This is a genomic window from Streptosporangium sp. NPDC049078 (assembly GCF_040648855.1).
GTDB lineage: Bacteria > Actinomycetota > Actinomycetes > Streptosporangiales > Streptosporangiaceae > Streptosporangium.
Map to the genome: position 1 here is coordinate 40871 of NZ_JBEZEL010000010.1, position 56344 is coordinate 97214.

Annotated in this window: 51 protein-coding genes (1 of these 51 only partly in view); 26 read left to right on the forward strand and 25 right to left on the reverse strand. The window is 70.2% G+C overall.

Annotated features, from left to right (window positions below; genetic code table 11):
* Positions 1-114 precede the first annotated feature (114 nt).
* From AB0B90_RS18195 to AB0B90_RS18205, 3 genes are read left to right on the forward strand one after another with little or no spacing between them, the layout of a single operon-like run.
* Positions 115-1032 carry a sugar ABC transporter permease gene (locus AB0B90_RS18195; protein WP_350949892.1) on the forward strand — a complete coding sequence of 306 codons (918 nt, stop codon included), beginning with the start codon at positions 115-117 and terminating at the stop codon, positions 1030-1032.
* A gap of 14 nt (positions 1033-1046) precedes the next feature.
* Positions 1047-2027: a carbohydrate ABC transporter permease gene (locus AB0B90_RS18200; RefSeq protein ID WP_350949893.1), complete on the forward strand. Its 981-nt coding sequence runs from the start codon at positions 1047-1049 to the stop codon at positions 2025-2027.
* Between the two features lie 40 nt (positions 2028-2067).
* Entirely contained in the window at positions 2068-3633 is a 1566-nt protein-coding gene (locus AB0B90_RS18205) for a glycoside hydrolase family 13 protein (protein ID WP_362923541.1), read from the forward strand.
* A gap of 36 nt (positions 3634-3669) precedes the next feature.
* On the opposite strand, the gene AB0B90_RS18210 is transcribed toward AB0B90_RS18205, so the two are convergent.
* The gene (locus AB0B90_RS18210) at positions 3670-4692 is read right to left on the reverse strand and encodes a GTPase (RefSeq protein ID WP_362923543.1); all 1023 of its coding nucleotides are present in this window, start codon (positions 4690-4692) and stop codon (positions 3670-3672) included.
* Positions 4693-4830: 138 nt separating this feature from the next.
* On the opposite strand from AB0B90_RS18210, the gene AB0B90_RS18215 reads away from it, so the two are divergent.
* Entirely contained in the window at positions 4831-8439 is a 3609-nt protein-coding gene (locus AB0B90_RS18215; protein ID WP_362923545.1) for an AAA family ATPase, read from the forward strand.
* A gap of 190 nt (positions 8440-8629) precedes the next feature.
* Here AB0B90_RS18215 and AB0B90_RS18220 read toward each other — a convergent pair whose 3' ends face one another.
* Together AB0B90_RS18220 and AB0B90_RS18225 are read right to left on the reverse strand one after the other, a co-directional pair.
* On the reverse strand, positions 8630-9808 hold the full coding sequence (locus tag AB0B90_RS18220) for an MFS transporter (protein WP_362923547.1): 1179 nt from the start codon (positions 9806-9808) through the stop codon (positions 8630-8632).
* Positions 9809-10050: 242 nt separating this feature from the next.
* Complete coding sequence (locus AB0B90_RS18225) at positions 10051-10809, reverse strand: DeoR/GlpR family DNA-binding transcription regulator (protein WP_350949898.1); 759 nt, start codon at positions 10807-10809, stop codon at positions 10051-10053.
* Between the two features lie 57 nt (positions 10810-10866).
* Between AB0B90_RS18225 and AB0B90_RS18230 the strand changes: the two genes are divergently transcribed.
* The 3 genes from AB0B90_RS18230 (at position 10867) to AB0B90_RS18240 (ending at position 13984) form a co-directional block, all read left to right on the forward strand.
* Complete coding sequence (locus AB0B90_RS18230) at positions 10867-11850, forward strand: YafY family protein (protein WP_350949899.1); 984 nt, start codon at positions 10867-10869, stop codon at positions 11848-11850.
* Positions 11851-12128: 278 nt separating this feature from the next.
* Positions 12129-12884: an alpha/beta hydrolase gene (locus tag AB0B90_RS18235; protein WP_350949900.1), complete on the forward strand. Its 756-nt coding sequence runs from the start codon at positions 12129-12131 to the stop codon at positions 12882-12884.
* 80 nt (positions 12885-12964) lie between these two features.
* The gene (locus AB0B90_RS18240) at positions 12965-13984 is read left to right on the forward strand and encodes an LLM class flavin-dependent oxidoreductase (RefSeq protein WP_362923550.1); all 1020 of its coding nucleotides are present in this window, start codon (positions 12965-12967) and stop codon (positions 13982-13984) included.
* A gap of 54 nt (positions 13985-14038) precedes the next feature.
* Here the strand turns inward: AB0B90_RS18240 and AB0B90_RS18245 are convergent, their stop codons facing one another.
* Positions 14039-14374 (reverse strand): hypothetical protein, encoded by a 336-nt coding sequence (locus tag AB0B90_RS18245; protein ID WP_362923552.1) that lies wholly within the window; start codon positions 14372-14374, stop codon positions 14039-14041.
* A gap of 140 nt (positions 14375-14514) precedes the next feature.
* On the opposite strand from AB0B90_RS18245, the gene AB0B90_RS18250 reads away from it, so the two are divergent.
* From AB0B90_RS18250 to AB0B90_RS18260, 3 genes are read left to right on the forward strand one after another with little or no spacing between them, the layout of a single operon-like run.
* Positions 14515-15138, forward strand: a complete 624-nt coding sequence (locus tag AB0B90_RS18250) for an ATP-binding protein (protein ID WP_362923554.1) — start codon at positions 14515-14517, stop codon at positions 15136-15138.
* Complete coding sequence (locus AB0B90_RS18255; RefSeq protein ID WP_362923556.1) at positions 15135-16340, forward strand: response regulator; 1206 nt, start codon at positions 15135-15137, stop codon at positions 16338-16340. Before AB0B90_RS18250 ends, AB0B90_RS18255 begins: the two co-directional genes overlap by 4 nt.
* Positions 16337-16819 (forward strand): SRPBCC family protein, encoded by a 483-nt coding sequence (locus AB0B90_RS18260; protein ID WP_350949905.1) that lies wholly within the window; start codon positions 16337-16339, stop codon positions 16817-16819. The genes AB0B90_RS18255 and AB0B90_RS18260 overlap by 4 nt, the downstream gene beginning before the upstream one ends.
* A gap of 53 nt (positions 16820-16872) precedes the next feature.
* Here the strand turns inward: AB0B90_RS18260 and AB0B90_RS18265 are convergent, their stop codons facing one another.
* Positions 16873-18096: an NAD(P)/FAD-dependent oxidoreductase gene (locus AB0B90_RS18265; RefSeq protein WP_362923847.1), complete on the reverse strand. Its 1224-nt coding sequence runs from the start codon at positions 18094-18096 to the stop codon at positions 16873-16875.
* On the opposite strand from AB0B90_RS18265, the gene AB0B90_RS18270 reads away from it, so the two are divergent.
* The 3 genes from AB0B90_RS18270 (at position 18082) to AB0B90_RS18280 (ending at position 20479) form a co-directional block, all read left to right on the forward strand.
* The gene (locus AB0B90_RS18270) at positions 18082-18774 is read left to right on the forward strand and encodes a TetR/AcrR family transcriptional regulator (protein WP_350949906.1); all 693 of its coding nucleotides are present in this window, start codon (positions 18082-18084) and stop codon (positions 18772-18774) included. The two genes, AB0B90_RS18265 and AB0B90_RS18270, sit on opposite strands and share 15 nt — an antisense overlap.
* Before the next feature lie 310 nt (positions 18775-19084).
* Positions 19085-19645, forward strand: coding sequence for a hypothetical protein (locus AB0B90_RS18275; protein ID WP_350949907.1), 561 nt, complete (start codon positions 19085-19087; stop codon positions 19643-19645).
* Positions 19646-19660: 15 nt separating this feature from the next.
* Entirely contained in the window at positions 19661-20479 is an 819-nt protein-coding gene (locus AB0B90_RS18280; RefSeq protein ID WP_350949908.1) for a hypothetical protein, read from the forward strand.
* Positions 20480-20656: 177 nt separating this feature from the next.
* Here AB0B90_RS18280 and AB0B90_RS18285 read toward each other — a convergent pair whose 3' ends face one another.
* From AB0B90_RS18285 to AB0B90_RS18310, 6 genes are all read right to left on the reverse strand, one after another.
* Positions 20657-21064: an ATP-binding protein gene (locus AB0B90_RS18285; RefSeq protein WP_350949909.1), complete on the reverse strand. Its 408-nt coding sequence runs from the start codon at positions 21062-21064 to the stop codon at positions 20657-20659.
* A gap of 331 nt (positions 21065-21395) precedes the next feature.
* On the reverse strand, positions 21396-22409 hold the full coding sequence (locus tag AB0B90_RS18290; protein WP_362923559.1) for a nitronate monooxygenase: 1014 nt from the start codon (positions 22407-22409) through the stop codon (positions 21396-21398).
* Positions 22410-22551: 142 nt separating this feature from the next.
* A complete protein-coding gene (locus AB0B90_RS18295) occupies positions 22552-24222 on the reverse strand; it encodes an ABC-F family ATP-binding cassette domain-containing protein (RefSeq protein ID WP_362923561.1) in 1671 nt (556 codons plus the stop codon).
* A gap of 316 nt (positions 24223-24538) precedes the next feature.
* Positions 24539-25705 (reverse strand): MFS transporter, encoded by a 1167-nt coding sequence (locus AB0B90_RS18300; protein WP_362923563.1) that lies wholly within the window; start codon positions 25703-25705, stop codon positions 24539-24541.
* A 77-nt stretch (positions 25706-25782) separates the two neighbouring features.
* Positions 25783-26556, reverse strand: coding sequence for an SDR family oxidoreductase (locus AB0B90_RS18305; protein ID WP_350949735.1), 774 nt, complete (start codon positions 26554-26556; stop codon positions 25783-25785).
* Between the two features lie 64 nt (positions 26557-26620).
* Positions 26621-27073 (reverse strand): MarR family transcriptional regulator, encoded by a 453-nt coding sequence (locus AB0B90_RS18310; RefSeq protein ID WP_350949734.1) that lies wholly within the window; start codon positions 27071-27073, stop codon positions 26621-26623.
* A 118-nt stretch (positions 27074-27191) separates the two neighbouring features.
* Between AB0B90_RS18310 and AB0B90_RS18315 the strand changes: the two genes are divergently transcribed.
* From AB0B90_RS18315 to AB0B90_RS18330, 4 genes are all read left to right on the forward strand, one after another.
* Positions 27192-30428, forward strand: coding sequence for an efflux RND transporter permease subunit (locus tag AB0B90_RS18315; RefSeq protein ID WP_362923566.1), 3237 nt, complete (start codon positions 27192-27194; stop codon positions 30426-30428).
* A gap of 126 nt (positions 30429-30554) precedes the next feature.
* A complete protein-coding gene (purB, locus tag AB0B90_RS18320) occupies positions 30555-31985 on the forward strand; it encodes an adenylosuccinate lyase (protein WP_350949732.1) in 1431 nt (476 codons plus the stop codon).
* Between the two features lie 5 nt (positions 31986-31990).
* Positions 31991-32737, forward strand: coding sequence for a GNAT family N-acetyltransferase (locus AB0B90_RS18325; RefSeq protein ID WP_362923568.1), 747 nt, complete (start codon positions 31991-31993; stop codon positions 32735-32737).
* A 128-nt stretch (positions 32738-32865) separates the two neighbouring features.
* Complete coding sequence (locus tag AB0B90_RS18330; RefSeq protein WP_362923570.1) at positions 32866-33885, forward strand: DUF4037 domain-containing protein; 1020 nt, start codon at positions 32866-32868, stop codon at positions 33883-33885.
* A gap of 30 nt (positions 33886-33915) precedes the next feature.
* On the opposite strand, the gene AB0B90_RS18335 is transcribed toward AB0B90_RS18330, so the two are convergent.
* A complete protein-coding gene (locus AB0B90_RS18335) occupies positions 33916-34221 on the reverse strand; it encodes a DUF3817 domain-containing protein (RefSeq protein WP_350949729.1) in 306 nt (101 codons plus the stop codon).
* Between the two features lie 357 nt (positions 34222-34578).
* Between AB0B90_RS18335 and AB0B90_RS18340 the strand changes: the two genes are divergently transcribed.
* The gene (locus tag AB0B90_RS18340) at positions 34579-36462 is read left to right on the forward strand and encodes an ABC transporter ATP-binding protein (protein WP_362923572.1); all 1884 of its coding nucleotides are present in this window, start codon (positions 34579-34581) and stop codon (positions 36460-36462) included.
* A 93-nt stretch (positions 36463-36555) separates the two neighbouring features.
* Here the strand turns inward: AB0B90_RS18340 and AB0B90_RS18345 are convergent, their stop codons facing one another.
* Positions 36556-37515 (reverse strand): zinc-binding dehydrogenase, encoded by a 960-nt coding sequence (locus AB0B90_RS18345; protein ID WP_362923574.1) that lies wholly within the window; start codon positions 37513-37515, stop codon positions 36556-36558.
* 150 nt (positions 37516-37665) lie between these two features.
* Here AB0B90_RS18345 and AB0B90_RS18350 point away from each other — a divergent pair, with 150 nt between their 5' ends.
* Positions 37666-38256, forward strand: coding sequence for a helix-turn-helix domain-containing protein (locus tag AB0B90_RS18350; protein ID WP_362923576.1), 591 nt, complete (start codon positions 37666-37668; stop codon positions 38254-38256).
* A 28-nt stretch (positions 38257-38284) separates the two neighbouring features.
* Here the strand turns inward: AB0B90_RS18350 and AB0B90_RS18355 are convergent, their stop codons facing one another.
* Complete coding sequence (locus AB0B90_RS18355; protein WP_362923578.1) at positions 38285-39337, reverse strand: tyrosine-type recombinase/integrase; 1053 nt, start codon at positions 39335-39337, stop codon at positions 38285-38287.
* Between the two features lie 602 nt (positions 39338-39939).
* Between AB0B90_RS18355 and AB0B90_RS18360 the strand changes: the two genes are divergently transcribed.
* Positions 39940-40215 (forward strand): isoamylase early set domain-containing protein, encoded by a 276-nt coding sequence (locus tag AB0B90_RS18360; RefSeq protein ID WP_362904643.1) that lies wholly within the window; start codon positions 39940-39942, stop codon positions 40213-40215.
* Positions 40216-40244: 29 nt separating this feature from the next.
* Here AB0B90_RS18360 and AB0B90_RS18365 read toward each other — a convergent pair whose 3' ends face one another.
* A complete protein-coding gene (locus AB0B90_RS18365; protein WP_362923580.1) occupies positions 40245-40805 on the reverse strand; it encodes an HIT family protein in 561 nt (186 codons plus the stop codon).
* Positions 40806-40983: 178 nt separating this feature from the next.
* Complete coding sequence (locus tag AB0B90_RS18370) at positions 40984-42165, reverse strand: cytochrome P450 (RefSeq protein WP_350949722.1); 1182 nt, start codon at positions 42163-42165, stop codon at positions 40984-40986.
* Between the two features lie 87 nt (positions 42166-42252).
* Here AB0B90_RS18370 and AB0B90_RS18375 point away from each other — a divergent pair, with 87 nt between their 5' ends.
* The gene (locus AB0B90_RS18375) at positions 42253-42852 is read left to right on the forward strand and encodes a TetR/AcrR family transcriptional regulator (RefSeq protein ID WP_362923583.1); all 600 of its coding nucleotides are present in this window, start codon (positions 42253-42255) and stop codon (positions 42850-42852) included.
* Between the two features lie 1010 nt (positions 42853-43862).
* Here AB0B90_RS18375 and AB0B90_RS18380 read toward each other — a convergent pair.
* Together AB0B90_RS18380 and AB0B90_RS18385 are read right to left on the reverse strand one after the other, a co-directional pair.
* Entirely contained in the window at positions 43863-44792 is a 930-nt protein-coding gene (locus AB0B90_RS18380; protein WP_362923585.1) for a GAF domain-containing protein, read from the reverse strand.
* A gap of 127 nt (positions 44793-44919) precedes the next feature.
* A complete protein-coding gene (locus AB0B90_RS18385; protein WP_362923587.1) occupies positions 44920-46410 on the reverse strand; it encodes a GAF domain-containing sensor histidine kinase in 1491 nt (496 codons plus the stop codon).
* Positions 46411-46862: 452 nt separating this feature from the next.
* Between AB0B90_RS18385 and AB0B90_RS18390 the strand changes: the two genes are divergently transcribed.
* Both AB0B90_RS18390 and AB0B90_RS18395 read left to right on the forward strand, forming a co-directional pair.
* On the forward strand, positions 46863-47468 hold the full coding sequence (locus AB0B90_RS18390; protein ID WP_350949718.1) for a TetR/AcrR family transcriptional regulator: 606 nt from the start codon (positions 46863-46865) through the stop codon (positions 47466-47468).
* Between the two features lie 306 nt (positions 47469-47774).
* Positions 47775-48884, forward strand: a complete 1110-nt coding sequence (locus AB0B90_RS18395; protein WP_362923588.1) for an aldo/keto reductase — start codon at positions 47775-47777, stop codon at positions 48882-48884.
* 65 nt (positions 48885-48949) lie between these two features.
* Here AB0B90_RS18395 and AB0B90_RS18400 read toward each other — a convergent pair whose 3' ends face one another.
* The 5 genes from AB0B90_RS18400 to AB0B90_RS18420 all read right to left on the reverse strand — a co-directional run bounded on the left by AB0B90_RS18400 (position 48950) and on the right by AB0B90_RS18420 (position 51272).
* On the reverse strand, positions 48950-49219 hold the full coding sequence (locus tag AB0B90_RS18400; RefSeq protein ID WP_350949716.1) for a hypothetical protein: 270 nt from the start codon (positions 49217-49219) through the stop codon (positions 48950-48952).
* A gap of 125 nt (positions 49220-49344) precedes the next feature.
* The gene (locus AB0B90_RS18405) at positions 49345-49902 is read right to left on the reverse strand and encodes an NUDIX hydrolase (protein ID WP_350949715.1); all 558 of its coding nucleotides are present in this window, start codon (positions 49900-49902) and stop codon (positions 49345-49347) included.
* Between the two features lie 9 nt (positions 49903-49911).
* Positions 49912-50256, reverse strand: coding sequence for a DUF952 domain-containing protein (locus tag AB0B90_RS18410; protein WP_350949740.1), 345 nt, complete (start codon positions 50254-50256; stop codon positions 49912-49914).
* Positions 50257-50311: 55 nt separating this feature from the next.
* Positions 50312-50872 carry a GNAT family N-acetyltransferase gene (locus AB0B90_RS18415; RefSeq protein WP_362923590.1) on the reverse strand — a complete coding sequence of 187 codons (561 nt, stop codon included), beginning with the start codon at positions 50870-50872 and terminating at the stop codon, positions 50312-50314.
* Between the two features lie 73 nt (positions 50873-50945).
* Positions 50946-51272, reverse strand: coding sequence for an SMR family transporter (locus AB0B90_RS18420; protein WP_362923592.1), 327 nt, complete (start codon positions 51270-51272; stop codon positions 50946-50948).
* A 141-nt stretch (positions 51273-51413) separates the two neighbouring features.
* Between AB0B90_RS18420 and AB0B90_RS18425 the strand changes: the two genes are divergently transcribed.
* Positions 51414-52376: a radical SAM protein gene (locus tag AB0B90_RS18425; RefSeq protein WP_362923594.1), complete on the forward strand. Its 963-nt coding sequence runs from the start codon at positions 51414-51416 to the stop codon at positions 52374-52376.
* A gap of 34 nt (positions 52377-52410) precedes the next feature.
* Here the strand turns inward: AB0B90_RS18425 and AB0B90_RS18430 are convergent, their stop codons facing one another.
* Positions 52411-53130 (reverse strand): HAD family hydrolase, encoded by a 720-nt coding sequence (locus AB0B90_RS18430; RefSeq protein WP_350949712.1) that lies wholly within the window; start codon positions 53128-53130, stop codon positions 52411-52413.
* A 361-nt stretch (positions 53131-53491) separates the two neighbouring features.
* Between AB0B90_RS18430 and AB0B90_RS18435 the strand changes: the two genes are divergently transcribed.
* Together AB0B90_RS18435 and AB0B90_RS18440 are read left to right on the forward strand one after the other, a co-directional pair.
* Entirely contained in the window at positions 53492-54499 is a 1008-nt protein-coding gene (locus AB0B90_RS18435; protein ID WP_350949711.1) for an RNA polymerase subunit sigma-70, read from the forward strand.
* Positions 54500-54681: 182 nt separating this feature from the next.
* Positions 54682-54888 carry a hypothetical protein gene (locus AB0B90_RS18440; protein WP_362923597.1) on the forward strand — a complete coding sequence of 69 codons (207 nt, stop codon included), beginning with the start codon at positions 54682-54684 and terminating at the stop codon, positions 54886-54888.
* Positions 54889-55208: 320 nt separating this feature from the next.
* Here the strand turns inward: AB0B90_RS18440 and AB0B90_RS18445 are convergent, their stop codons facing one another.
* Positions 55209-56344, reverse strand: partial view of an Ig-like domain-containing protein gene (locus tag AB0B90_RS18445; RefSeq protein ID WP_350949709.1) — the 3' portion only. 58 nt of this gene lie beyond the right edge of the window; only the last 1136 of its 1194 coding nucleotides appear in the window; its start codon lies beyond the right edge, outside the window; it ends in the stop codon at positions 55209-55211.

The following is a 56344-nucleotide window of genomic DNA, read 5'->3' on the forward strand; positions in this document are numbered from 1 at the left end:
GGGGTGTCTTTTCTTTCTGTTGGGTGGTGTTTTTCGCGCGCTGGCCGGGGGGGGGGGGGGGGCCCCCCCCGGCCCCCCCACCCCGGCACTCATGTCGATATCGGGAGTCAACCGATGACCACAATGACCGTGAAAGGTCCACGAAGGCGGAAGCCGGGAGCGTTGCGGCAAGGAGTGCGGCGCAACCTGACCGCCTACGGGTTCCTGTGCGCGGCGCTGATCTGTTTCGCCTTCTTCTCCTGGTACCCCATGGTGAGGGAGGTCCTGCTCAGCTTCCAGCAGACGAACTTCGTCGACGAGCCCACCTGGGTCGGCCTGGAGAACTTCCGTACCGTGACGGAGGACTCGGCGTTCGCCCAGGCGTGGCTCAACACCCTCGCCTTCACCGGCCTGGCGCTCGTGTTCGGCTACCTCGTCCCGTTCGTGGCGGCGATCGTGTTGAACGAGCTGCGTCACGCGCGGGCCTACCTGAGGTTCGTCGTCTACCTGCCGGTGATGCTGCCGCCCGCCGTCGGGGTGCTGCTGTTCAAGTGGTTCTACGACCCGGGAGCGGGCCTGTTCAACCAGATCCTGGACCTGGCACACCTGCCGGCCCTGAGCTGGCTCGACTCCACCGACACCGCGCTCATCTCCCTCGTCGTCGTCTCCACCTGGATGAACCTGGGAACCGGCACGCTGATCTACCTCGCCGCGCTGCAGAGCATCCCCGGCGAGCTGTACGAGGCCGCGGAGCTGGACGGCGCGGGGCTCATCCGGCGGGTCTGGCATGTGACGATCCCGCAGACCAGGCTCATCCTGCTGGTGATGCTGCTGCTGCAGATCGTGGCGACCATGCAGGTCTTCATCGAGCCGTACCTGCTCACCGGCGGCGGCCCGGAGAACGCGACGCTCACCGTCGCCTACCTCATGTACCAGTACGCCTTCAACTTCGGTGACTTCGGCGCCGGAGGCGCGCTCGGGCTGATGCTCATGGTCGTGCTGATGGTGTTCTCCGCCTTCTACCTGCGCCTGTCGCGGGACAACCAGAGCTAAGGAGGCAAGCGCCGATGTCGAACCTCACCGTGCAACCTGCTCGCCCGGCTCCCGTCCGGTCGCCGGAACCCGGCGGGGGAAAGAGGGGCGGGCGGCCGCGCAGGCCCAGGGAGGCGGCGCGGGAGGTGCGCAGCCTGGTCTCCCCGCACACCCTCACCACCCCGCACGGGCGGCTGATCTACCGCGTCGTGCTGACCGCGGTGGTGCTCCTGTTCACCGCCGTGTTCGTCTTCCCGCTCTACTGGATGGTCACCGGCGCGCTCAAGACCCCGGAGGAACTCGCCCAGATCCCGCCGAGTTTCTTCCCGACCTCCTTCGACCTCGGGGTGTACGCCGAGGCGTGGGACCAGCTGGACCTGGGGCTGTTCCTCACCAACACCGTCGTCTACGCCGGCGGCGCCTGGCTGTTCACGCTCGCCGTCGACGTCTCGGCCGCCTACGCGCTGTCGAAGCTGCGGCCGGTGCTGGGCAACGTGGTCCTGGGCATGATGCTCGCCACGCTCATGATCCCGCCGATGGTCATCCTGCTGCCCGCCTACCTGACGGTGAAGGACATGCCGATCTTCGGCTGGGACCTGCTGAACACCCCCTGGGTGATCTGGCTTCCCGCCGCGGCCAACGGGTTCTTCGTCTTCCTGCTCAAGCGTTTCTTCGACTCGATCCCCAGGGAACTACTGGAGGCCGCGCAGATCGACGGCGCCTCTCCGGTGCGCATCCTGTGGTCGATCGTGCTCCCCGTCTCCCGGCCGATCCTCGGCGTGGTGTCCATCCTCTCGGTGGTCAACGTCTGGAAGGATTTCGTCTGGCCCCTGCTGGTGCTGCCGGACGGGGAGAAGATGACGATCAGCGTGGGCATCGCCTCCCTTTCGGCGCAGATGCCGCAGAACGTGCTGATCGCCTCGCTGGTGATCGCGAGCATCCCGACGATGATCGTCTTTTTTGTCTTCCAGCGCAGCATCATGGCCGGTCTCACCGCCGGCAGCCTCAAGGGCTGACCTCGTCACCCACCTACGCTTACTAAGGAGTTGTTCCAGCATGTCCGAAACGTGGTGGCGGGGAGCCGCGATCTACCAGGTCTACCTCCGGAGCTTCGCCGACGGCAACGGCGACGGCGTCGGCGACCTCGCGGGACTGCGCGCGCGCCTGCCGTACCTCGCCGACCTGGGCGTCGGCGCGATCTGGCTCAACCCCTGGTACCCGTCGCCGATGGCCGACGGTGGGTACGACGTGGCCGACTACCGTGACATCGAGCCGTCGTTCGGCACGCTCGCCGAGGCGGAGCAGTTCATCGCCGAAGCGCATGCCCTGGGGATCAAGACGATCACCGACATCGTGCCCAACCACGGATCCGACCGGCAGCGGTGGTTCCTGCGGGCGCTGGAGGCCGGGCCGGGCTCACCCGAGCGCGAACGCTTCCACTTCCGCCGGGGACGGGGCGAGAGCGGCGAGTCGCCGCCCAACGACTGGCAGTCGATCTTCGGTGGGCCGGCGTGGACCCGGATCGCCGACGGCGAGTGGTACCTGCACCTGTTCGCGCCGGAACAGCCCGACTTCAACTGGGACAACCCGGAGGTCGTCGAGGAGTTCCACGACGTGCTGCGGTTCTGGTTCGACCGGGGCGTGGACGGCATCAGGATCGACTCGGCCGCCCTGCTGGTCAAGGACATGGACAGCCTGGGCGGCGAGGAGGCCTACACCGACCTGGACGGGGTCCACGAGATCTACCGCGGCTGGCGCCGGGTGGCCGAGGAGTACGACGACCGGATCCTGATCGGCGAGGTGTGGCTGCCCGACCAGGAGCGGTTCGCCCGGTATCTGCGCCCGGACGAGATGCACACCGCGTTCAACTTCGACTTCCTGGCGTGCGCCTGGGACGCGGCCGCGCTGCGCGGGTCGATCGACCTCACCCTGGCCACGCACGTCCCGCTGGGAGCGCCCCCCACCTGGGTGCTGTCCAACCACGACGTGACCCGTCCGGTGACCAGGTACGGCAGGGCCGACACCTCCTTCAGCCACGCCGACCGCAAGCACGGCATGCCCGCCGACCCGGTACTGGGTGAGCGCAGGGCCCGGGCGGCGGCGCTGCTGGCGATGGCGCTCCCCGGCGGGCTCTACGTCTACCAGGGCGAGGAGCTGGGACTGCCGGAGGTCGAGGACATCCCCGGCGAACTGCGCCAGGACCCGATCTGGGTGCGCTCTGGCCGCACCGACCCGGGCCGCGACGGCTGCCGGGTGCCGCTGCCGTGGTCGGGTGACGAGCCGCCGTTCGGGTTCGGCGCCGGGCAGGCGTGGCTGCCGCAGCCGCTGGAGTGGAAGGCGCTGACGGCCGAGGCCCAGGCCGCCAACCCCACGTCCATGTTCACCCTCTACCGCGCCGGGCTGCACCTGCGCCGCGAGTTGCTCGGCGACGGCACGCTGACCTGGCTGGAGGCGCGGGACGGGGTGCTGGCCTTCCGCCGGGAGTCGGGACTGGTCTGCGTGGTCAACCTCGGCGCGGAGCCGGTGACCCTGCCCGCCCACGAGTCGGTCCTGCTCGCCAGCGGCCCGCTGGAGGAGAACCTTCTTCCTTCCGACACCGCCGTCTGGCTCCGTACGGCCTGACCTTCCGCTCCGGCCGCCGGGATCCTCCTCTTCCGCTCAGAGGGGGATCTCGGCGAGGTCGAACGCCTTGGTGCCGCGTTCACCGTCCCAGATCATCAGATTGCCGTACGTGCGCGCCGTGGACACCGGCACCTCGGTGAGCTCCTCCACCTCCTGGAGAAGGCGCCGGAAGCGGAAGACGGCGCTGGGACCGAGCCTGTTCACGACGCCGGTCATCAGCCTCGCGAGGTTGAACCTGAACAGCGCCGAACAGGGCAGCACCCGATGGTTGTCGCGCAGCCGGGAGAAGACCTCCCGGTGCGCCGGGTAGCGCTCCGAGTAGGTGTCGCACACCTGCTGGGAGAAGTAACCGCGGTAGTGAACCCCCCTGCGGTCGAAGCCGAGCCTCTCGTCGGAGACGGTGAACTCCCCGGTGCCGTAGGTGCTCGCCAAAAGCAGGTCCGCGCGGGGTTCGAGAAAGACGCTCTCGTAGTAGGCGGCCTTCTCCTCCAGGCGACGCAGCAGCGCCCCGCCGGGGCCGAAGGTGCCCCGGTCCCCGCGCATGTCGAAGATCCACGGGGGAGGGGCGAGCACGTCAGCCTTGGTGAGGACGAAGGTGAGCTTGCTCATGATGAGCCGCCGTGTCTCGACCGCGACGGTGTCGAGCAGCCTGCGCAGGCACTGCTCGTCATAGGCGGTGGAAGGGCTGTCGGCGTGGCAGGCCCAGATGGCGATGTCGCAGTGGATCAGTCTCTCCAGATACATGGCCAGGTGGGTCTCGTCGGCGGCGTCGGACTCCCCGATGCCTGGCATGTCCCAGAAGGTCAGCATGTGACGTGAGGTGCCGGCCACCGAGACGGGTTCCGGTCTCCGGGTGACCGGCCGGACGTGACCGACGGCGAGGTCGGTACCGAAAAGGCTGTTCAGGAGAGACGTCTTACCTGCTCCCGTTTGTCCCATTATTGCCACACTTAGTGGTTTATCTGATCCTGCACTTCTCTCGCGCCGAATATTCTCTCTGGCCTTTTTCAGCTGGCCGTCGTCCAGCGGGCCGACGGAAAAGTCCTCGATCTTGGCCATGAGGGCGTCTCCTGTGACATCGTTGTCGAGCGCTTCGAGCCGGTTTCCGCGCTCATCTCCACGATGCGGCGAACAACCTTGCGATGACCTTGCAGCCGGAGCTGTCGCCGGAAAAACACGAATCGATCCTTTTGGGCGGTGGATGTGGCGAGCTTCGAGATCAGGCTGTTCGGCACCGTGGACATCGTGATCGACGGAGTGCCGCAGGAGATCAACCCGCAGCTGGCGAAGACGCTGGCCATGCTGGTCTCCGCCCGCGGCCCGATCTCCCCGGCCGCCCTGGCCTCCGGGCTGTCCGAACCGGCCGCGGACCGGCACGTGGAGGTGGCACCGCCCGTCTCGCGGCTGCGCGCACTGCTGCGCGGCAGTGGGCTGGACATCCCCGGGGCCAGGCGCTCACACGTCTACGAGCTGGTCGAGGACGCGCCCGGCCGCCTCGCCGCCACCGTCGACACGCGGCGCTTCGAGGCCTACCTGCGCGACGGACGGACACTGCTGGAACAGGGCGACCTCGCCGCGTCCCTGCGGACGCTGAGAGAGGCGCTCGGGCAGTGGTCCGGCGACCCGTTCGCGTCGCTGGCGGGCGCGTGGATCCCGCCCAGGGGCTGCGAGAGCTACCAGGCCGGGCTGAGGGAGCGGCGCCGTGAGCTGATCAGGCTCATCGCCCGCGTCGCCATCCGGCTCGACCTGCTGGGCGACGCGGAATTCCTCACCGGCGAGGTCCTCGCCGACGGGCAGCAGGACAGCGGCCCGCTGTGGCTGCTGCGCTTCCTCATCGCGCTGCGCGACGAAGGAGCGGTCGTCGCGAGGGAGATGATCGAGCGGCGCCGCGCGATCTCCCCCGGGGACGACGCGGTGAGCCGGGCGCAGGACCTGCTGGCCCTGCGCGGTCACGGCCTCGGCCACCCGCCGTCACCCCCCGCCGCCCGCGCCTACGGTCACGGCGCGCCGCGGGTCCTGATCGGCCGCAGGGACGAGATCCTGCTGCTGTCCACCCTGGCCGGACGGCTCGGACGCGGCGAGCCGGTGGCCCTGGCCGTCTGCGGCGTACCCGGAGTCGGCAAGACCAGGCTCGTGGAGGAGCTGGCCGTGCTGCTGCCACCGAAGGTGCGCATGGTGACCGTCCCGTGCCAGGAACTCGGCGACCTCCAGCCGTGGCGGGTACTGGTCGGGACCCTGTGGGAGGATCTGCGGCGCGACCTGGCCGGTCCGGCCGTCCCGATCGGCCCCGAGGAGCGCGAGACGCTGGAAGGACTGATGTCGGCGGGCCTGTTCGTCTCGCTCGGCGGACCCGGCCACGAACGCGACCCGCGGCGGCTGGTCGACCTGCTGGTCGCCCTGCTGCGCCTGACCTGCGGCGCCGGCCTGCTCGTCGTCTTCGACGACGCCCACCTGCTCCGTTCCGACGCCGAGGACCTGCTGCACAAGGTGCGAGAGGCCCTCGGGAAGCTCGGGAAGCTCGGGAGGCTCGGCGAGACACCCGTCGGCTTCGTGCTCACCGACCGTTCGGAGCCGTCGCGCTGGCGAGGGCGGATGGACGTGCTGACGCTGTCACGGCTGGGAATCGAGGAGGTGGCGGAATGGCTGGGCGCGACCTGGGGCCGCGAACCGACCCGCGCGGAGACCGGCAGGGCGATGGACGGCACCAAAGGGCTGCCGCTGGAGCTGTGCCGGATCACCGAGGCCGGTGACCTGCCCCGTGACCTCCCCGGGCACGACACCGCCTCCAGCCCGATGTTCCGCTGGTTCGCCGCGGCGGCCGTCACCGCCCTGGGCAGGGAGATCGACCCCGATCTCGTCGCGGAGATGCTGGAGATCGACACCGATGAGGCGAACCGCAGGCGCGCGGTGGCCGTGACGGCCGGAACGCTCATCGACCACCAGGGGCTGCGCTTCGGCCACGACACGATCAGGGAGAGCCTGCTGCGGGAGCTGAGGCACCACCCGGCACTCGCGATGGAACTGCACCGGCGGGCGTTCGAGATCCTGGACGAGCGGGCGGCGCGGATGAGCGGCGACGGCTGGATCGACCCGGCGCTGCCGGTACGCGTCGCGGAACACGCCCGCTCCTCGGGAAGCGGACTGCCCGAGGAACGCGTCGCCGCGGCCTGCCTCGGCGCCGCGCGGGCACAGCAACGCGGCTTCGCCACCGAGGGGGCGATCACCTGGGCACTGGCCGGGCTGGGAATGCGGTGCGACGCCGAGACCCGGGTCGGCCTGCTGATCACGCTGGGGGACGCGCGCACCGACGCCGGTGACCTGGAGGAGGCCGAGCGTCTGTACCTGCGGGCCCATCGCGACGGCGAGAAACTGCCGAGGCTCGCGGCGGTGGCGGCCATCAGGCTGGCGCGCCGCTGGTCGGCCCCCGGACAGGCCGACCGGCAACTGCTGCACGTGCTGGGCAGCAGCCTGGAGGCGCTGCGCGACGACATCGGCGAGGAGGCGGTCGCGCTACGGCTGCAACTGCAGGCGCACCTCGCCCACAAGCTGACCATGGCGGTCAGCGACAGCCTCGACCCCACGTACGCGGGCCTGCGGCCCGGAGTGGAGCTGGCCCGCGCGACGTTGGGCGAGCTGGAGAGGTCGGGGGCCGGGCCGCTCATCCGCTGCGAGGTGCTCAACGAGTGCAGATGGGGCCTGTACGATTTCGCGCCGCCGAAAGAGCTGCTGGGCATCGCCGAACGGCTCGGGGAGGCGAGCATCGAGGCGGCGTCGGCGCACTTTCGCAGCGAGGCCATGGTCGCCCTCACGGTCGACCGGCTCCGGCTGGGCCGTCTGAGAGAGGCCGCCGCCACCGTGGCCGGTCACCGCAGGCACGTCGCGCGCAACCACCGGGTCTTCGGAGCCTGGCTGCAGAACACCCTGGACACGCTGATGGACGTCTGGCAGGGGGAGTTCGGCCGGGCCGAGGAGCGGGTCCTGGCCGAGTGGCGTCGACTGGACGAGGAGAGCGAGGGCGAGACGGTCTTCGCCGACACGCTGCGGCAGACCCTGCTCGCGCAGCACTACTGGCTGCTGCGCGAGCAGGGACGGCTGGGGGAGATCTTCGACTCCGGGCTCGCCAGGCAGGCGGTCGAGTACGAGTACTTCCCGATCTGGCGTGCGGCGCTCATCCTGGCGCTCTGCGAGCTCTGCGAGCTCGGCGGGCACGAGGACGCGAGGGACCGGCTGAGGGCGTTCTTCCGCGAGACCTCCGACCTCGGCGCGCTGCCGCCGGAGGGGTGGTCGGTCCCGACGCTCGCCCTGCTGGCCGAGTCGTGCGCGCTTCTCATCGAGGCGGGGCACGGCGACCCCGAACTGTCGCGGTGCGCCGCTCTGGTGCGAGGGCGTCTGTCGGCCCACCGAGGGCAGATCGCGCTCGCCGGGTGGCCCGCGATCCTGCTGGGGCCGGCCGAGCGCTATCTCGGGTTGCTCGCGCTGGCCGAGGGGGACGCGAAGGAGGCGCTGCGCTGTTTCGACGAGGCACTGCTGCTCGCCGACGCCGCCTCCCCGCTGATCGCGCACCTCCACCTCGACCGTGCCAGGGCTCTGCTGGTGCGAGACGGCGCGGATTCTTCTCGGGAGGCCCGCGGGGACGCAGCGGAGGGCTTCGTAGCGGACTCGTCAGGGGGCCTGGCAGCGGCTTCGGTGGGGGAGGAGACGAGGGATCCCGGCGGGGAGGCCGCCCATCTGCTGCGCCGTGCGCTGCGCCTGGCCGAACGCCTGGGCATGGCCGGGGTCGCCGCCCGGGCACTGTCACTTCTTTGACCGTCCGGCGGGGTGCGCTCGCTTGCCTCGCACTGTGATCAAGGCCGCCGTGACCAGGCTGACCGGTGTCGAGGAGTGCCGGATGGATCAGATCGCGGCTCTTGGGCGTCGTATCGGCCGATGCCGCGCGTCCTGGACATCGACCCTCTTTGGAGGGTGTCCTCCCTCATGGCGCTCTCAAATTTTTGATCTACTTTGTAAAGGCCGGGGCCCTGAGCGCTCTCGCGGCCAGTGCGACGAAAAGAGCGAGCAGGGCGGGAATGGCGAGCGCGCGAGGCAGGCCGACCAGCTCGGCGGCACCGCCGATCAGCACGGGCCCGCTGAGAAATCCCACGTACCCCAGGCTCGCCACCCTGGCCAGCGCCTTTCCCGCGCGGGCCGGGTCGCGTCTGCCGGCCGCGGAGAAGACCTGCGGGACGATGCAGGACAGGCCGGCCCCGAAGCAGCCGAAACCGATCACCGCGGCGATCTGGTTTCCGGCGAGCAGGCCGAAGCCGAGCCCGGAGGCGGCCAACGCCCCGCACGCGCGCACCAGGTTCACCGGTCCCAGCAGGGCTGCCAGCCTGTCGCCGGCGAGACGGCCCGCGGTCATCATGATCGAGAAGGCGGCGTAGGCGACCGCGGCGAACCCGTCGGAACTGTTGAGGCTCTCGCGTAGATAGACCGAGCTCCAGTCGGCCGCTGCCCCCTCGCCGATCATGCAGCAGAAGGCGAGGACGCCCAGCAGCAGCACCCCGCCGCCTCCGTTTCCGCCGCCGGCCGCCGGCCCCGTCCCGGTGGGGGCGGTGTGCGCGGTCAGGGACAGCGCCCAGCGGGTGGCCCAGAGCGCGAGCGCGACGATCACGACGGCGGCCGCGGTGAACGTCTGCCCGGGGCTGAACGCGGCCTGGGCGAGCAGCCCTCCCGCGGCGGCGCCGAGGAAACCGCCGATGCTGAACACGGCGTGGAAGGACGACATGATCGGACGGCCCGTGGCCTGCTCGACCTCGACGGCGTTGGCGTTCATCGCCACATCCAGCGTGCCGTGCACCGCGCCGAAGGCGAACAGCGCGAGGGCGAGGCCGACGAGGTTCGGCATGAAGGCGGGCAGGATCAGCACGAGGGCCTGCGCGAAGGCCATCGGCAGCATCACCTTGACGCTGCCGTGGCGGTCGACCAGGCGGCCGACCACCTGCATGCCGGCGATCGCCCCGGCGGCGATGCCGAGCAGCCCGAGGCTGAGCTCGCCCTCGCTCAGCCCCAGCCCCTGTTTGATCGACGGGATGCGCGCCGTCCAGGTGCCGATGGACATGCCCGAGAGCAGGAAGAGCAGATAGACCGCGACCCGGCCGCGTAGCAGCGCGGCCCGGTCGAAGGTGGTGACGTGCATGGGGGAGGGCTCCAGTCGGACGGTGCGGATCGGAGGAGGGCGGGTGGGCCGTTGCGTCTCCGGCGGGTTCGCCGAGCGGGGATTCCGGTTCCGGCCGGTCGCCGGGGTCGGGCGACGTGGGGCGGATGGCATGGCTCGGACGGTGCGGACCAGGTGATGCGGATCGAGGGGGACAGGTGCGGCGGCGCAGGTGATGCGAATCAGGTCGTGTGATTCAGGTCGTGTGATTCAGGTCGTGCGGGTCAGACCGTGCGGACGGCGACGCCTGCGGCGATCATGGCGTCGTGCTCGGCGGGGGGCAGCGCGGTGTCGGTGATGACCATGTCGAGGCGGTCCAGCGGGCAGACGGCGCCGAACGCGGTGCGGGTGAACTTGCCGGAGTCGGTTGCCGCGATCACGCGCCGGGCCGAGGCGATCGCCGCCTGCTTGACGGCGACGTCGGACAGGTCGTGGGCGGTGAGGCCGTGCTCGGCGGACAGGCCGCAGCAGCCGATGACCGCGGTGTCGAAGCGCAGGGACCGGATGGCGCTCTCCGTCAGCGGGCCGGTGAAGCTCAGCTCGCCCGGGCGGACCTCACCTCCGGGGAGCACCAGGCGGATCCGGGAGGCCGAGCTGAGCTCGGTGGCCGACTGCAGGCAGAGCGGCAGGACCGTGAGACGGCGGTCGCGGATCACGCGCGCGATCTCCAGGGAGGTGGTGCCGCTGTCGAGCAGCACGGCCTCCCCGTCGGCGAGCAGGGCCGCGACCTCGGCGGCGATCCGCCGCTTGGCCTCCACCGCCTCGCGCTCGCGCACCCCGAAGGGCGGCTCCTCGCCGCGCAGCAGCAGGCTCACCGCGCCACCCCTCACCCGCCTGACCACGCCTTGCTGGGCGAGCTCGTCGAGGTCGCGGCGGATGGTCATCTCAGAGACGGCGTGCTCGACCGCCAGCTCCGCGACCGAGACGACGTCGCTGGCGCGCAGTGCCGACATGATCGCGCGAATGCGATTGTTACTCTCCACGTGTTCATTTGAACATAGGCTGTGTGAGACTGGCAAACGTGCGTGACAATGGCCGCCATGCGCGCGAGTCGTCTGCTCTCACTGCTGCTACTCCTGCAGAGCCGCGGTCGGATGACGGCCACCGAGCTGGCCGAGGAGCTGGAGGTCTCCGTCCGCACGGTCTACCGGGACGTGGAGGCGCTGTCGGCGGCCGGGGTGCCGGTCTACGCCGACCGCGGCCCCGTCGGCGGATACCGCCTGCTGGACGGCTATCGCACCCGTCTCAACGGGCTGACCGCCGAGGAGGCCTCCTCCCTGTTCCTGGCCGGACTGCCGGGACCGGCCGCCGACCTGGGGTTGGCCGAGGTCGCGGCCAACGCCGAGCTGAAGATGCTCGCCGCGCTTCCACCCGAGCCGCGCTCGCTCGCCTCCCGGATGCGCCGGCGCTTCCACCTGGACGTTCCCGGCTGGTACGGCGACGCCGACTCGGCCCCCTTCCTTGGGGAGGTGGCCCAAGCGGTGTGGGAGCAGCGGCCGCTGCGGATGACCTACCGCCGTTGGGGGCCTCGCGACGTCGAGCGCCTGGCCCACCCGTACGGCCTGGTCCTCAAGGGCGGGGCGTGGTACATGGTGGCGAGCGCCGGTGAGGGAGGACCACGCACCTACCGGGTGTCGCGGATCCTGAGCGCCGAGCTCGCCCAGGGGCACTTCGAGCGTCCCGCCGACTTCGACCTGCCCGCCTTCTGGCGCGACTACACCGCCGGCTTCCGCGAGCGGATGCACACCGGTGAGGCCGTGGTGCGGATGGCACCGGGCAACGAGAGGATGCTGCGCCACACGGTGGGCGCGGAGGTCGCCGAGGCCGCGCTGGCCAAGGCGGACCCGCCCGACGAGCACGGCTGGGTCGTGCTGCGCCTGCCGATCCAGTCCGCCAAGCAAGCCCACTGGCAGCTGCTGAGCCTGGGCGCCGACATCGAGGTCCTGGAGCCACCCGAGCTGCGCGAGCGGATGGCCGCCACCGTAGCCGACCTCGCCGCGCTGTACGGCACGGATCCCGGCTGAGGGCGGCCCCGCCCGCTCCTCGCACCGGACTCGCCTCGACCGCGCACTCGCGGAGCCGGCCCGCCCTCGTCCTTCGGTCCGCTCGTGGACCTCGGGCCGTCCGGCCCGCTTTCGTCCTCGGCCGGTCCGGCTCCCCCGGCTTGCTCCTGCCCCCGCCCGGCTCGCCTGCTTCAGGGACCGTACCCCTGCGGTTAACCGATTGCGGAGAGCGGAAACAGCGGCGACGATGGCCGAATGCTCTTGCTCACCTCGCACGACCCTCGTTCTCCTGAGGCCCGATGACGCTCGCCTACGACGAAGCGGGAGCGGGCGAGGTCGTGGTGCTGCTGCACTCCAGCGCCGCCGACTCACGGATGTGGGACCCGCAGTGGGAGGCGCTGACCGCCCGCTTCCGAGTGATCCGGCCAGATCTGCGGGGTTACGGCCGCACACCGTACGCCTCCGAGACCCCCTACTCCGATCCCGGCGACGTGGCCGATCTCCTCGCCGCCCTCGCGGTGGAGAGGGCCGCGCTGGTCGGGGCCTCCTACGGCGGCCAGGTCGCGCTGGAGGTGGCCACCGCACATCCCGCCCTGGTCTCCCGGCTGGTGCTGCTCAACCCGGGGTGCGGGCTGCCACCCACCCCCGACCTCGTCGTGTTCGGCGAGGAGGAGGACCGGCTGCTGGAGGCGGGTGAGGTCGAGGCCGCGGTGGAGCTCAACGCCCGCACCTGGCTCGGCCCCGAGGCGGACGGGCGGGCCCGCACCGGGCAGATGGCCATGCAGCGCCACGCCTTCGAGGTCCAGCTCGCCGCCGACCCCGAGCCTTCACAGCTGGAGGGGGAGATCGACCTGGACCGGGTGACCATGCCCACCCTGGTGGTCGGCGGCGCCCACGACCTGCCCTACTTCCAGATGACGGCCCGCCACCTGGCCGACAGACTGGCCTCGGTGACGGCGGTGCACCTGGAGTGGGCCGGGCACCTGCCGAGTATGGAGCGCCCCGGGGAGATCACCTCCCTGATCCTCCGGCACCTCACCCGGCCCGCGGGCTGAGAGCGCCGGAGCCGACCATGCCCGGCGAGGCGGCCCGGGACCACGTAGGAGATCCACGCCGGAGGTGTTCGATGGGCAGGATGCGGATCGGAATCTTCCTGGTCGCGGCGGGTTTCCCCGGCAGGCCGCAGGGACAGGTGCTGCGCGACTGCGTGGAGGCGATCGCGGTCGCGGAGGAGGCGGGGTTCGACGACGCCTGGATCGCCGAGCACCACTTCATGTCGTACGGGGTGTGCCCGTCGGCGGCCACGCTGGCGGCGGTGGCGCTCGGCGGCACGCGGACGATCGGGGTGGGGACGGCCGTGAGCGTGCTGTCCACGCAGCACCCGGTGGCGCTGGCCGAGCAGGCGGCGATGCTGCACCACCTGTCGGACGGGCGTTTCGCGCTGGGGGTCGGCAGAGGCGGGCCATGGGTGGACCTTGAGGTCTTCGGCACCGGCCTGGCGAGATTCGAACGCGGCTTCGCCGAGTCGCTCGACCTGCTGTGCCGGGCACTGGGGGAGCGCACGGTGTCGGCCGCGGGGGAGTTCTTCCGTTTCCGCGAGGTCGCGATGGTACCGGCGGTGTCGCTGCGGCCCGTCGTGGCGTGCACCTCGCCGCAGACGGCGCTGCTCGCGGCCACGCGGGGACTGCCGATGCTGCTCGGCATGCACATGGACGACGCGGGCAAGGCCGCGATGCTCGCCGGCTACGAGGCGGCGCTCCCGCCCGCGCCGGGAGCCGTCGCGTCGCCTTCACCGGGCGCGGACGCGGTCCGGCACGTGGCCGCCGTCGTCGGATACGTCGCCGACTCGACGGCGGCGGCCGTACGCGAGCTGAGGAGCGCGATGCCCCGCTGGCTGGAGCCTGGCCTGAAGGGGTACGTGCCGGTGGACGGTCGCAGGCGGCCCGGGCGAGACGTGGGGGAGTACGTCGACTTCCTCACCGATGTCCATCCGGTGGGTGACGCCGGCCACTGCGTGGAGACGATCAGGCGCACCCGCGAGGTGACCGGGCTCGAGCACCTGATCCTCATGGTCGAGGGTGCGGGCGAGCACGCCCGCACCCTGGAGAACATCCGCCGGTTGGGCGCCGAAGTACTGCCGCAGCTCCACGGCTGAGGGCCCACGGGCCGCTTGGTCAATTTGATCTACATCGTAAAGATGGCCGGTTGGTCACACATCACGCATCCAGAAAGACAACCCTCCACCCAGAAGCGCGGCGGCCGCCCAGGCCGCCGGTACGCTCAGACCGGTCCATGGACCGAGGGGGAGCGTGGCGAGGTCGGTGGTGGCCTGTACGGCGAGCCCGGCGTTCATCGGGGAGATCTGCCAGAGAAGCCGCTGCCGGCCGGCGTCGGCGACCATGAGGATGAGGGCGGGGAAAAGGTAGAGCAGGCCGAGTACGACCCCGACGGCGGTGGCGGAGTCTCGGACGACGGTGGCGACCCCCAGGCCGAACAGGGCGATCAGCGTCAGATAGAGGACCGACCCGGCGGCGGCGCGCAGCATGGGAGCGCTGGTGAGGGCGAGCGTTATCCCCCTGGGTGACGGTCAGACCAGGGGTGCGATGCCGGTCTGGGTCCAGTTCGTACCGTCGGTGGATTCGTATCCGGTGAGGGTGTCGCCGGAGCGGGTCAGCCGGAGCCGGCGTGGCGATTGCCGGGAGACGCCACCCGGCCGGCCGGCTGCGCACCGAACTCGATCAGGTCGATCGGCTGCTGGAAGGTTTCCTCACGCTCGCCCGCGCCCAGCGCGGTGCCCTGGCCGACCGCACGAGGCTGTCGCTGCGCGAACTGGCGGGCGCCGCCCTGCACGCCCGGGCCGCCGACATCAGCGCCCATCGCCTCGTCGTCGACTCGGCGGGCTGTGTCGACGACGGCGCGTGGACGCGGGGGAACAGTACGCTCCTCACCCGAATGATCGACAACGTCATCGACAACGTCATCGACAACGCCATCACCCACAACCGCGAAGAGGGCTGGATCCGCCTCACCACCACTGACGACACCGACGACACCAAGGCCCGGCTCGTCGTCGAGACCGGCGGAGGCGTCTTCGACCAGGAGCAGGTCGACCGGCTGGTGGAGCCCTTCCAGCGTCTTGGCGCCGACCGTACCCACTCCGGCAGCGGCTTCGGGCTCGGCCTTTCGATCGTCGCGGCCATCGTCGCCGCGCACGGCGGCACCCTCGACCTGCGGGCCCGGCCGGAAGGCGGCCTGCGCGTCGCCGTCTCGCTGCCCCTGGTGGCCGTGCCGGCGGAGGTTGCGGCGTGAGAGTGCTCGTGGTCGAAGACGCCCGCGCTCTCGCCGCCGTGCTCGTCGAAGGCCTGAGCGATCAGGGCATGGCCGTGGACGTGGCCCACGACGGCCTGGAGGCCGCCGCCAAGCTCGACCTCAACGCCTACGACGTGGTCGTCCTCGACCGCGACCTGCCGGGCATCCACGGCGACGCCCTCTGCCGGATGATCGCCGAGCGCGACGAGCGCGTCATGGTCCTGATGCTGACCGCCGCCGGCTCGCCCGCCGACCGGGTCACCGGCCTGACCTTGGGGGCCGACGACTACCTGGCCAAGCCCTTCCACTTCCCCGAGCTGGTGTTGCGCATTCGCTCCCTGGCCCGCCGCCGGCCCACCGCCCGGCCTCGCACGCTGCGCGCGGCCGACATCGAGCTCGACCCGCTGCGCCGCACCGCTCGGCTCGTCTGGCATCTGGTCCGGAGGCTCTGTCTCCTTCCGGGAGCGGGCCGGGTGGGTGGCCCCGGGACGTGGGGGCATTGGGGGGCGGGGAGGCAGGGGGGCGATCGTGCATGCTTCGATCCCTGCTTCTTCGTGTGCCTCTCCGATTTTTCCTGGGGGCCGTCAGGGATGGCTGACAAAGTATGGAAGCACGTAATATTGTTGCCCTTCATGATGAAGGACGTAAATATCTATGAGAGTGACCCCGAGGGCTTCCTCTACGATCCTCGGGTCAGGGTCGCGATGGCCCGGTTCGCCGACGACGACGGAGACCTGGGGGACCTGCTCACCTTCGAGGCGGGTGCCGCCGTCCGGACCGCCAACCATGCCGTCGAGCGCATGCGCGCCCACGGCTCCCAGGGGCGAGGGGTCAGCGCGGGCGCGCTCGACCTGCTGATCCGTCTCCACGCCGGCGAACGCGGCATCAGCATCGGCGAGCTGGCCCGGGCGGCCGGGATCAGCCCCCGCAACGCCACCGGACTGGTCGACACATTGGAGCACGACGGGCTTGTCCGTCGGGTTCCCGACCCCGGGGATCGACGTTCGGTCCTGGCCGAGATCACATCTGCGGGACGGGCGTGGGTGGAGGCGTTCCGCGAGCCGTCGCGGCTCGCCATGCGGGCGATGTTCCAGGGGTTCACCCCTGAGGAGCTGATCGTTCTGCGCGACCTGTGCCTGCGGCTGGCCGCCAACCAGCATCGCCTCGCCGACCACCTGCGCCAGGTCGGACAGCGGCCATGACCGCGACCATTCGCCACGAGATCGTCATCGAGGCGTCTCCCGAGCACATCTGGGATGTGCTGCGTGACGTCGGAGCCGTGCACGAACGTCTGTTGCCGGGCCGTGTCACCGATACCCGGCTGGAGGGGAACGAGCGGTTCCTGACCTTTCCCGATGGGCACGTCATCCGCGAGTTGATTGTCGCGATCGATGATGATTCCCGCTGCTTGACCTATTCGGTTGTCGAAGGCGCGAGACCACCGCTCGAGCACCACCACGCCTCGTTCGAAGTCCACCCGGAGAGTGACGAAAGAGGGCGGCTGATCTGGACCACCAACGTGCTGCCCCACACGCGAGCCGCCGAGGTCCGCGTTCGCATCGAGCACGGCGCACGGGAGATGAAACAGGCGATCGAGGCCGCAGTAAACCCTTGCCGTCCAGTAGCGTCGGCTGGTACTGCATCTGTTTCGGTTGCCAAGGGGCGCGACCGTCCCCGGTGACCGCAGGGACACCGCACGGGCCGGTCGGGCGTCGGTGCTCTCGCGCCTGGCGTTCAGGAGGGCTGGACCTCGTCGAAGAGGGCGAGGGCTTCGGCGGGGTCCGGGCTCACGAGGCGTTCCAGACCGGCCGTCGTGAATTTCGCCCACCTGTCGGCCCGTGTCCACATCCGTTCCTCGAAGGCGCGGACGGCCTCGTCCAGCTCCTCTGGGCCGGGGGCGGCGGCGACGGCCTCGGCGAGTTCCGCGCCCTCCAGCATCGCGAGGTTCGCGCCCGCCCCCAACGGGGGCATCAGGTGGGCGGCGTCGCCCAGTAGCGTCACGCCGGGGACGTGGGTCCAGGTGTGGGACACGGGCAGGACATGGAGGGGGCGGTGGAAGAAGGCGGTGCCGTGGCGGAGGAGGTCGAGGACGGGGGAGGCCCAGCCGTCGAACAGGGTGAGCAGGCTTGATCGCACGGCCTCGACGTCGGCCGGGTCCAGGCCCGCATCCGGGCCCGTGCGCCGCTGCGGGTTCGTGTGCCAGTCCAGCGGCGCGCGGAACTGGGCGTACACCTTGACGTGGCCGCCGCTGTTGCGCTGGGCGACGAGGGCGCGGTTCACGCCGTACACGGCGACGGAACCGTCGCCGATCAGCCGGGCGAGGTCGGGGTGGCGGGTGTCGACGTCGTCCAGGGAGGTCTCGACCAGGGTGACGCCGGTGTAGTGCGGTGTCGCGGACGAGAGTGCCGGGCGGACCCTGGACCAGGCGCCGTCCGCGCCGATCACGAGATCGAACGTCTCCTGTCGTCCGTCCGTGAAACGGATCAGCACGCCATCCTCGGTTTTCGGCACCACCTGCGCCACGCCCCGCCCCCATTGGACGTCGAGGGGGCCGAGCAGCAGGTCACGGAGTTGCCCTCGGTCGATCTCGGGATTGGCGCGGTCACCCGGACGCGGTTGCCAGTCGCGCAGGACGGTCCCGTCCGTGTCCAGGATGCGCATGGCCTGTCCCTCGGGGCGAGACAGCGCCTGGAAGTGCGTCAGCAGTCCTGCCTTGTCCAGCGCGAGCTGGCCCATCTCTTCGTGCAGGTCCAGCGTGCCGCCCGGGGGGCGCGCGTCGGGGGCGGGATCGCGTTCGAGAATGGTGGCGCGGTGACCGTGGCGGTGCAGGACGCGGGCGAAGGTGAGGCCGGCGGGGCCGCCCCCGACCACAGCGATACGGTGTCTCATGTCGATACACTGTATTTGATCATTACGGTGTATCGCAACAGTACGATGTAGTCCATGACTGTGTGGGATCGGCCGGAACCGACGGCTCGCCCCGTGCCGCTCGACCGGGAGCGAATCGTCGCCGCCGCCATCGCGCTGGCCGACGAGGGGGGACTGGAGGCGGTGTCGTTGCGCAAGGTCGCCGCCCGGCTGGACGTCGGCCCGATGCGGCTGTACGGATACATCTCCACCAAGGAGGAACTGTTCGACCTCATGGTGGACGAGGTTCACGCCGAGATCCTCCCCGAGGAACGGTCCGGTGACTGGCGGGAGGTGCTGCGCATCCGCGCCCACCGCACCAGGTCGGCCACCCTCCGTCACGAATGGCTGGCCGACCTGCTCGGTGGCCGGCCGACCCTGGGGCCGAACGCCCTCGCCGTGAACGAGACCACGCTGGCCGCCCTCGACGGCCTCGCCGACCTCGACACCGTGCTGCGCGCCGTGGAGACCGTCGGTGCCTACTTCACCGGCGCGATCAGACGCGAGGTCGCGGACCTGCGGGCCGAGCGTGCCACGGGCCTGTCCAAGCTCGACTGGCAGCGCGCCTCCGGTCCGTATGTGAGCAGGATGCTGGCCACGGGCCGCTTCCCGGCGCTCGCCAAGGCCATACACGACGGCACGGAGGTGGACGCCGAGACGTCTTTCACGACGGGCCTGGAGTGGGTCCTCGACGCCGTGGCCGCCAAACTCGCCCGCCCGTCGGCGTGACACTCAGGATTTCCAGCTCACATCATCAGAAAAACACATATTTAATTCCCCGCATCCGACTTGTTGGGCATTTGCGATAAATCGCCGCGAAAATAATCAAGAGCGAAATTTCGGTGCGCATGCGAAATCATAAATCATATGGCGGCGAAACATCGCTTAATGATTTTAATTTTCTTGACACAATAGAACGACAATGAAACTTTTATTTTTACCGCGCGCCGATCGAGGTCGGCGCCGCGCGTGCTTTCAACCGCCGGACGGGGGTGCGCGACAGCCCCGATCCTGCTCGACTCAGCTCGGAGGTGCGGTCATGCGTCACTCTTTTCGTACGATCTCCACGACGGTCGGCATCGTGGGCGCGTTGCTTCTCGGGATGTCACCGACCTCGGCGAGCGCGGCCCTGGCGCGACCCGCGCCCGCCCCTCCGCCCGCGCCCGCTCCCGTTCCGGCACCCGCGCCCGCAGGTGGTGAGGCGATCTCAAGAAACACGAGTTCCCCGGAGAACGGCCGATCGCTTTCCGCGGTGTGTTACTTCGAGACCAGGGGCGACTACGTCCACGTCTCCAGCTCCGCCTTCGAGGCGTCCGGGCACGGCTGGTGGATCAACGGCAACTGCAATGCCACGCTCGCGATCGTCACCGTGCAGCTGCAGCAGTATTACGCTGACGGCAGCTGGAGAAACGCCGGCACGGTGGGCAGCGCGACGGTGAGGTCCGGCGGCGGGGCCGGCAACCGCGCGACCGGGCGTGCGGGCTGCAACAGCAGCAGCCTGACCGGGTGGCGTAGCGTCATCGACGTGGACCTGGTCGGCCTGGCCGACGACCCGGGCAAGCTCGTCACCCCGGGCCAGAACATCTACTGCAGGCGGTGACCCCGAGGAGGCGACGTGAGTATCAGACCGGCCGGCACCATGCTCGTGTCTTTGCACGGTGAGCTGGCGCCGCATCCGTGGCGAGATCCTCTCGTCGCCTCCTCCGACGCCTACAGCCTGTTCGTCGCGAGAGCATCCGCGATGGGATGGCTCACCGAGGCCGCGCAGAACGCGTCCGGCGGCCTGTGGGGTATGAACGACGCCGGGCAGGATCCGCTTCCGGAGTCATCGCGGCCGGCGCGCGTCGCGTGGTTTCAGGTGTCGTTGACCACACCGGTCCCGGCCGGTCGGCCCTTGCCGGTGCAGGCGTTCCTGTCGTGCGCGGACGACGTCGTGGCCCGTATCGGCGCTTTGCGTCTGGAGGCGCTTCAGGTCCTGCTGCCCGTGCAGAGTCTTGAAGCGCCGGCGGACACCTCGTCGCAGGGGAGCGCGGTGATGACCCTGCTCCAGGACGCGGGCTGGTTCGCCGACGGTGACCCGCACCTGCGAACACGGGTGCGGGTGACGCTGGACGGCGGGCAGGATCCGTCCATCCGCTCGGCGGCGCCCGAGATGCTCAGGTGGATGCGGGGGCTCGATCAGGACGTCTTCTCGTGCGACTCGCTCACCGTGACGGACGACGACGTGATCCTGGAACCCGCCGTCATCGACGAGTTGTGGCTCGGTCCCGCCTGTCACCGAGTCGCCCTGCGCGGAACCCTGGCCGAGTGGTCGTTGGACGCGCTGGGGTGGCTGGCCGCCTTTCTCGCCGACGCGAGTGCCCGGCACGGGGTCGGCACCCCGCTGATGTTCACGGCCGCCCGCGCGAAGGAGCCGGACTCGCGCACCGGCTGAGCCCGCCGCGGCCTGCCGTGCGTGCGGAACGCGGTCTCGTCGCAGGGCGCGGGCCGGTGGGCGATGACCGCAGCCTGGCCCTCTTACGGCGCCGGCCGTCATGTCGCCGCTCACGGCGGTTCTTCTGCGACACCGGTCACGTCACGACGTCGACCCGGTCGAAAGAGCCTCGGCGGGCTATCCGGCGGCGCCGGAGACGGCGTTCAGGTGCATCCGCAGCCGGACGAGGGATCGGCCGTCGCTCTGGCGGATGCTGAACTCGTCGCAAAGCCGGCCCATCAGCCACAGCCCGAACCCGCGCACCGAGCCCGGGGCGGGCCGGGGGCGGTCGGCCTGCTCGGGGGTGAGGCGTCCGGCGTCGTCGACGACGTCGATGACGAGGTCCGCCTCGTCGTGCCAGACGCTCACGCTTCCGGCCGCGTCGCCGTGCTCCAGCACGTTGATGACCGCCTCGTTGGCCGCGAGCAGCAGGTCGTCGCGCCGGGTTCCGGCCAGGCCGACCTGGCTCATGTAGCGGTGCAGATGCCGCCGCAGGCCGATCAGGTCGGTGCTGATCGGCCAGTGGCCACGCTGGTCGGTGTGCATGCCCGTCCCCTTTACGTGAGTGCCGTCTGTGGCTTTCACCGGGGGCGCTACCGACGTGTCCGCCAGAACCAGAACGGTCGCTGTGAAAGTTGTGCAAGGTCACTACCCATCCTGACCTGCTCAATCATCCATTTGTGGTGGGAGCGCTCCCTCCCCAGGTGAGGTCACCGAAGCCGTGTTCGGCGGGGGAGGAGCCGGAGCCGGCGGGCTTTCTCGTATCGCGGCGCGTACCGGTCGCATGGTTGTCCGTGACCTGTCACGCGGGTGGTTTCCGGGCCTGGGACCTGTGGTGAGTCCGGTTTTTTCCGGTGGTGTGGGCCGAGGGCCGGTTTCAGATCGCGGCCAGGCCGGCGGTGACCTCCGCCGCGGGCGCCTCGCGTGCCCGCCTCCAGGAGGTGCCCGCCCACAGGTGCAGCGTCTGCGTGTCTCCGCCGGCCGCCGCGGCGCGGCGCAGCGGCGCCGTCAGGTGGTGGATCTGCGGGTAGGCCGCGGGGGCCCGGCCGGAGTACTCCGTCATGAACCGGTTGACCAGGCCGCGTGCGGGCCGCCCGGTGAAGGCCCTGGTAACGGCGGTGCGGGTGAAGTGAGGATCGGTCAGCGCCGCGCGGTGGGTCGCGCCGGTGCCGCTTTCGGGACAGAGCAGGAAGGCGGTGCCCGCCGCGGCCGCGGTCGCTCCCGCCGACAGGACCCGGGAGACGTCGGCGGCCGTGGCGACGGCACCGCCCGCGATGAGGGGAAGCCGTGAGACCTTCCGCACCTGAGACAGCAGGCGCTCCAGGGGCATCGCCTCGGCGTCCGCGTTGGTGAACGACCCGCGGTGGCCGCCGGCCTCCTCACCTTGGACGCACAGTATGTCGGCGGCCGAGGCGAGCCGCGCCTCGGCCGCCGACGTCACCGTGACCACCACGGTGGTACCCCTGTCGCGGAACGCCTGGACCAGCTCGTCCTGTGGGCACCCGAAGGTGAACCCCACCATCGCCGGCGGATCCGCCAGCAGGTCGGCGACCTTGGCGGGGAAGTCGTCGTCGCCCCCGACTGGGACTCCCAAGGTGGTGCTCAGCCGCCGTGCCTCTTTCCCGATGGCTCGCGCGTAGTCGTCGATCTCGGCCTGGTCGACGTCGTCGGCCGTGGGCATGAACACGTTCACCCCGAACGGGTGGGAGGTGAGCTCGCGTGTCCGCTCGATCTCCTGGCGCATCTGCGCGGCCGTCTTGTAGCCGGCCGCGAGAAACCCCAGGCCCCCGGCTTCGGACACGGCCGCGGCCAGTTCGGGGGTGGAGGCCCCGCCGGCCATGGGAGCCTGCATGACCGGCAGCCTGGAGGGCCATCGCACCGGGTCGGACATCGACACCGCCTTCTTCTCGTCTCCTTCGGCACCCGGTCGTCACCGGCGTCACGACGGTGAACGAGCCGAACGGCCAGGACTCACCGGCCGGGCACGTCGAGGAGTCATCGGGTTCTGCGAGCCTATGCGACCGAGCGTCACATCAGCCGGATCGCGGTGCCGGCCCGCCTATCTCCAGGCGCGGCCAGTCGGCGAGGTCGCGCAGCAGTTGCCGGTCGTGTGTGGCCACGACGACGGCGGCGCTCGTGTCGCGGATCGCGTCGGTCAACTCCTCGACCAGCGTCGACGACAGGTGATTGGTCGGTTCGTCGAGCAGGATCAGACCGGGCCGCCCGGCCAGCGCCAGCGCCAGGCCGAGGCGCCGCTGTTGTCCCTGCGACATCCGCTCGACCGGGACGCGCATCGCGGCGGAGTCGAAAAGCCCGAGCGCCCCGAGCGGGACGGCGTCGGCGTCGCGCAGCGCCCCGCAGGCCACCAGCCGCCCCACCTGGCGGGCGTGCGCCTCAAGGGCGGTGAGTCCGGGGGCCTGCTCGGCGGTCTCCTGGGTGACCCAGGCGATTCGCGCGCCCTTCGCCGTCCAGAGATGCCCGTCGGTGGGTTGGAGCGAGCCGGCCAGCACCGCGAGCAAGGTGGACTTCCCGGCGCCGTTCGGCCCGGTGACGAGCAACCGGTCGCCCCCGTCGAGGGTGAGGTCGACCGGGCCGGCCAGCCGCCCGTCGACGGCGACGCCGTACGCGCGCAACTGCGGCGCGCCCTGCCGGACGCCCAGGTCCGGCCACCGCAGGGCCGACGGCGGCTGCGGCACGTCGATGCGGTGCGCCCGCAGGGCTTCCTGCTGCCGGTTCAGGGCCTGCACCACGCCCGGCGCGCGGGACTGGCGCTGGTGCTTGCCGGTTCCCTTGTCCGGCCGCCAGCCGGTGGAGAGCCGGTCGCGGGCCTTCGAGACCGCCTCCTGCAGTCGCCGGTGCTCGGCCTGCTGCTGCTCGTGGTCCTGCTCCCAGCGCTCACGTTCGCGACGCCGGGCGTCCTGCCAGGCGTCGTAACCGCCGGCGTACAGATGTGGTTTGCCGTCGCGGGCCGGGTCGAGGTCGAGGAAGCGGTCCGCGACGTCGCGCAGCAGTGCCCGGTCGTGGCTGACGACGGCGAGGGCGCCGTCGTGCTCGCGCAGTCTGCCGGTCAGGAAGTCCAGCCCGCCGGCGTCAAGGTGGTTGGTCGGCTCGTCGAGCAGTAGAACGTCGTGCCGTGCGCCGAGCAGGCACGCCAGCCGCACCCGGTAGCGCTGCCCGACCGACAGCGTCGCCAGGGGACGGTCGCGGTCGGTGCAGGCGCCGAGGGATTCGAGGGCGACGTCGAGGCGGCGTTCGGCGTCCCATGCGTCGAGCCGGGTGGCGGCGTCGAGCGCGGCGGCGTAGCGGTCGCCGGCGCTGGGATCGCCCTCGGTCATGGCGAGGGTCGCCTCTCGCAGCGCGCCGAGAGCCGCGAGGGAGGCGGCCAGTGCCTGGGAGGTCAAGGTGGCGACGGTCTCACCGTCTCGTGCGAACAGTTCCTGACGGGCCAGGCCGATCGTGCCGGCCCGGTGCACGGTGCCTTCGTCCGGCGTGATCAGTCCGGCGAGGACGTGCAGCAGTGTCGTCTTGCCGCGGCCGTTCTCGCCGACGACGGCGATTCTCGATCGGGCGGAGACGGTGACCGAGACGTTGTTCAGGACACGCCGGGATCCACGGGTGACGGTGACGTTCGTGGCGCGGACGTGCGCGCTGTCGCCTGCCTCGATGGGCAGGGAGATGGTTTCGGGGGTCGGGGTGAGGTTCAACGGTGCTCCGCAGCTCGCAGTGGAGCCGGGCAGCGGTAAGAGGCCGCCCGGCGGGAACCGGGACGGCGAGCGCGGATTCAGCAGGAAGAAGGCGCCGCCGTCAGCGGGCGGAGCGGATCTTCTGCGACCAGATACCTCGTGCCATGACGGTCACTCTAACAATCCGGGCACCCTGGGCTCATCCGGATTTCGCCTGCCTGTGGTGTGGGCATCGAACACCTATTAATCTACATTGTAAAGGCGTTCGGTGAGGTTCAAGATCATTTACAGCGGACTGAAGACCTTCCCCCAAAGGCAAAGCCGCGTCGTTGGCCGGTCATGATGTCGTACGGGGGCGCAGTGCCGCGGCGGAGGCGGCCATGAAGGCGGCGAGCAGGGCGGGGATGCCCAGGGCCGCGGGCAGGCCGATGAGTTCGGCGGCGCCGCCGATGATGGCGGGGCCCGCGAGGAGGCCGGCGTAGCCGACGGTGGCGACCTGGGCGATGGCCTGGCCGGCGCGGGCGGGGTCGTGGTTGCCCGCGGCGGAGAAGATCTGGGGAACGATGGTGGACAGGCCGAAGCCGAACAGGGCGAATCCGATGAAGGCGATGGGGATCTGGCCGGCGAGTAGTGCTGTGCCGAGGCCGAGGGCGGCGGTGAGGCCGGAGCAGCGCACCAGGCGTACCGGTCCGAAGCGTTGGGCGAGGTGGTCTCCGGCGAAGCGGCCGATGGTCATGGTGGTGGAGAAGACGGCGAATCCGGCGGCGGCGAGTGCTTGGGGGGCGCCGAGGTTCTGGAAGAGGTAGACGGCCGTCCAGTCGTTGGCGGCGCCTTCTCCGACGAGGCCTGCGAAGGCGACGGCTCCCATGAGGATGATCCAGCCGGTCCATGGGGCGCGGGTGCGGTGGTGGCGGTGGTGGGTGGGGGTTGGGGGAGGTGGTGGGGTGGGCAGGAGGTGGCGGCGGGCGTACAGGGAGATGAGGGCGAGGGGGATGCCGACGGCGGTGAGGGTGGTGGCGGCGCCGAGGTGGAGGTGGGCGAAGGTGGCGCCGATGCCGGCGCCGATGAGGCCGCCGATGCTGAACATGCCGTGGAAGGAGGACAGCAGGGGGCGGTGGTAGGCGCGTTCGACTTCGACGCCGTGGGCGTTCATGGAGACGTCGAGGAAGGCGTTGGTGAGGCCGAAGAGGAATAGGGCGGCGATGAGGGTGGGCAGGGTGGTGGCGTAGCCGGGGGGGATGACGGACAGTGCGGTGGCGATGGCGGCGGGGGTGATGAGGCGGGCGCTGCCGAGGTGGTCGGTGAGGTGTCCGGCGAAGCGCATGCCGGTGAGGAGTCCGAGGGCGGTGGCGAGGAGGCCGTAGCTGAGTTGGCCGTCGCTGAGGTCGAGGGTGTGTTTGACGGCGGGGATGCGGGCGGCCCAGGCTCCGGAGGTGATGCCGAGGAGGATGAAGAAGTAGGAGAGGGCTTTGCGGGCGTTGGTGGGGTGCTGGGTGGTGGTCATGGGTGTTTCCCGGCCGGTGTGGTGGATCCGGGGCGTATTCAATTATGGGGGTTTGGTGGTGGTGGGTTGCTGGGTGGTCAGTGGACGGAGAAGCCGCCGTCGACGCAGATGGCTTGGCCGGTGATGTAGGCGCTGGCGTTGCTTGCGAGGAGGACGGCGATGCCGGCGTAGTCGGCGGGGTGGCCGTTGCGGCCGGTGAGGGTGCGGGCGGCGAGTGCTTCGGGGAGGCCGGGGGTGTCTTGGACGGTTTGGGTGAGGGGGGTGAGGACGAAGCCGGGGATGATGGTGTTGGCGCAGACGCCGTGGGGGGACCAGGCTTCTGCTTGGGAGCGGGTGAGGCCGGTGATGGCGGCTTTGGAGATGCCGTAGGCGCCGCTGTTGCCGAAGGCTCTGATGGATTGCTGGGAGCCGATGTTGATGATGCGGCCCCAGCCGCGTTGGGCCATGAGGGGGCCGAAGTGTTGGCCGAGGAGGTAGGGGGCGGTGATGTTGACGGCCATTGTCTGGTGGTAGTCGTCGGTGGTGAGTTCTGTCATGGGGGGGCGGATGTTGTTGGCGGCGTTGTTGACGAGGATGTCGATGTCGCCGAAGAAGGTGGGGGCTTGGTGGCAGAGGTGGGTGATGTCGTCGGGGTTGGCGAGGTCGGCGGTGATGGCGGCGGCGTTGATGTTGTGGTGGTGGAGTTCGGTGAGGGTTTGGGTGAGGTGGGTGGTGCGGCGGGCGGCGATGACGATGTTGGCGCCGGCGTGGCCGAGGGCGTGGGCGATGGTGTGTCCGATGCCGGAGCTGCCGCCGGTGATGAGGGCGGTGCGGCCGGTGAGGGAGAAGAGGGTGTTTGTGGGTTCTGTCACAGCGACAGAACCTATCATCCTACCTTTTGGTGCGTGAGGGGTTTTCGGCTGGTGAGTGGTGGTCTCAGCGGGTGAGTGCGGCGTGTTGGATCTTGTTCATGATCGTGGCGAGGTCGCGCAGGGTGGGGGTGTCGAGGTGTTGCAGGAGGCGGCGGAACTCGTTGAGGCCGGCGTCGGTGATCTGTTCGGTGAGGGCGCGTCCGGCGGGGGTGAGTTCGACGCGGCGGATGCGGCGGTCGTGGGGGTCTTCGCGGCGGGTGACGAGGCCGCGGGCGACGAGGCGGTCGACGATGCCGGTGACGGTGCCGAGGCCGACGCCGAGGTGGGTGGCGAGGTCTTGGCCCGAGGCGAGGTCCTGGCCAGAAAGGATGAGGATGACTTTGAGCTGGCGCATGGTGAGGTTGGAGTCGAACAGTGGCGTCGGGGGGCCTTGCTGGGCGAGGAGCCGGCCCAGGGCGCGCTGGACGGCGCCGATGTGGTCGATCAGCTGTTCGCGGTCGTCGTTGTTCACGCTCACCTCTCGCTTCCTGAGAAGGTTATCAGGATTGGTAAGCTTCGTTAAATATTCGCCTGAGGCGAAGTGTTAGTCTGGGACGAATCTTGTTGTGATGTCCCTCCCTGAGGAGCCTGCCTCCATGACGTCCCTGGCCAGGTTGAGCCTCGCCAACCGCAGCCTCGTGATGCTGATCACGCTGGTGTTGAGCGCGTTCGGTCTTTTCGCGATCCCCTCACTGAAACAACAGCTGCTGCCCTCGCTGTCGTTCCCGGGGGCGTTCGTGGCGGCCCCGTATCCGGGCGCCTCTCCTGAGATCGTCGAGGAGCAGGTGACCAAGCCGATCGAGAACAGTTTCCAGGGGCTGGAGGGGGTCTCGGAGGTGACCTCGACCTCCCGGGAGGGGATGGCGCAGGTCCAGGTGGCGTTCGAGTACGGCACCGACATCGACGCGGCGGTCGCGCAGATGCAGCAGGCGATCTCGCGGATCAGGACGCAGCTGCCGGAGGCGGTCGATCCGCAGGTCCTGTCGGGCGGGACCGACGACATCCCGGTGATGCAGCTGGCGGTGGGGGACGGCGGTGATCAGCGGGCCATGGCCGAGCGGCTTGAGCGGCTGGTGGTGCCGGAGTTGCGGGCTGTGGAGGGGGTGCGCGAGGCGACGGTGACGGGCGCCCGTGACGAGGTCGTGACGATCACTCCGGATGTCGGGAAGCTGGCGGCGCTGGGGTTGTCGCCGGCCGCGGTGGGAGATGTGCTGCGGGCCAACGGGCAGCCGGTTCCGGCGGGCAGCGTGACCGAGGACAAGGTGTCGCTCACGGTTCAGGTGGGGGCGCGGGTCGAGACGCTGGAGGAGTTGAAGGATCTGTATCTGATGCCTGCGGCTGCGCCGCAGGCGCAGCAGGCGCCGCCGCAGGCCCGGCAGGCGCCGGGGGGCGGGGCGGCTGCTCAGGCCCCGCAGGGGCAGGCGCGTGCGCAGGCGGCTCCCAAGCCGGTGCGGCTGGGTGAGGTGGCGACGGTGGAGCGGACGCCGGCCGAGGCGACGTCGCTGACGCGGACCAACGGGCAGCCGAGCCTGGGCCTGTCGGTGACGATGGCGCCGGACGGCAACGCGGTGGCGATCTCGCACGCGGTGCGCGAGAAGCTCCCGGAGATGGTGCGGGCGATCGGGGACTCCTCGGAGATCACGGTGATCTTCGATCAGGCGCCGTATGTGGAGCGTTCGATCGAGGACCTGACGACCGAGGGGTTGCTGGGACTGGCGTTCGCGGTTCTGGTCATCTTGGTCTTCTTGTTGTCGGTGCGCTCGACGCTGGTGACGGCGGCGTCGATCCCGCTGTCGGTGATCATCGCGTTGATCGCGTTGTGGGTGGGCGACTATTCGCTGAACCTGCTGACGCTGGGGGCGCTGACGATCGCGGTGGGCCGGGTGGTGGATGACTCCATCGTGGTCTTGGAGAACATCAAGCGTCATCTGAGCTATGGGGAGGCCAAGCGCAAGGCGGTGCTGGCCGGGGTGCGCGAGGTCAGTGGCGCGGTGACGGCCTCGACGCTGACGACGGTGGCGGTGTTCTTGCCGATCGCGGTGGTGGGCGGCATGGTGGGGCAGCTGTTCGCGCCGTTCGCGATCACGGTGACGGTGGCGTTGCTGGCGTCGCTGCTGGTGTCGTTGACGGTGGTGCCGGTGCTGGCGTACTGGTTCTTGAAGGCGCCGGTGTTGTCGCCGGAGCAGGCGCGGGTGGTGCGTGAGAAGGCCGAGGCCAAGGAGTTGCGCAGTCCGCTGCAGCGGGCGTATCTGCCGGTGTTGCGGTTCGCGACGCGGCGGCGGCTGGTGACGGTGCTTGTGGGGGTGGTGGTGTTCGCCGCGACGATGGGGCTGGCGGGCCGGTTGGAGACCAACTTCATCGACTCCTCAGGGCAGGACACGGTCTCGATCAGCCAGCGGATGCCGGCGGGCACCGACCTGGCGGCGACGGACGCGGCGGCCAAGAAGGTCGAGGAGGTTTTGTCGTCGTTGCAGGGGGTGCGCGACTACCAGGTGAACGTGGGCGGTGGCGGCGGTTTCCTGGGCGCCGGTGGTGGCGGTGGTGATCGGGCGTCGTACTCGGTGACGGTCGCCGAGGAGACCGACAGCGCGGCGTTGGAGGAGGAGTTGCGCGAGCGGTTGGCGCTGCTGAAGGCCTCGGAGATCGGCACGGTCACGGTGGGCGGCGGTCAGGGCGGCCCCGGTGGCGGGTCGACCGACCAGCTGCAGGTGATCGTGCAGGCGCCGGATGTGGAGACGCTGCGTAGCGCGACCGAGACGGTTCGCGCGGCGATGGCGGATCTGGGTGGGTTGCGGGATGTGACCTCCAACCTGGAGGACGGTGCCGAGCGGGTCGAGGTGCGGGTCGACCGGGAGAAGGCGGCGGCCAGGGGGTTGAGCGAGACGCAGATCGGCCAGTTGGTGGCGCAGCAGTTCCGGGGGGCGCCGCTGGGTGAGCTGACGCTGGACGGCCGCGCGGGTGCGGTGGTGTTGCGGACCGCGGACGCTCCTGAGGACGTCAAGGCGGTGGAGGCGCTGCGGTTGCCGACGGCCACGGGGGTGGTGAGGTTGTCGCAGGTGGCGGAGGTGGCCGTGGTGGACGGTCCCACGCAGGTGACGCGGATCGACGGTGAGCGCAGCGCGACGGTGTCGGGTACGGCGACGGCCAGTGACCTGGGCAGTGTGACGACGGAGGTGACGTCGAAGCTGGATGCCCTGGCGTTGCCGGCGGGGGCGAGCTTCACCATGGGCGGGGTCAGCGCTGATCAGGACGAGGCGTTCGGGCAGCTGGGGCTGGCGATGCTGGCGGCGATCGCGATCGTCTTCATGATCATGGTGGCGGCGTTCCGGAGCTTCGTGCAGCCGCTGATCCTGCTGGTGTCGGTGCCGTTCGCGGCGACCGGAGCGGTGGGCCTGCTGCTGGTGACGGGTACGCCGATGGGGGTTCCCGCCCTGATCGGCATGCTGATGCTGATCGGCGTCGTGGTGACCAACGCGATCGTGCTGATCGACCTGATCAACCAGTACCGTGAGCAGGGGATGGGCATCGTGGAGGCGGTGATCGAGGGTGGCCGGCGCAGGCTGCGGCCGATCCTGATGACCGCGGTGGCGACGATCTGCGCGTTGATCCCGATGGCGCTGGGGCTGACCGGTTCCGGCGGGTTCATCTCCCAGCCGCTGGCGATCGTGGTGATCGGCGGGCTGCTGTCGTCGACGCTGCTGACGCTGGTTTTGGTGCCGACGCTGTATGTGACGGTGGAGCGGCTCAAGGAGCGGCTGCGGCGTAAGCCCAGGGGTGAGCACTCGCGGCTGAAGGTCTACGACAAGGACGAGTTGGCGCCGACGGCCCGATAGCCCGTAGACAAAGGTGTGGGCCGCTCACCTCGTGCGAGGTGAGCGGCCCACACCTTTTCCCGGGTCCGCGGGGAGGGCGGCGCCCGGGGCCGGGTGGGTGCGGGCGGCGGAATATACTGACCCAACGTGACTGCCAAGCCGCGTATCCCCAATGTTCTTGCCGCCCGTTATGCCTCCGCGCAGCTGGCCGGCCTGTGGTCTTCCGAGTACAAGGTGGTGGCCGAGCGGCGCCTGTGGCTGGCCGTGCTGGCCGCGCAGGCGCGGCTGGGGGTGGAGGTTTCCCCCGCGGTGTTGCGGGACTACGAGAAGGTGGTCGAGCAGGTCGACCTGGAGTCGATCGCCGCCCGTGAGCGCGTCACCCGTCACGACGTCAAGGCCCGCATCGAGGAGTTCAACGCGCTGGCCGGCCACGAGCAGGTGCACAAGGGTATGACGTCGCGGGATCTGACCGAGAACGTCGAGCAGTTGCAGATCCGCGACAGTCTGGTGCTGGTGCGGGACCGGTGCGTGGCGATGCTGGCCGCGCTGGCGGGCCTGGCGACGCGGCACTCGCAGCTGGTGATGGCCGGGCGTTCGCACAACGTGGCCGCGCAGTCGACGACGCTGGGCAAGCGGTTCGCCTCGGCGGCCGACGAGTTGCTGGTGGCGTTCGCGCGGCTGGAGGAGCTGATCGGCCGTTATCCGCTGCGCGGCGTCAAGGGGCCGGTCGGCACCGCCCAGGACATGCTGGACCTGCTGGGCGGGGATGCGGCCAAGCTGGCGGCGCTGGAGGAGGAGGTGGCCGCCCACCTGGGGTTCGCCCACCGGCTGACCAGTGTGGGGCAGGTGTATCCGCGGTCGCTGGACTACGAGGTGCTCAGCGCGCTGGTGCAGCTGGCGGCGGCCCCGTCCTCGCTGGCCAAGACGATCCGGCTGATGGCCGGGCACGAGCTGGTCACCGAGGGGTTCGCCGAGGGGCAGGTCGGCTCCTCGGCGATGCCGCACAAGATGAACACCCGCTCGTGTGAGCGGGTCAACGGGCTGGCGGTCGTGGTGCGGGGGTATGCGTCGATGGCCGGGGAGCTGGCCGGTGACCAGTGGAACGAGGGGGATGTGTCGTGTTCGGTGGTGCGCCGGGTGGCGCTGCCGGACGCGTTCTTCGCGTTCGACGGGCTGGTGGAGACCATGCTGACGGTGCTGGAGGAGTTCGGCGCCTTCCCCGCGGTGATCGCCGCCGAGCTGGACCGCTACCTGCCGTTCCTGGCGACGACGAAGATGCTGATGGCCGCGGTGCGGGCCGGGATGGGCCGCGAGAGCGCCCATGAGCTGATCAAGGAGCACGCGGTGGCGTCGGCGCTGGCGATGCGCGAGGGCTCCGGCGGTAACGAGCTGGTCGCCCGGCTGGGAGCAGATGAGCGTTTTCCGCTGGAGCGGGCGCAGCTGGAGGCGTTGCTGGGCGAGCCGATCTCCTTCACCGGGGCGGCCTCGGCGCAGGTGGAGGCGGTCGTGCAGCAGGTGGGGCGGGTCGTGGAGCGCTACCCGCAGGCGGCCGCCTACCGGCCGGGGGCGATCCTCTGAGCGGCGTGCCGGTGCGGCTGCGTGACGTCGCGCAACTGGCGCGGGCCTGCTCGGGGGATGCGCTGGTGTTGTGGGGGGCGCAGGCGATGGGGCCGGGGGTGCGGGCGTGGGCGCTGGAGCAGGCGGTGGCGGTGGCCTGCCCCGGCCTCAACCGCCGTGATCGCCTCACGGTGTACGGGCAGGCCGATGCGGTGGGCGCCCTGCTGGAGGGACTCTTGGAGGAGGTCGGCCCCTCCTACCGGGTGATGGGGGAGCGAAAGCTGGTGGAGCAGGTGGTCGCCCGATCGGCGCGGCTGCGCCCGCTGGGGGTGTTCGAGTGGATGGAGGCGGCCGCGTCCGCGCTCACCTGGCCCCGGCCGGAAGCCGGAGCGGAGTGGCTGGGGGCGGCCGAGGAGGGGCAGGTCGCCGCCCTGCTGGCGCGGGCGGCTCCCGGCTCCTGGGCGGCGCCGGGCGTGGCGGGGGTACGGCGCTGGGCGGGGGTGCGCGGCCAGGACGGTCATCTGGTGGCGGTGGCCGCCGACGCCTGGTCGTGTGCGCAGGTGGGGTTCGTCGCCGGGGTCGCCACCGCGCCGGCCGTGCGCGGCCGCGGCTACGGCGGTGCGGTGTGCCGGTTCGTGCTGGGGGAGCTGGCGGCCGCGCACGAGCGGGTCGCGTTGATGGTCGACACCGGCAACCATGCCGCCATCGCCCTGTACGAGCGGCTGGGGTTGCGCGGGCGGCCGCTGGCGGCCGCCGCTCTTGAGGGCGCCTGAGTTTTCCGTCCCGGGCGAGAAGCCGCGCGAGCAGGTCTCGCGCGGCTTCGGTGTGGTCTCGGGGGCGGGCGCCCTGGGAGGAAAACCTGGTGCGGGGCGCGGTTCCGGCAGGCAGAGTGGACGAAATGATGTCCAGTTTCATACCTGGCCTGGAGCTTTCGCGTGCTTTCTACGCCCAGGTCGTGGGACCGCTCGTGGCCGACGTACCGCACAGTGCCGCGCTGATCGGCGCCGGGTCGGAGGTCTTGGCGTTCGACACCGAACGCTCCACCGACCATGACTGGGGGCCCAGGGTGGTGGTGTTCGTGGCCGCGCACCGCGCCGATGAGGTGCGGCGCGCCGTCGGCGAGGGCCTGCCCGCGGACTTCGGCGGCTATCGCACCGCCGTGGGCGGTGAGTGTCACGGGGTGCAGGTGAGTGATCCGCGAACCTGGTTCACCGATCGGCTGGGATTCGACCCGCTGGGCGGGGTGAGCGTGCTGGACTGGCTGTCGACTCCCTGGCAGCGGCTGGCGGAGGTCACCAGCGGGGAGGTCTTCCACGACGGCCTGGGGGTGATGGGGCGCTCGCGCGCCGCGCTGCGCTGGTATCCGCCCGATCTGGAACGCTACGTGCTGGCCGGGCAGTGGAGGCGCCTGGCCCGGCAGGAGGCCTTCCCCGGGCGGTGCGGGGAGGTCGGCGACGACCTGGGATCGGCGGTGGTCAGCGCGGACCTGGCGCGTGACCTGATGCGGCTGGTCGTGCTGATGCGGCGGCGCTACCCGCCGTACGCCAAGTGGCTGGGCAGCGCGTTCGCCCGTCTGCCGGGGACGGCGGAGCTGGGGGAGGCGTTGTCGGCGGCGCTGGCGGCCACCGTCTGGCGTGAACGAGAAGAGCATCTGGGGGTGGTGTATCGGCGGGTGGCGGCCTGGCACAACCGGATGGGGGTGGCCGCGGCAGCGGAGGGGAGCCTGCGCCCGTATCACCGGCGGCCCTTCCAGGTGATCGGCGCCGACCGGTTCGCCGACGCTCTGAGCGCGGCCATCACCGACGCCGGCGTGCGGGCGCTGCCGGCGGTGGGTTCGATCGACCAGTTCGGCGACTGCGCCGAACTGCTGACCGATCCGCGGCGCTGCCGGGCGGCCACCCGCGCCGTCCTGGACCTGTGAGACCTCGAAGGCGCGGGTCGAAGGCGCAGGTCAGGCTGTGAGCGGTTCGCGGCGGCGGGCGAGCACGCGCCGCTCGAACCACAAGGTGGCCAGCGGCGGCACCGAGCACGCCAGGCCGACGACGACCGTGCCACGGCTCCAGCCGTCCTGGCGGGCCGCGTACAGCACCGCGGCCAGGTACAGGACGAACAAGGCGCCGTGCACCGGGCCGAAGATCTTCACGCCGAGGTCTCCGGTGGCGGCGACGTACTTGAAGTACATGCCGATGAGCAGGCCGGCCCACGAGCACGCTTCGGCGATCGCCACGTAACGGAACAGGCGGAGTGCGGTCGGCACGGCGCGTACACCTCTCAGAAGGGGAAGACGTCGAGACGGCGGGGCGTCCGGACGGGGGAATACGGCCTTCAGCCTATGGGGGCGAGGTGGCGCCCGCTCGGCCGGGGCACGGGCACGGGGGTGCGAGAGAGGTGCGAGAGGGGTGCGAGAGGGGTGCGAGAGGGGGAGGTGCGGCGCCCGGGCCGGGGGGAGGGCCGTGGCGCCGTGGCCCGGGGCACCGCACCCTTGACCTGAAGTTAACTTCAGCTTCTAGGGTCGTGGAGGTGGCGCCCACCGGGCTTTTCGCCCCCGCCGCCGGGCGGCGGCGGGGGGCGCCGGTCCTTCACCCGACGAGCACGGAAAGCACGGTGACCCACCATGAGCATGGAAATGGCGGCCTGGCATTCGCTGTACGCCACGATGCACGCCCAGCAGGACCGGCGGCCGTTGTCGGTGGTCACGCTGCGGCGGATCGCGGCCTTCGCCCGACCTCACCGTTTCCTGCTGGCGTGGTTCCTGCTGCTGAGTGTGGTGTCGGCGGTGCTGGCGGTGGCCACGCCGGTGCTGGCCGGCCGGGTCGTCGACGCGATCGTCGGCGGCGCCGCGGTGGGCGTCGTGGTCGGGCTGGCCACGGTGATCGCGGTGATCGCGCTGGCCGAGGCGGCGCTGGGCCTGCTGATGCGGTGGATGTCGGCGAGTATCGGTGAGGGGCTGATCCTGCGGTTGCGCGGCGCCGTCTTCGACCACGTGCAGCGTATGCCCGTGGCCTTCTTCACCCGCACCCGTACCGGCGCGCTGGTCAGCCGGTTGAACAACGACGTCATCGGCGCCCAGCGCGCCTTCAGCGACACCTTGTCGGGTGTGGCGGGCAATCTGGTGACGCTCACCTTGACCCTGGTGGTGATGGTCGGCATCTCCTGGCAGCTGACCGCGCTGGCACTGGTGCTGCTGCCGGTGTTCGTCGTGCCGGCCCGGCGGGTGGGCAGCCGGCTGGCCCGGATGGAACGCGAGGCCGCCGACCACAACGCGGCGATGAGCACCCAGATGACCGAGCGTTTCTCCGCCCCCGGCGCCACCCTCGTCAAGCTGTTCGGCCGCCCCGCCCAGGAGTCGGCCGAGTTTCTGGCGCGGGCGCGGCGGGTGCGTGACATCGGGGTGCGCACCGCGATGGTGCAGTCGGTGTTCGTCACCGCCCTCACCCTGGTCTCGGCGCTGGCACTCGCCCTGGTGTACGCGGTGGGAGGCTTTTACGCGTTGCGCGGTGAACTGGAGCCGGGCGCGCTGGTGGCGCTGGCGTTGCTGCTCACCCGCCTGTACGCGCCGCTGACGGCGCTGGCCGGGGCGCGGGTGGAGGTGATGAGCGCCCTGGTCAGCTTCGAGCGGGTCTTCGAGATCTTGGACCTGCGGCCGCTGATCACCGACAGGGCCGACGCCCGGGCGGTTCCGCAGGGGCCGGTGACGGTGGAGTTCGACCGCGTCGGCTTCGCCTACCCTTCGGCCGAGAAGGTGTCGCTGGCCTCCCTGGAGGAGGTCGCCGCCCTGGACGGGCGCGGCGGTGCGGCGGTGCTGGGGGAGGTGTCCTTTCGCGCCGAGGCCGGGCAGATGGTGGCGCTGGTGGGCTCCTCGGGGGCGGGAAAGTCGACGATCGCGCAGCTGCTGGCGCGCCTGTACGACGTCGACAGCGGCGCGGTGCGACTGTCGGGGGTGGATGTCCGCGAGTTGTCGGCGGCCTCGATCCGTCAGACGCTGGGCGTGGTGACCCAGGACGGGCACCTGTTTCACGACTCCATCCGTGCCAACCTGCTGCTGGCCCGCCCCGAGGCCACGACCGAGGAGCTGTGGCAGGTGCTGGGGCGCGCCCGGCTGGCCGATCTGGTCTCGGCGCTGCCTGAGGGGCTGGACACCGTGGTCGGTGAGCGCGGCTACCGGCTCTCGGGCGGGGAGCGCCAGCGGCTGACCATCGCCCGGCTGCTGCTGGCCCGCCCCCGGGTGGTGGTGCTGGACGAGGCCACCGCCCACCTGGACTCCACCAGTGAGGCCGCGGTCGCCGAGGCGCTCACCGAGGCTCTGGCCGGACGGACCGCGCTGGTCATCGCCCACCGGCTGTCGACGATCCGCACCGCCGACCTGATCTTGGTGGTCGAGGGTGGGCGGATCGTCGAGCGGGGCACGCACGCCGGTCTGCTGGCCGCCGGTGGCCGCTACGCGCAGCTGTATCGCACCCAGTTCGACCGGCAGGCCACCACGGCGGCCACCCGCTGAAGCACGGCTGAACCTCTCGTCCTTCGCAGCGCCGGGCAGGTGGACGGGGCGGGCCGGCGGGCGCGCCGGGCGCCCCTCCGCCTCACCACTTCCTCACCCCCGCACCGGATTCGCCTCAGGCCCGTCGGTGTGGGCGCCGGTGATGTCGATGACGACCTTGCCGGTGACCTTTCGTTCGCGGACCACCTGTGCGGCCTCCTCGGCTCGCTCCCAGGATCCGCGCCAGCCGACCTGCGCCGACAGGGCGCCCGAGGCGAGCAGAGCGGCCAGCAGGCCCAGGTCGGCTCCGACGGCGGCGGCGTCGCCGAAGGAGCTCAAGGTGCGGGCCTGGCCGGGGAAGAACGTGGAGCCGGCGGGGAAGACGGCCGGCTCACCACTCGCCCAGCCGATGCTGTGCAGGGTGGCGCCGGGGGCGAGCAGTGACCAGGCGGCCACCAGGTGCGGGCCGCCGACCGTCTCCAGCGCCACGTCGAACGGCTCACCCACCTGGCGCAGGCCGGCCAGGCCGACGACGACCTCGTGGGCGCCGAGCGCGGTGAGGGCGGCCTCGTGGGTGCCGTCGCGGACCGAGGCGACGACGTGGGCGCCGGAGCGAAAGGCCAGTTGCACCGCGTAGCGGCCCACGGCGCCGGTGGCGCCGGTGATCAGCACCCGCCGGCCCAGCAGGGAACCGGCGGCGCGCAGCGTACGCAGGGCCGTCATGCCCGCCATGGGCAGCGCCGCGGCCTCGGCCAGGGCGGCCGCGCCGGGCAGGGGGGCGACGTCGGCGACGCCGACCGCAAGGAGTTCGGCCCAGGCACCGGACCCGAAGGCCAGCACGCGGGTGCCCGCCGCGGGGCCGGTGCCGTCCGAGGCGGGGCGCACGACGACTCCGGCGGCGTCGTAGCCGCCCACGTGACCGGCGGGCAGGTGGGCGAGCATGCCCAGCTCGCCGGGGTTGAGGGAGGCGTGATGCACCTGCACGAGCACCTGGCCGGGGCCGGGTTCGGGGTCGGCGACCTCCCCCAGGCGCAGGCCGCAGGGGGCGAGGGGGTCGACGAGGAGAGCGCGCACGACAAAGACTCCTGCCGGTCGGGAAGGACGGCACGCGGAAGGCCCCGCACACCGAAGCACACCGAACCAATCGGACCGCTGGTCCGGTTAGCTGTGGGCTAATATACGGACCGACAGTCCGATTGCGCAAAGAAAACCGAGGAGGAAGCGGTGAGCGAGCGCGCCGACGCCGCCCGCAACCGCCGCGCCATCCTGCGCGCCGCGGAAGAACTACTGGCCGCCCACGATGCCCGCGACGGCGCCCGCGACGGCGCCCATGACGGTGCCCACATCTCCTTGGACCAGGTCGCCGCGCACGCCCAGGTCGGCAAGGGCACCGTCTTTCGGCGCTTCGGCAGCCGCACCGGCCTGATGCAGGCCCTGCTGCAGGAGCGGGCCGCGCAACTGCGCGAGGCACTGGAGTCGGGACCACCACCCCTGGGACCGGGCGCGCCGCCCGCCGAGCGCATCGTCGCCTTCCTGGACGCCCTGTGCCGGCTGGCCGCCGACAACCTCGCCCTGCTGGCCGCCCACGAACGCTCCTGCGCCCCCGACCGTCACGCCGACCCCACCTACGTGCGCTGGCACACCCACCTGCAAACCCTGATCACCCAGGCCCGCCCCGACCTGGACGCCGGCTTCGTGGCCCACACCCTGCTGGGCATGTTCGACGCCGACATGGTGCGCCGCCTCACCCCCCGCGCCGACCCCGGCAGGTTCGCCCGTTCCATGCGGCAGCTGGTGGGGGAGTTGCTGGCCTGAGCAGGAACAGAGACGGGCCGCCCGCCGCTCAGCTCGACGAGGGGCCGCGCAGCAACGGATGCGAGCGCATCGCCACCTCCAGCTCCCCGGGCAGCTCGTCGCGATAACGCCCCAGCGTCGCCAGATCACTGTGACCCAGAACCCGCCGCACCGCGTCCATGTCCACCGCGTCGGCCAGCAGATGGGTGGCCGTGGTGTGACGCAACCCGTGCGGGGTCACCGAACGACGCCGATCGGGATCCACCCTGCGCTGCACCCGGTCGATCACCGCCTGCACATCGCCCCGCGCCAGCCGCCGCCCCCGCCACGACAGCAGCAACGCCTTGTCGGCGGAAGCCATCCGCCCGTGCAGCAGATAGGCCTCCCACACCAGCGCGACGTCGTCGGGCAGCGGCACATCCCTCGTCTTGCCGCCCTTGCCGAAGATCCGCCAGTAACGCACCCCGTCGTTGGTGTAGAAATCCTCCACGTTGGCCCGGACCAGCTCCGACACCCGCGGCCCCAGCGTCGAGAGCATCAACACGATCAGCCCGTCACGCAGTTCGGTGTGCTGGTCACGCCGGCGCACCCGCCCCGCCCTGGCCGCGGGCACCTCCTGCGGTGCTTCGGCCTGCGGCCCGCCTCCCAGCTCACGCGCCGCGCCGATCAGTCCTCGCGCCTGCTCGCGGGTGAGCGCCCGCCGCTGCGGCCGCAGCCCGCCGCGCTCCTTGGCCGTCACCGTCGCCGTCGCCATCGGATTGACCTGCACCCACCCGGCCAGCACCGCGTACTTGAACAACGCCGAGATCGATCGCCGAAACCGTGCCTGAGAGGAGGCCGACTGGGAGGCGGGGGAGGGCGAGGAGGTGTCCGCCGCCTCCGGTGGCCGTGAGCGCCGTCGCCCGTCGGGTTTGCGGGCGAAGGCCAGCAGGACGGCGTCGACGTCCTCACCGGTCAGATCGTCCAGGACCGTCTCCTCACCCGCCAGATCCACGAAGGTGGCCACATCGCGCGCGTACACCTCCGCCGTCGACGCCGACAGCGCGCCGGTCAGGGTCTTGGCCCGCACCAGCTCCACGTAACGATCGGCCGACTCGCCCACGCTGAGACGATTCAGATCAGCAGGCCGCATGATCTTGGCGACACCCCTCCCGCATCCTGGCCGTCGTCAACGGCCGCTCACCCGCCACCAGTGCCACAACCCCGTTCGCCGAAACACCCCGACCCATCCCACCGTGCCGCCACCGGCTACCGGCGCCCGTTCCGACGCCACAGCCGGCCGTGGCCGCGGGGGAGTGGCCCGCCGCCACCTTACCGATCATGTTCATTCCCCACGGTAGACGAACACCCGCCCGCCGCCGGACTCGCGAGAAAAGCCCCGTTACCCGGCCTCACGGTAATCCTGAAGATGTTTTTACCGGATTCGACTGATCTGTGTTGACGTAATGGCTTTACCGCCCCGCGCCCGCTCTCCCATACCTCGCGGGGTCATGACAGGGGAGACCTCGACCGGAACCCGCCGGTGAGATTCCGCGTCCCCCAGCAGGTCATCCGCAGCCAATCTCGGTGAATCACTCACACCGCGAACAACACGAAACCAGCGTGAACAGTGTGTTACGGCCTGCACACCCCTCTACCGAATCACCCCGCCAACCGGGAAGCTGACCTCATCCCCACCCCAGGAAAACCCCGGAAAGGACGCACATGCTCAAACGCACCCAACTGTTCGGCCGTAAGACCCGCGTCACCTTCGCCCTGCCCGCCGACCACCCCCATGGTGTCGTCAGCGTGGTCGGAGACTTCAACGACTGGCAGCCCGGCCGTCACGAGATGCGCCGCCGCCGCAACGGCACCCGTACCGTCTCGGTCATCCTGCCGCCCGGAATCCACCGCTTCCGCTACCTCGCCACCGGCGGCCTGTGGTTCGACGACGACACCGCCGACCACATCGACCACCACAGCAGCGTCATGCGCCTGTGAACCCCGCCGCCGGGCAGACCTTCCGAAGATCAACCCCCCGCACCGTCCGGGGCCAGGACCGCACGCAGACGACCGGCCAGCTCCAGCGCCTGCCGCACCGACCAGGGGATCACTCCGTTCTCGGTCATCAGCGCGTGATACTGCTGCTGCTCGTAAGGAGTTCCCTCGGGCAGGGGAGCGATGTGCCAGTGCAGGTGGGCGTTGCCCTGCCGGCTGCCCAGCGACAGCAGGTAGGTGCGTTCGCAGGGCACGACGGCCTCGACCGCCAGGGCGACCCGGCGAACCGCCCCCATCAGCCGCAGATACGCCTCCTCGTCGAGATCACGGACCACGTGTTCGACATGGGCCTTGGGCGCCACCAGAACCTTGCCTGCCATCGTGGGATAGCGGTCCAGGAAAGCGACGTGATGCTCGTCTTCGAACACGACCTGTTCGAAGTCGTAGCCGGGGGCACCCGCCACGACGGCGCAGACGAAGCAGGGACCACCCCTGGCCCGCCGGACATAGGCGGCGACGTCGAACGGCTCCTTGCCCCCAAGCGGCGAGGCGCCTTCGGAAACAGGGATGCCCTCGCCGGAGGCCGCACTCATGGCCACCACCTCGCATCGCCGTCGCACCCTGCCTCGACCGATGCCTCGACCGATGGCGACGGCGGGCAGTGCTCCGGCGGGGAAAGGAGAACAGGTGCCGCCGCGCGAGCGGCCCCGCTGGAGCCGACGCCCCGCCGAAGACCTGCCGCCGCCGTCGGTGTCGGACCGGGCATCGCGGTCACCAGGTGACCGGCAGCGTGCTCAGACCACCGGTCAGCACGTGCGGATCGAACGTCAGCTCCCGCACCGCGCACCCCAGCCTCAAGGTGGGCAGGCGGGTGGCGAGCCGGGCGAACACGACCCGCAGTTCGAGGCGGGCCAGCGGCGCGCCCGCACAGTAGCGGGCGCCGTGCCCGAACGTCAGGTGCGGAACAGCGGGGCGGCCGATGTCGAAGCGGTCGGGGTCGGCGAACACCGACGCGTCATGATTGGCCGCCCCGGTGTCCAGCATCACCAGATCGCCCTCGCGCACCCGCACACCGGCGATCTCCAAATCGGTGCGGGCGTAGCGGGGAATGCCGCTCCCGCCCAGGCCCGGCGCGCGCAGGATCTCCTCCACCGCGGCGTCGACGCGGGAGGGATCGTCCACCAGCGCCTGCCACTGGCCGGTGGTGGCCAGCAACCACAACGCTCCCTCGTCGATCGCGGCGACCGTCGTCTCATGTCCGGCGAACAGCAGGAACATCCCCAGCGCGGCGGCCTCGTCGTCGCCGACCCCCTCGGTGGCGGCCAGCCGGGAGATCACATCGGCCTCCTCGCCGCCCTGGGCCCGCTTGCGCGCCACCAGGTGCCGGCCGTAGGCGAACAGCTCGCTCAGGCCACGCTCGGAGCGGGCGCGGTCGGTGATGTCACCGGCGGCTCGCGTCCACTCCCGAAAGCGGGCGCGGTCCTCGTGCGGCACACCGAGCAGTTCGCAGATGATCGCGATGGGCAGTGGCAGGGCGAGGGCGGTGTGCAGGTCGGCGGGCGGTCCTGCGGCGACCATCTCCTCCAGCAGGTGCTCGGTGAGATCCTCGACGCGACCACGCAGCGAACGCATCCGCGCGGGGGAGAAGTGCGGCTGCAGCAGCGAGCGCATCCGCCGGTGATCGGCCTGCTCGGTGTCGAAGGTGCCCAGCGGGCCGCCGAACATCGCCGACCGTCCGGTACGGGAGGCCTTGTCCGGCTCGCGATGGGCCCGGCCGAGACGGTCGTCGTCGAGGAGCCGCCGCACCTGCTCGTATCCGGTCACCTGCCAGCCGGGATCGCCGACCGCGGTGCGGATGGCGTGGACGGGGCCGCGGGCCTGCAGCTCGCGCAGCAGCGGGGCGGGCCGCATCGGGCCGGGCCGCTCGTACGGCAGCTGGACGGGCACGTCCATGACTCCTCCACGAGATAGACCTGCGTTTGTATACTCTGACGTCTACAAAGCTACATATATACTTTTACTTCTACAAGTGGAGATGGGATGACCACGGAAACCAAGGACACCGGCCCCGCGAGCCCACCGGTGCGACGGCTGCGCCGCGCCGAACGGCGCGAACAGATCCTGGACGCCGCCACCCGCGCCTTCGCCCGCACCGGCTACACCGCCACCGGCCTCGACGACCTCGCCGCCGAGGCCGAGCTCACCCGGGCCATGCTGTACCGGCACTTCGACTCCAAGGCCGGCCTGTACCGCGCGGTACTGGATCGGGCCCGCGCCCGGCTGAGCGAGGCGACCGGCACCGACGACTTCGACGGCGACTCCATCCCCGCCCTGCTGCGCGCCGCCGGCGCCGACCCCGACGGCTTTCGGCTGCTGTTTCGCCACGCCGCCCGCGAGCCCGACTTCCGGGACCTGGCCGACTCCATCACCGCCACCTCCCGCGAGGTCACCCGCCGCAACCTCGCCTGCCACCTTCCGGCGGGACCATGGCTCGACTGGGCCGCCGGCCTCATCCCCACCCTCACCCTGGAAGCGGTCCTCGCCTGGCTGGACGGCGGCCGGCCCGACCCCGACCAGGCCGCCGAGCGCATCGGCCAGGCGGTGCGTGGCGTCATGGCCGCCGCCGGCCCTCTGCCCTGACGGAAAACAGGGGAGAGGTCATCCGGGCGCCGATTTCGTGGACGATGACAGCTGCTGCCATCAGTTGACGAAAGAGCCCGACAAAAGAGGTTGAATGCGACAAGCCGCTCGGCGGGCGAGTCGCTCGAGAAGATCGTGATCATCTAGCGGGTCAAGTGAGACGCCAGGCTCAACCGCACCCACAGGCGGCTTGGCGGTCATTGATCACACGAATCGGCTAAGCGACTTCTCCGCAAGGCGATCTTCGCTGTACGGATCACGCGAGATGCACCCGGAGTCACACGGGATGCTTGAAGTAACCCGAAGTCGAATAGGACGAAGGGTGACATGCTTGTACTATTGGCTCTATACCGTACAGAAGCTGAATTCTGTATGGTATAGATTTTGTGTTTCGGTAGGGCCTGCTTGGTGTGTGGTGCGGGTTTTGCCGGCCGGGCGCTCCCCGTCGCGCCGGAGGGCGAAGAATCGAAGCGGCTTCCCTTCCGGGTACGTCACGGCGCCTGGAGTCTCTCTCCGTGCATGATCACCCCGCTCTTGATCGTTTCACTGAGCAAGATCCACAACCTGCTGGATCACCCAAAACGATCAAGGGGTGGCAGGGTCCGTCGATGCGCGCCGTCCGGGGTCGTCCCGCCGGGAGTGTCCTGCTCGGTGGTCGCCTGGCGGATGCGACGGGGCCGTGTCCCGGCCGGCCCGCTTTGTGGTCATGGTTGTCTCGGGCGATCCGCCTGGTGGGCGATTTGTCGCATTTGCCCTGTTCTGTTGGACGTTTTTCTTCGGCCGTTCGATGGCGGTGACCGGCGTCCACGAAATCGGTGTCTCGATGTCCAGGCAGCCTCTCCCCTGTGTCGTCCAGGTCCAGGCAGCCTCTCCCCTGTGTCGTCCAGCGAAGACATTCGCTGCGGTGGATGAATACGGACAGGTTGGCGCTGCCGATCGTTCTGGATGCCGCCACTCCCCCGCTTCGGGGGTGCGGGCAGGGCCGCGGCGGGTGCCGGAGGCGGCTCAGCTCAGCCGATTTTCGGCGGTGTCCGCGGGGTTCCCCCTGAGAGCCACGCTTGCACGGCGATGCCGGTCAGGTCGGTGGAATAGGTCACCGGTTGTGCGGCGACGGTGGCGGTCCGGCCGTCGGAGAGGGCGATGTCCACCGTGGCTTCCCTGCCTTGCGCCACCAGTCTCACGGCGATGTCTTCCAGGGTGATCCGGTCGCGATGGCACAGGTCTGAGGGTATGGATCCCGACGCGGTGTGTGTGGTGCCGCTTTCCTGTGCCGCGCTGAGGAATCTTTTCAGCAGGGCACGTTCGCGTTCGGAGCTGAATTCGAGCAGTCGTTGCTCGATGTCGTGGGCTGATCGCTGGGCCACGGCCGTCATCTGCGCGTTCGCCCGCTCGGCGAGGGCGGCGATGCACATGACTCCTTCCACGCGTCCGCTGAGGGGGTTGAGTATCGGTGTTCCGACGGCGGCGAATTTGTGGAATTTTTCCCACAGGTGCTCGTTGCCTGAGACCTGGCAGGTTCGCCGTTCCAGCAGTGTGGAGCCGACGGCGTTGGTGCCTATGTCGGACTCGGCGTAGCTGAAGCCCGGGATGACGCCGTTGGCGTCGGCTGCCGCTCGCATTGAGGTGTCGCCCAGGGCGCGGAGGAACAGTACTCCGGAGGAGTCGCTCAGGAAGACGCCTGATGAGGTGCCGGCGATGGTTGTTCGCAGTCGGTCGAGTACGGGGCGGGCCGCGCGTATCAGGGGGCCGTCGTAGTCCAGGTCGTCGAGCAGGCGTGTTTGGAAGCCGCCGGGGGGTAGTCCGGTGGCTTGACAGCGTCGCCACGAATTCAAGATCGGAGCGCGTATCTCGTTCTCTGTGAGTGTTCCGTCCAGGAGGCGCTCCATGATCTTGTCGGCGGGTTGTCGCTGGGTGTTCGGGACACTCGCCGTTCGGCTCACGCCCACGATGTCCTCACGATAAAAAAATCCTTTGTGCTCGGGTTTTCCTGTTGGTCCGGTGAATTGTCGCCGTTTTTGTGGCCGGCTGTTCTGTGTGCTTTTCGGGCGGGTCGGGGAGCCGGTCGTTTCACGAGATGGTGGCTGGGAGGCGGAAGGTGAAGCGCGCTCCGTTCGGGCGGGCGTCCTCGACGTGGAGGGTGCCGTGGTGGTCGCGGGCGATGGCGCGGGCGATGGCCAGGCCGAGTCCGGTGCCGCCGTGGTCGCGGCTGCGGGCGCTGTCGAGTCGTGTGAAGGGCTGGAAGATGTGTTCGTGTTCGGCCGGGGGGACTCCGGGGCCGTCGTCGGTGACGCTGAGTTCGGCGATGTGGCCGGCGTCGTCGCCGACGCGGCGTACCTCTACTGTGACGTGGTGGGTGGCGTGCCGTTGGGCGTTGTCGAGCAGGTTGTTCAGCATCCGGCGGATTTGGATGGGGACGGCGTTGGCCAGCACGTCGGGGGTGAGGTCGAGCCGGGTCGGGTGATGGTCGCCGATCCGGTGTGTGACTTCGGCTTCGACGAGTTCGGTCAGGTCGACGGGCTCCAGGGCGGTGAGGGGGGTCGTTCCGGTCCGGGCCAGCGAGAGCAGGTCGGTGATGATGGCCTGCAGTCGGTCCACGTCGTTCAGTGTGTGGTTGAGCAGGTCGGTGAGGTCGGTCTGGCCGGGGTGGAGCCGGGCTTCTTCTAGTTGGGCCCGTAGTCCTGCGAGGGGGGTGCGTAGTTCGTGGGAGGCGTCGGCGGTGAAGCGTCGTTGGCGGTCGAGTGTGTCTCGCAGTGACTCGGTGGTCTGCTTCAGTTCTGTGGAGATCATGCGCTCGCGGGTGTAGAGGCGGGCGTTGTCCACGCACAGCGCTGTGCGGTTGACCAGGTCTTCGGCCAGTGTGAGGTCGTCTTCCTCGAAGGTTTCCCTGGTCGTGCAGCGGTAGAAGCTGACCACTCCCAGGGTGATGTCGCGGGCTCGTATCGGCACCGCGACGAGGGAGTGGATGCCGTGTTCGCAGGCTTTCCGGCAGCGTTCCGGGTCTTGTGCCATCCAGCCGAGGTTGGTGGGCAGGTCGGGTTCGAGTACCGGTTGTCCGGTGGCCACGCTGCGGGCCTGGGGTGTGGATGCGAGCAGTTGGATGAGTGCGTTGACCGGGTGCAGGCAGGAGTTTTCGCCGATACCCGTGAGGGCGACCCGGCGTAGTCCCTCGTCGAGGCCGGTGGGGTCGTGTCCGCGTAGCACGCAGTCGTACAGATCGACGCCGGCGTGGTCGGCGAACCGGGGGACGGCGATTTCGGTGAGTTCTTCGGCGGTCCGGGTCACGCTCAGTGAGGTGCCGATGTGGGAGCCGGCGTCGCACAGCAGGTTGAGTCGTTCGCGTGCCCGCAGGGCGAGTCGGCCGATGCCTGGTTCGCTTACGGCGAGCAGCCATCTGTCGGTCGTGGCGGCTGCGGTGTCCGGGGCGGGAGGTTTCGTGCCGGGGAGGGGTTGGGGGAACGCCTGGTGTGAGTGCTGTTGCAGCAGGTGTTCTCCGATGCCGCCGACGGTGGCCGTGAAGCACTCACCGGCGGTGGCGGTGTTGTCTTCGGCGGCCACCATTGACCATCTCTTCCTTAATTCGCTTTTTTTCGACCCGTCTTGATGTTGGCATACATCTTCTCAATATCGGCACATAGGTCTTCCCGATTTATCCAAATTTATATTGATCTATAATAAATTGGGGCGTTTATTGGTGCTATTTGGTGGTATGCGAAAGGCGGTCGTCGGCGGCGAGGCTGCGTTCGGGGCTCGGCGGACGGCCTTGTGCCCTGGCGTCGTCGGGTACGGGCCCTGTCTGCGGCACCCTGGCGGTACTCCCCGTCGAGGGTGGCGGGGCGAGAGTCCTGCCGGTGTTCTTGCGTGCGAACCGGTCTGTCGGTTCGTCAGGGTGAGCGGGTTGACCAGGTCGGCGTAGACGAGCAGGCATGTCATGATCATCATTGCCAGTGCGTCGGGATATGTCGCCGGGGCGCCCGCACTACAGTGGGCGGGAAGTCTGATCTGGGGGTGTCATGCGTTCGCTGACCCGTAAGGGGGCCGCGACGCGGCAGCGCATTCTCGAGGGCGCGGCCGCCTGCATTCGTGAGTACGGCGTGGTGGGTACCACCCTTGACGACATCCTGGCCAGGACGGCGACGAGCAAAAGCCAGCTGTTTCACTACTTTCCGGGCGGGCGGGAGGAGTTGCTGCTGGCCGTGGCCCGTTTCGAGGCCGATCGCGTGCTGGAGGACCAGCGGCCCCAGCTCGGTGACCTCACCTCTTGGCCGGCCTGGGGGCGCTGGCGTGACACGGTCGTCGCCCGCTATCGCAGGCAGGGACGCCTGTGCCCGCTTAACTCCGTCGTGTCGCAGCTGGGCGGGAGTACCCCCGGCGCCCAGGCCGTGGTCGGGGAGTTGATGAGCCGCTGGCAGGCCGAGATCGCCACCGGTGTGCGGTACATGCAGGGTGCCGGTGAGATCGATCCGGGCCTGGATCCCGACCGGGCGGCGGCCGCCCTGCTCGCCGGCATCCAGGGCGGGGTGGTGATCCAGATGTCCACCGGTCGGACCACGCATCTGGAGGCGGCCCTGGACATGGGGATCGCCTATCTTCGGGCCGGCGCGATCCCGCCGGTGTAGAGGGTTCGCGGCCCGGCGCCGCCGGGGGCGGCAACCGGTTCCGCGCTCCGGCGGATCCGTCTTTCGTCGCGCGGCGGCGATCCGGGTGGCCGCCCGGCTGTGGCGTCTGGGTCGGGCGGGGTGTGCGTGCCCCCGTTTTTTGGACTTGGAAGTCCATTTTTTTGCGTGCATGCTGAGCGGGCCGCGCGGTTCGGAACACGTGTGGCCTGTCGTCCCCGCAGGGCAGGCGGGTGGGCCCCTGCCGCTTTGAGGAGCCGTCAAGGGCCGGCTCTGCCCGGATTCTCTTTCGAACGGAGTGTCGTCCTGATGTCGCTGGATCACTACTATCTGCTCGGGCGCTCGGGGTTGCGCGTCAGCCGGCTGGCTCTGGGCACGATGAACTTCGGCACCGGCGGTTTCCACGCCGCGTACGGCAAGAGCGAGGATGAGGCCCGTCTCATCTTCCGCCGCTACCTTGAGGCGGGCGGCAACTTCGTCGACACCGCGGACTTCTACACCGCCGGGGAGAGCGAGGCCATCCTCGGCGCTCTCGTCGCCGAGGCCAAGGTGCGCGACAAGATGGTGCTCACCACCAAGTTCACCAACAGTGTCGATCCTGGGGACCCGAACGCGGGGGGCAACGGCCGCAAGCACATGATCAGGGCGGTCGAGGCGTCGCTGCGCCGCCTGCGCACCGACTACATCGATCTGTTCATGCTGCACACCTGGGATCGGATCACTCCCGTCGAGGAGGTCATGCGGACCTTCGACGACCTCACCAGGGCCGGGAAGATCCGCTACGCGGGTCTGTCCGATGTGCCGAGCTGGTACGCGGCGCGGGCCCAGACCTACGCCGAGGCCCACTCCCTGGTGCCGGTGGTGGGCCTGCAGCTGCCCTACTCCCTCCTGGACCGGGCGATCGAGACGGAGCACGTCCCGATGGGGGGTGCTTTGGGGCTCGGCATCACCGCGTGGAGCCCGCTCGGCGGGGGTTTCCTGACCGGCAAGTACCGCCACGGCGACCGGGGGCTGAGCGGGCGGGGGCGGTTGGGTGGCGCGGGCTCGCAGGGCCGCTCGTGGACGGAGCGGGATTGGCGGCTTGTGGCGGTGCTGGAGGAGGTCGCCGCCACGCTCGGGGTGACGATGGCGCAGGTCGCGGTCAACTGGGTCGCCACCCAGCCCGGGGTCGCCTCGGCGATCGTCGGGGCGAGCGGCGCCGACCAGCTCGACGCCACCATGACCGCTCTGGATTTCGAGCTGCCGGCCGAACTGCGGGCCCGGCTGGAGGAGGCGAGTGCCGTGCCGCCCTCGTCGGTCTACCGGATGTTCACGCCCGGTTACCAGGGCTGGCTGGTCAGTCCCGGCGTCAAGGTCGGCGACAAGCCGGCCGGGTACGTCCGGGCCGTACGGAACTGGGTGGCCGAAAGCATCGGGTGACGGTCCTCGCGGGGCGCGCCGCCGGCACTGGTGGGCCGGTTCCTGTGCCTGGCGGGTGGTGGGGGTCAGGGCGGGGGTGCGGGTTTGAGTCTCCTGACGAAGCGGGCGGCGGTGCGGTGGCTCATGCCGGTTTCGCCGCGTACCAGGAAGACGGCCTGGTCGAACTGGCCGGCCGCCTTGAGTTCCAGGAGCCGTTCGATGAGCTCGGGGCCTACTCCCCCGCCGACCAGGGCGTTTCTGGGGCGCTGTGCGGCTCGTACCGCGAAGACGATCAGGGCGATGAGTGCCGCCACGATGACCGCCGTCAGGAGGAGGATGACGATCAGGTTCGACATGGGGTGAGCGTACCGCCGCGAGGTCCGCGTGTGTGGGGTGAGATCACCGGATTTGACGGTGATGGCGGCCTTGAGGGCGCCGAAGGTGCGGGAGTGCCCTGTCAGGTGCCCTGTCAGGTGTCGGGTCAGGTCTGTCGGGCCAGGCCGCGCAGCAGGAGCATGGCGTAGGCGGCGATCGAGTTGCTGTCGGTGATGGCGCCGTTCACGATCATCTGTTCCAGTTCGGTGCGGGGAACCCAGGTCTGGCGCATGTCCTGTTCGGTGTGCTCGCGCTCGTGGGCGCCGGCGGTCAGGCCCGTGGCGAGGAAGATGTCGTAGTTTTGGCCTGAGGTGCCGTGGGCGTTGTCCAGGCGTCCCAGATGGGTCATCGAGGTGGCTCGCAGGCCGGTTTCCTGGGTGAGTTCGGTGTGGGCGGTGACCAGGGGCGAGGGGCTGTCCTTGACTCCGCCCTGGGGGAAGTTCCAGGTGCGTCGTCTGACCGGGTAGCGGTATTCCTCCACGAGGTGGAAGCCGTCGTTCTCCATGGGGACGATGAGGGCGAAGTCGGGGATGTCCACGACGCCGTAGATGCCGTGGGAGCCGTCGGGGCGTTCGATACGGTCCTCGCGCACGCTGATCCACGGGTTGGTGTAGACGACCATGGAGTCGAGGGTGCGGATCGTCGGTCCGGATACGTCGGTCATGCAGGGACCCTACTGGCCGGGGCCGGGGCCGGGCGGGGTGTAGGGCAGGACGGAGGTCACCGCGCTGAGCGGGAGGGGGCCGTAGATGTGCGGGAAGGCCTCGGGGGTGTCGTCGGGGACCTCCATGCGGACGTCGAGTCCGGTGGGGTCGACGCTGAGCAGCACGAGGGGGTCGGTGACGTCGCGGTAGAAGCGTTCCGCGACGCCGAGTAGCTGTTCGTGGCCGGCGCAGGCGTGGATGAAGCCGACGTCGTCGAGGGTGCGGCCGAGGGTGGAGACGCGGTACTCCCCCGCCTGGCGGGCGGCCTCCCAGTCGGAGGCCAGGGCGAGATGCAGGATGGTCACCGCAGACATGGTGCCGTGTGCGTCGCCGTCGTTCAACCGGTCGTTCGACCGGGGGCGGGCGGTGTCAGCGCTGGGGGTGCCACTCGCGGCGCAGGATGGCGTAGACGATCTCGCTGGTCCATTCGCCTTTGACGATCTCGTTGTCGAGGAAGTGGGCCTCGCGGCGCATGCCGAGTTTCTCCAGCACCCGGGCCGAGGCCTCGTTGCGGGCGTCGAGGCGTCCGACGATGCGGTGCAGGTTCAGGTGTTCGAAGCCGAGTTCGAGCATGACCCGGGCGGCCTCGGTGGCGTAGCCCTTGCCGTGGTGGTCGGGGTGCAGGACGTAGCCGATCTCGCCGGCGCGTTGTGAGTGGCTGTGCCAGATGAGCAGGGCGTCGCCGAGGAGTTCGCCGGTGGCGGTCAGTTCCACCGCCAGGGTGAGGGATTGTCCTTCTTCCAGCAGCGCCGTCTCGCTGATCTTCTTTTCCAGTGCCTGGCGGGTCTGGTCGCGGTCGCGTGGTTCCCAGTACAGGTAGCGGGTGACCTGCGGCAGGCGGTGGATGGCGTGCAGGGCGTCGAGGTCGGCGGGGGTGTAGGCGCGCAGGGTGAGGCGGCCGGTCCGGATGGGCAGGGCGGGCTTCAGCATCCGGTCAGGGTAGGACAGCCGCCGAGGCGGGGGCGAGTCAATATTCGCGGGGGGTGGGGGTGGTGCGCGGGGGTCAGTGGGGGCTTGCGGCCAGGTTGAGGACCACGACGCCGCCGATGATCAGGGCGATTCCGGCGACCTTGGCGAGGTTGATCGTCTCGCCGAGGAAGAGGACGCCGATGGCGGCGATGGCGGCGGTGCCGGCTCCGGCCCAGACGGCGTAGGCGGTGCCGACCTCCATCTGGAGCTTGAGCGCCTGGGCCAGCAGGAGGAAGGCGGCGGTGTAGCCGGCGACGACGAGGACCGACCAGCCTTTGTGGGTGAATCCGTCGCTCAGTTTGAGGGCGGTGGTCGCCACGATCTCGGCGATGATCGCCCCGGCCAGGATTAGCCACGCCATTGTCACCACTCCCCCGTAAATCGGGCTAAACATACCATTTTTCGCTGATCGCAGAGGGTGCGCCCCCCGTGGGCAGGACCGTCCGGCGCCACGACCTGCCCGGCTTGCGAGCGGCGTCGAAAGCGTGTTCCACTGAGCCGTATGCGATGGGACGCGCCTCCCCTGCTCGCCGCGCCGCCCGACGCCAGGCCGCGGATCGAGCGTTCCGCGCTGACCAGGGTTCACGGGGCCCTGACCTGTTACGAGGTGCAGGCGCGCACCGCGCTGGACACCACGCCCGAGGGCTGGGCGGTCAGTCCGTATCGGGGGTGCGCGCAGGCGTGCCGTTACTGCTCGGCGCGCCGGGGGCACCGCTACCTGGGGCTGGACGCCGAAGGCGACTTCGACGCGCGGATCGTGGTGCGCACCAACATCGTGCGCCGGTTGCGTGCGGAGCTGAGGTCACGCTGGGACGGCGAGCACATCACCGTGGGGATGGCAGGCGACTGCTACCAGCAGGTGGAGGAGGTCTACCGGCTGATGCCGGGCCTGGTCACCGCGTTGCGTGAGGCCGGGGCGCCGTTCACCGTGCACACCAAGAGCCGGTTGATCCTGCGCGACGCCGACCTGCTGGCCGCCACACCGGGGGCCGGGGTGGTGGTCTCGATCGCGTTCGTCGACGACCGGATCCGCCGCACGGTGGAGCCCGGTGCCGTCGGCGCGCAAAAACGCCTGGAGTTGGTGGCGGAGCTGAACGAGCGCGGGGTGGCGTGCGGGGTGGCGATGGCGCCGATCCTGCCGCTGCTGACCGACTCCCCCGACCAGCTTTCGGCCACCGTGCGCCGTATCGCCGACGCCGGGGCCGTCAGCTGCGTCCCGCAGGTGCTGCGCCTGCCCCCCGGGGCGCGTGAGTGGTATCTGGCCTGGCTTCGAGAGCACCATCCTGCGCTTGAGCCCCGCTATGCCGAGCTGTACGGCCGCGGCGCCGACGCCGAACCCGGCTATGCGCGCCGCCTGACCGGCCAGATCCTGCAGCTGGCCGCCCGCTACGGGATGGGGCCGACCCGGCCTGAGCAGCCGCTGCCGCTGGCGTTGCCCCGGCAGGCCCAGCTCACCCTGCTGTAGGCCGGCCGACCGTCCCGGCAGGCCCCGGCGGGTCTCAGAAGTGCTCCAGCAGTTCGGAGAACCGCTCCAGCCGCAGCACCCGCTCGTCACCGGGGTCCAGCTCGTCGTGCTCCAGCGCCCAGGTGTGGTCGTTGGGGATGAAGACGGCGTTCAGGCCCGCCTGCCGGGCGGGAAGGATGTCCGACTTCGGGGAGTTGCCGATCATCCAGGTCGTCGCGGGCGCCAGGGCGTGCTCGCGGGCCAGCCACCGATAGACGGCGACGTCTTTTTCGGCCACGATATGCACGTCGCGAAAGTGGTGGGCCAGCTGTGAGGCCTCCAGTTTGCGCCGCTGCTCCTCCAGGTCGCCCTTGGTGAGCAGGAGCAGCTCGTGGCGCTCGCCGAGCGCGGTGAGCGTCTCGGTGACGCCCGCGACCAGCTCCACCCGGCGCTGCAGGAGGGCCAGGGCCAGCTCGTCGATGTGGCGGCGCTCGGCCGCGGTCGCCGGGCGCTCGCGCAGCCGCTCGAAGCACTCGCCGAGACTGCGCAGGAACATCGTGCTGCCATAGCCGTGGGTGACGGCGTTGGCCGCCTGGATGTCGTCGAGGACGGCGCGGATCTGGGCGCGCTCCAGGGTCGGGTGCGCCAGCCAGTCGAGGAAGTCCTCCACGACGCGCTCGAACAGCACGTTGTTCTCCCACAGCGTGTCGTCGGCGTCGAAGATGAGCACCTGCCCCTGGAGTCTCACCCGGTCCTCCCCCGAGAACGTCGTCATCGGCGGTCCTGGCCGCCTTCGGTGTGTTCGCCACCGTGCCTGGACGGTGCCCGGCGCACACGCTACCGCGCCCGCCGGGCCCGGCGCGTCCTGTTTTCGGCCCGCGAGGAGCAGGTCCGCGAGATCCGGCGGTAAGGGCCCTCGTCGTGGGCTGTTCAGGCGGCATCGGCCAGGGGCTGCAGGGCTACGGCCGGTTCGGGTCGGCGTCGAGGGTGTGCCCGACCCGGACACCTCCCCTGGATCGGCCCCGGCCCATCCGGCCCGGCCGGCGGTGCGGTGTCAGCGGCTTCACCGATCAGAAATCCTCCGCCGCATCGTCAGTTCTGGTAATCCCTTGTCACCCGCGGAAGGATTGACGACCATGACCGACGCCAGGCTGCTGGGCGACGACGAGGCCACGTTCATCGCGGCCATCCGCGCGGAGGATACCGCGCGGTTCGCGCTCGTGACCGAGCGCCACCGGCGTGAGCTGCAGGTGCACTGCTACCGGATGCTCGCGAACTACGAGGATGCCCAGGACATGACGCAGGAGACGTTCCTGCGAGCGTGGAACAAGCGGGAGTCGTTCAGGGGCCACGCGGCCCTGCGGACCTGGCTGTACCGGATCGCGACGAACGCCTGCCTCGACTTCCTGGACAAGCGCAACGACCGCACACCCGTGCCGTCCGAGCTGCCGGACCCCGGCTCCGAGGTGCGCTACCTGCAGCCGTACCCCGATCGGATGCTCCCCGAGGACCCGCAGGAGTCGGTGGTGGCCCGGGAGACGATCGAGCTGGCGTTCATCGTCGCCGTCCAGCACCTGCCGCCGCGGCAGCGGGCGGTGTTCATTCTGCGCGATGTCCTCGGCTGGCCGGCGTCGAAGGCCGCCGACGCCCTCGAGTTGACCGTCGCATCGGTGACCAGCGCACTGCAGCGGGCCCGTGTGACGATGCGCGAGCAGCTGCCCGGCCGCCGCCTCGACTGGCGGAGCCCCGCCACCCACGAGTTGTCGGATGACGAGCGCGGCGTGGTGAAGTCGTACATCGACGCCCATGAGCGCAACGACCTCGACGGGCTGGTGTCCCTGCTGCGTGAGGACCTGCGCTTCGCGATGCTGCCCGAGCCGGTCACCTTGATCATGACGGCCGAGGACGCGGTGGACGGCTGGGTCTCCAATGGGCTCTTCCAGCGCGGCTACGACGACTGGCGCGGTATCACCACGACGGTCAACCGCATGCCTGCCGCCGCGCTGTACCTGCGCGCCCCCGGCGACCCGGGGTACCGGCCATTTGCCATCGCGGCCCTGCGCATCGTCGACGGGAAGATCGCCGAGCTCACCGGATTCGACGCCGCCGACAAGCCATGGCTGGGCCTGCCCCCGGCACTGTGACCAGAGGAGTCCCCATCGTCGACGAGTCCGGCGCACGGGCCGCCGTCACCGAAGTCACCGCGAAATGAGTGCCCCGGCCGGCTGGACACCAACGCGAGCACCACCGCCCCGCCGGCGTTGCCGGCGGGGCGTCTTCATGCCCGAAGATCATCGTCACGATCGAGGAGAACACCACCTTCGGCATGTCCCGCCGGCGGCGGGCGTACTCGATCTGCGCCGGTGTGGCGCCGGGCTGCCGGCCGGCGGTCGGCCAGTGGGAGCTCATCGTCTCCCACGGTCTGCGCCCGTACAGCGCCAGGCCGGTCGCCCCCACCCGGTCGGACCACCACTGGAACGGCTCGTCGCCCGGTACGCTCCAGCCGAGGTCGTCGCCGGGCGCGGCGATGTAGCCGTCCAGGCTCGGGTTCATGCCGAAGATCGGTTTCCGCATCGTGCAGCCTCCCGTGAGTCGATCTCACACCTACAGACGGGCGCGGGGCGGAAACCTAATCGGTGCGCGATGTGCGTCCGCGGGTGGTCCTCGCGTTCCGGGCTCGGCCGGGCTCGGGCGCCACCGGCCGGATCCGTGGCGAACGCCTGGTCACCCGGGCACCTTCACCGCCGAACGCGCCGGGCAGCCGGTGAACTCATGCGGTCCTCAGCCCTCCCGAGCCCTTCAGGGCTCGGGAGGGCTGATGAGGGCTCAGGAGGGCTTCGAAGAGTGGGGGCTCTAGGCCAGGGCGCTGCCGCTGCGCCATTCCTTGAACGACAGCTGCCAAAAGCCCCAGCCGTTGTTCCACTCCATCTCGCGGTTGGTGCCCTTGATGGTGATCACGTCGCCGCGCTGGACCTGGTCGTAGAACCACTTGGCCTGGTCGGGGCGGGCGTTGATGCATCCGTGGCTGACGTTCTGGCGCCCCTGGGCCCAGACGTTGTTCAGCGCGTGCACGTACTCGCCGCTGTTGGAGAACCGCACCGCGTGGTTGATCATCAGGTCGTAGTAGCCGGGGTCGCCCTTCTTGCGGCCCGGGGAGATCATGCGTTCGGGGTTGGCCTTGCCCATCGTCAGGTGGACGCCGCTGGTGGTGGTGTACTCGCGGGTGCTGGCGTTGCCGGCGCTGATCAGCATGGTCTGCACGACCTTGCCGTCGCGTTTGACGATCATCTTGTGCTTGCGGGTGTCGATGGTGGAGATCTGGGCGGCGCCGATCTGGATGACCTTGGTCATGTCCTTGACGCCGTACATGTCCTTGCCGCCCTGTACGCCTTTGAGGCGGGCGGTGAAGGTCACCTTCTGGTGGGGTTGCCAGAACTTCGCGGTCCGGTAGATCACGGTGGTGTCGTTGATCCACCGCCATGCGCCCTGGGCCGGTTTTTGTGAGGTGACCTTCAGGGCTTTTTCCACCCCGGCCTTGTTGGCGATCTGCTGGTTGAAGGTGACGATGATCGGCGCCCCCACGCCGACCTTCTCCCCCTTGATCGCCGGGGTCACGTCCGCCACCTCGAGCTCATGCTTGGGCTTGAGCGTTCTGAAGGAGCCGGTGGCGGTGGTGCCGTCGACCGCCCGCGCCGACACGGTGTAGTCGCTGGCCGGTTCCATGGGCGTGGTGGAGACCCATCTGGTGCGTTCGGCGTTGAAGTCGCCTTGCAGCACCCGGTCGCCGCTTTGCACGGTGACCTCCTCCAGCGCGCCGCTGGAGGCGGCGACGACGACCTTCTTGTCGGGGCGTACGGTCTTGCTGCCCTGGGCGGGGCTGATCTTTATCTCGGTCGCGGCCGGAGCGGTGGCGGCCACGGCGCCCGATCCGGCGCCGGGACCGGCGGGATCCTTCGGGCCCGTCCCCGTGGAACAGGCGGTGACCAGCA

Bases quoted from the DNA above. Each gene is read 5' to 3' on its own strand.
- AB0B90_RS18195 (WP_350949892.1), top strand. From the start codon at position 115: ATGACCACAATGACCGTGAAAGGTCCACGAAGGCGGAAGCCGGGAGCG.
- AB0B90_RS18200 (WP_350949893.1), top strand. From the start codon at position 1,047: ATGTCGAACCTCACCGTGCAACCTGCTCGCCCGGCTCCCGTCCGGTCG.
- AB0B90_RS18205 (WP_362923541.1), top strand. From the start codon at position 2,068: ATGTCCGAAACGTGGTGGCGGGGAGCCGCGATCTACCAGGTCTACCTC.
- AB0B90_RS18210 (WP_362923543.1), bottom strand. From the start codon at position 4,692: ATGGCCAAGATCGAGGACTTTTCCGTCGGCCCGCTGGACGACGGCCAG.
- AB0B90_RS18220 (WP_362923547.1), bottom strand. From the start codon at position 9,808: ATGCACGTCACCACCTTCGACCGGGCCGCGCTGCTACGCGGCCGGGTC.
- AB0B90_RS18230 (WP_350949899.1), top strand. From the start codon at position 10,867: ATGCGCGCGAGTCGTCTGCTCTCACTGCTGCTACTCCTGCAGAGCCGC.
- AB0B90_RS18235 (WP_350949900.1), top strand. From the start codon at position 12,129: ATGACGCTCGCCTACGACGAAGCGGGAGCGGGCGAGGTCGTGGTGCTG.
- AB0B90_RS18240 (WP_362923550.1), top strand. From the start codon at position 12,965: ATGCGGATCGGAATCTTCCTGGTCGCGGCGGGTTTCCCCGGCAGGCCG.
- AB0B90_RS18245 (WP_362923552.1), bottom strand. From the start codon at position 14,374: ATGCTGCGCGCCGCCGCCGGGTCGGTCCTCTATCTGACGCTGATCGCC.
- AB0B90_RS18260 (WP_350949905.1), top strand. From the start codon at position 16,337: ATGACCGCGACCATTCGCCACGAGATCGTCATCGAGGCGTCTCCCGAG.
- AB0B90_RS18270 (WP_350949906.1), top strand. From the start codon at position 18,082: ATGACTGTGTGGGATCGGCCGGAACCGACGGCTCGCCCCGTGCCGCTC.
- AB0B90_RS18275 (WP_350949907.1), top strand. From the start codon at position 19,085: ATGCGTCACTCTTTTCGTACGATCTCCACGACGGTCGGCATCGTGGGC.
- AB0B90_RS18285 (WP_350949909.1), bottom strand. From the start codon at position 21,064: ATGCACACCGACCAGCGTGGCCACTGGCCGATCAGCACCGACCTGATC.
- AB0B90_RS18290 (WP_362923559.1), bottom strand. From the start codon at position 22,409: ATGTCCGACCCGGTGCGATGGCCCTCCAGGCTGCCGGTCATGCAGGCT.
- AB0B90_RS18300 (WP_362923563.1), bottom strand. From the start codon at position 25,705: ATGACCACCACCCAGCACCCCACCAACGCCCGCAAAGCCCTCTCCTAC.
- AB0B90_RS18315 (WP_362923566.1), top strand. From the start codon at position 27,192: ATGACGTCCCTGGCCAGGTTGAGCCTCGCCAACCGCAGCCTCGTGATG.
- AB0B90_RS18330 (WP_362923570.1), top strand. From the start codon at position 32,866: ATGTCCAGTTTCATACCTGGCCTGGAGCTTTCGCGTGCTTTCTACGCC.
- AB0B90_RS18340 (WP_362923572.1), top strand. From the start codon at position 34,579: ATGAGCATGGAAATGGCGGCCTGGCATTCGCTGTACGCCACGATGCAC.
- AB0B90_RS18360 (WP_362904643.1), top strand. From the start codon at position 39,940: ATGCTCAAACGCACCCAACTGTTCGGCCGTAAGACCCGCGTCACCTTC.
- AB0B90_RS18365 (WP_362923580.1), bottom strand. From the start codon at position 40,805: ATGAGTGCGGCCTCCGGCGAGGGCATCCCTGTTTCCGAAGGCGCCTCG.
- AB0B90_RS18370 (WP_350949722.1), bottom strand. From the start codon at position 42,165: ATGGACGTGCCCGTCCAGCTGCCGTACGAGCGGCCCGGCCCGATGCGG.
- AB0B90_RS18375 (WP_362923583.1), top strand. From the start codon at position 42,253: ATGACCACGGAAACCAAGGACACCGGCCCCGCGAGCCCACCGGTGCGA.
- AB0B90_RS18385 (WP_362923587.1), bottom strand. From the start codon at position 46,410: ATGGTGGCCGCCGAAGACAACACCGCCACCGCCGGTGAGTGCTTCACG.
- AB0B90_RS18390 (WP_350949718.1), top strand. From the start codon at position 46,863: ATGCGTTCGCTGACCCGTAAGGGGGCCGCGACGCGGCAGCGCATTCTC.
- AB0B90_RS18395 (WP_362923588.1), top strand. From the start codon at position 47,775: ATGTCGCTGGATCACTACTATCTGCTCGGGCGCTCGGGGTTGCGCGTC.
- AB0B90_RS18400 (WP_350949716.1), bottom strand. From the start codon at position 49,219: ATGTCGAACCTGATCGTCATCCTCCTCCTGACGGCGGTCATCGTGGCG.
- AB0B90_RS18405 (WP_350949715.1), bottom strand. From the start codon at position 49,902: ATGACCGACGTATCCGGACCGACGATCCGCACCCTCGACTCCATGGTC.
- AB0B90_RS18410 (WP_350949740.1), bottom strand. From the start codon at position 50,256: ATGTCTGCGGTGACCATCCTGCATCTCGCCCTGGCCTCCGACTGGGAG.
- AB0B90_RS18415 (WP_362923590.1), bottom strand. From the start codon at position 50,872: ATGCTGAAGCCCGCCCTGCCCATCCGGACCGGCCGCCTCACCCTGCGC.
- AB0B90_RS18420 (WP_362923592.1), bottom strand. From the start codon at position 51,272: ATGGCGTGGCTAATCCTGGCCGGGGCGATCATCGCCGAGATCGTGGCG.
- AB0B90_RS18425 (WP_362923594.1), top strand. From the start codon at position 51,414: ATGCGATGGGACGCGCCTCCCCTGCTCGCCGCGCCGCCCGACGCCAGG.
- AB0B90_RS18430 (WP_350949712.1), bottom strand. From the start codon at position 53,130: ATGACGACGTTCTCGGGGGAGGACCGGGTGAGACTCCAGGGGCAGGTG.
- AB0B90_RS18435 (WP_350949711.1), top strand. From the start codon at position 53,492: ATGACCGACGCCAGGCTGCTGGGCGACGACGAGGCCACGTTCATCGCG.
- AB0B90_RS18440 (WP_362923597.1), top strand. From the start codon at position 54,682: ATGTCCCGCCGGCGGCGGGCGTACTCGATCTGCGCCGGTGTGGCGCCG.